Genomic DNA, 57,671 nt, shown 5'->3' with positions numbered 1-57,671 from the left:
CTCATCCTCAAGGAGCGCGCCGCCGCCTTCCGCGCCGATCCTCAGGTGCAGGAGGCACTGCGCGCGGCCCGTCTGGACGAGCTGGCCCAACCGACCGCCGCGGACGGCCTCCAGGCCCTGCTCGCCGATCGGTCGGCGTTCGAGTCGTTCGACGTGGAGGCGGCTGCCGCACGCGGCATGGCGTTCGAGCGCCTGGACCAGCTGGCCATGGACCACCTGCTGGGGGCACGCGGCTGACCCACGCGCGTGCGGGCCCCCGGCCGGCCGCTCCGGCCGGCCGGGAGGCCCGTTGTGCCGCGGAATCATGCGATCCGCGCCATGGGTCCGTATCAGCTTCCGTGCGCCCCTCCCCGCGCCGGGCGGTTCGCGGCGACTCTGTTCGGTATGGCCCTGCCGCCCGTACCGCCTCACCCGCCCGGGCCACCCCGGCGCCGGAACCCGCTGCTCGTCCTGCTCGCGGTGCTCGTGGCCGTGGCAGCCGTGTCGCTCGTGGTGCTCATGGCCTCGGACAGGGGCGACTCCTCGGACGAGGGGCTGTCCGGCGACGGCACGAGCCGCACACCCGCCCCGTCCCTCGCCATCCCCACGGAGCTGCCCACCCGGTTGCCGAGCGAGCTGCCGACCCGGTTGCCGTCGGGCTTCCCCACCCGGCTGCCGAGCGGTCTGCCGAGTGATCTGCCGCGCGGCCTGGAATCGCTCGTCCCGTCCCTGGATCCCGGGGAGTTGCTGCCCTGAGGTCCGCTCGGCCCGCTCCGGCCACCGGCGGCCGCGGGACCTGATCCTCCTCCCTGTGCTGCTTCGTCCCTGCGCTGACTCCTGCTCCGGCTAAGCGGGTCACGCCGTGGCGGATTCCGCCGAGTCGGGGGCCGTCACCGAGGCCAGAGCGGTGGCCGGGTCGTGGGCGGCTCCTGCCGCGGGCTGCCATCGGCCGCCCTCCTTGCGGTAGGGCCACCAGCGGCCGTCCCTGCCGAGGCGCAGCTGGACGGGTGCGCCGACGAGCGTCCAGCGGTTGCCCCGCGCCCGCAGTGCGGGCCGTTCATCGCTGTCCCAGGCAGAGTCCAGCAGGGCACGCGCGCGTGCGAGCGTTTCACCTTCCACATGCCATTCCTCGTCGAGGACCGACAGCGCCGCCGTGCCGCCGTGACGCCAGGCACGGACGGCTGTCGCCAGCCCTTCCCGGCCACGGCCCGACCCCTCGGCGAGCCGGTCGGCCACGTCCCGCCCCGGATCACCCGCGGCCAGCCGTACCGCGTCCTGGGCGGGCGGCAACTCCGCACGGAGGCCGCCGTCGAGGGCCTCCCCGAGCAGGCCGTGGGCCAGTACGGCCGTCCGTGCGGCCAGGAACTCCAGCGCGGCCGGGTCGACCCCGGGCGCGGGCGGCGTCCCGGTGTCCAGGGAGGGCGGCACCCCGGGCTCGTCGGGCAGCTCGGGCAGGGGCGGCAACGAGGGGAGGATGTCGCCGGCCGCGTAGGCCTCGGCCGCGTCCACGCCCTCGGGCACCGACACCTGCGCGGCGGCCGCACCGCTGCGGGTTTGGAGGTCGTCCAGCACCCGGTCCTCGGCACGCCCCCGCATCAGCAACAGCAGGAACGGGTCCTGGTCCAGCAGCCGCGCCACCTGGTAACAGAGCGCTGCCGTGTGCCCGCAGTGGTCCCAGGCCTCGCAGTCGCACTCCGGCTCCAGATCACCCAGGCCGGGCAGCAGGCCGACGCCCGCCTCCGCCGCGTCCTCCACCAGGTGCGGCGGCATCTCCCGGTCCAGCAGCGCCGCCACGTGACCGGCCCGCTCGGCCGCCATGTCCAGGAAACGGTCCCACTGTTCGGGCGAGAGCTCCTCCAGCAGCACGTCGGCCCGGTGCGCCGTGCGGTCGCGGTCCTGGACGACGGCCGTGAGCCGCCCCGGGCGCACCGACACCGCGCCCACCGCACCCGCGCGGGCGAGCCGGCGCCCCGTCTTGAGCTGCGCCGCGTCCAGCGCCGTGCCTTCCAGGGCCGTCAGCCACGCCTGACCCCACCAGGTTTGCGCGAAACCCCGCCCGTGCGCGGGCGGCAGTGCGGCGAAGGTGCGTTCGGTGTCGCCCTCGTGCCGAGTCATCGCAGGTCCCCTCGCAGTTCGACCAGGTCCGCCAGTTCCGCGTCCGTCAGTTCCGTGAGCGACGCCTCGCCCGCGCCCAGTACCGCGTCGGCCAGTTCCCGTTTGCGCAGCAGCAGTTCGGCGATGCGGTCCTCGATGGTTCCCTCCGCGATGATCCGATGCACCTGCACGGGCCGGGTCTGGCTGATGCGGTACGCGCGGTCGGTGGCCTGCGCTTCGACGGCCGGGTTCCACCAGCGGTCGTAGTGCACGACGTGCTCGGCGCGGGTGAGGTTCAGCCCGGTGCCCGCCGCCTTCAACGACAGGAGGAAGACGGGAACGCCGCCTTCCTGGAAGCGCCGCACCATGGCCTCGCGCTCGGCGACGGGCGTCCCGCCGTGCAGGAACTGCGAAGGCGTGCCGCGGGCGGCGAGATGCCGTTCGAGGAGGCGGGCCATCTGCACGTACTGGGTGAAGACCAGCACGCCGGCTCCCTCGGCGAGGATCGTGTCGAGCAACTCGTCCAGCAGCTCCAGTTTTCCGGAGCGCCCGGTGATCACGGGGTGCTCCTCCTTGAGGTACTGCGCCGGGTGGTTGCAGATCTGCTTGAGCCCGGTCAGCAGTTTCACGATCAGCCCCCGCCGGGCCATGTGACCGGCGCCGGAGATCTCCGCGAGTGCCTCGCGCACCACCGCCTCGTACAGCGCCGTCTGCTCCGCGGTGAGGGACACGGCGTGATCGGTCTCGGTCTTCGGCGGCAGCTCGGGTGCGATCCCCGGGTCCGACTTGCGGCGGCGCAGCAGGAACGGCCGTACGAGCTGGGACAGCCGGTCGGCGGCGGCCGGGTCCTGGCGTCCCTCGACGGCCTCCGCGTACCGTCGGCGGAAGGTGCCGAGCCGGCCCAGCAGGCCGGGAGTCGCCCAGTCGAGGATCGCCCACAGCTCCGACAGGTTGTTCTCCACGGGGGTGCCGGTGAGCGCCACACGCGCGCGTGCGCCGATGGAGCGCAGCTCCCGCGCGGTCGAGGAGTACGGGTTCTTCACGTGCTGGGCCTCGTCCGCGACGAGCAGGCCCCATGGCACGCCGGCGAGCCGGGACGCGTCCAGGCGCATCGTGCCGTACGTGGTGAGCACGAACTCCCCGGCCGCCAAGTCCTCCAGACCGCGCCGGGCCCCGTGGAAGCGCCGCACCGGGGTGCCGGGCGCGAACCGTTCGATCTCTCGCTGCCAGTTGCCCATCAGGGACGTCGGGCAGACCACCAGGGTAGGCCCGGCGGACATGGCGTCGGACTGCCGGTGCAGGTGGAGGGCGATCAGCGTGATCGTCTTGCCGAGTCCCATGTCGTCGGCGAGACAGCACCCCAGGCCCATCGACGTCATACTCGCGAGCCAGTCGAGGCCCCGCCGCTGGTAGTCCCGCAGGGTGGCGGCCAGCGCGGCCGGCTGCTCGACGGGCTGCTGCGCCTCGGGTCGCGCGAGGCGCTCCCGCAGATCCGCCAGCCATCCCGTGGGCCGTACCTCGACCCGGCGGCCCTCCACCTCCACGCACCCCGTCAGAGCGGCGCCCAGGGCGTCCACCGGGGTCACCTTGCCGTCCTGCCGCGAGCCGGCCAGCCGCGCCTCCTGAGGGTCGATCAGGACCCACTGGTCGCGCAGCCGTACGATCGGGCGTTTCGCCTCGGCGAGACGGTCCAGCTCCTCGCGGTCCAGTCGCCTGTCGCCCAGGGCGAACGACCACGTGAAGGAGAGGAGCGCGTCGGCGGTGAGGAACGACGGCATGGTCGCGAGGGCCGCGCCGGAGTCCGGCTCGCCGTCGGACACGCCGTCGTGAGACCTCACGTCGTGGGGCGGCCCCACCTCCGCGTGTGTGCTGAGCTCCCGGGACAGGCCCTTCGGCCAGTGCACGTCGACCCCGGCCGCGTCCAGCGCGCGTGCGCCCGCCCCGAGGAGGTCGGTGACCTCCTCGTCGGCGAGCTCGGCCGCGTCCGGCACGGCGGCCGACAGCAAGGGCGTCAGCGGGGACCAGGCCCGGGCCGCACGGCGCAGGGCGAGCAGCGCGTCCATCCGCGCGCGCGGGCCGAAGGCCTCGCCTAGAGTTCCCGCCCAGACGTCCGCGGCGTCCGCGACCAGCGCCGGATCGCTGACGCTGTGCACCTGCAGCACGGCTCGGAACGTCACGCGCGTGTCGTCGTCCGCCGCGTCCGTGAGGCCCTCCGCCTCGATCCGCAGCGACAGCCGCACGCCCGCGTCGTGACCCGCGGCGACATCGGCGGCCCAGGCACGCTGCTCGGGCAGCCGCACCGGCTCGGGCGAGGCGTAGGCGGGGCCGCCCGTCACCAGCGGCGCGGCGGGGGAGCGGGGCAGGGAGTCGGCGACCGCGTCGAGGAAGGCACGCAGGAGCTGCTCCGGGTCGGGCAGTCGCAGCGGCCCGGTGCCCTTCAGGGGCACGGCGTGCGCCTCGGGCGGCATCGCGGCGGCGAGGCCGCGTACCGCCTCGATGTCCCGGGCGCGCAGCGGACCCGTGCGCCAGGCGTCGTAGTCGGCCGGTGACAGCCCCGGCAGCAGCAGTCCGCGTGCGGTGAGCTGCAGCGCGTGCAGGGCCGCAGCGCCCCAGAAGACGGTGGACCGGTGCCCGCGTCCCTCGGCACGCGCGCGCGTGAGCACCGGCAGGGCGGTGCGCACCGGAACCAGGACGGCGGGCAGACGTGTCTCCTCGACGCCGCCGCCGTGGGGCACGACCACGGTCAGGTCGGCCATGGACGCGGACGCGACCGCCGGGGGAGCGGCGCCGTCGGGCCGCCAGAAGGCGACGGTGCCGGTGCGGGCGGGATCGCCGGGCAGGAAAACGCTGTGGCACAGGGCGAGTTCGGAGTCGTCGGAGGAAGGAGCCGGGGGATTCGGATGCTCGGCTATGACTGAGTCCTCAAATTTGACTAGTGCGCGGAGTCGCCGAGAGTACAGCACTTCGAGCGCAGATGGGTATGGCTGACCTGTGAGCTGGGTCACCATGGAGGTCTCAGGGGTGCGTCGGGGGCGTACCTCAGGGATGTCTCAGGGTCGCGGTCCGGAACCGCCGTGAACGCGGGTCCGTTTTCGAGACAGAGAGCGGCAGTGGCCGCGAAGGAGGCGACAGTCATGTCGAACAACGCCAAGATCGCCGTGGGCGGTGTGGCGGTCGGGCTCATCCTGCTGATCTGGCTGCCCTGGTGGGCATCGCTCCTGATCATCCTGGGCGTCCCGGCCGCCGCGTACCTCACGCTGGACCCCTCACAGCGGCGCCGGCTGCGCCGCGCCACCCGCAAGGAGCTCGGCCGCTAGGCAGCCGCCGGCTGCCCACGGCCCGGCCGGGCACCGCGAGGCGCCCGGCCGGACCGGCTCAGTTCGGCCGTACGGCCATCTTGTCCAGGGCCTCGAGGAGACCCGGCAGTTCCGGGCCCCTGCCCACGGGCAGGACCTCGCCGGGTTCCTCGTCGAGCAGCACGAAGGCGATGTCGTCGGTCCGTGCGACGAGCGACCAGCCCGGACCGTCGGCCCGCAGGGTCCGGGCGTCACCCGGTGCGAAGGACGACCGGACGCGGCCCAGCGGCGGCGGCGAGTCGATGTACGTACGGACCTCCGCGAGGACCCGCCGGATGCCGCTGTGGCCGCCCTGCGGCGACGTCGCGCCGGGCCCGTCATGCCCGTCGGCCACTTCGCGCCCCTGCGGGCCCTCTGTCGCGCCGCGTCCGTCCGGGGCGTCGGCCGTGCCGGGCCCGTCCGGGGCGTCGGGCCTGCTGGGTCCGTCCGAGGTGTCGGCCGTGCCGGGCCCGTCCGGGGCGTCGGGCCTGCTGGGTCCGTCCGAGGTGTCGGCCGCGTTTCCTCCGCCCCCCGCAGGTGCGGAGGCCCCCGAGGACGCCGGCGCCGGGAACTCCGAGTCGTCGACCTGCTCCCGCCACGTCGCCCACTGGAGGGCGATCTCGTCCGCGCCCAGGCGCCGCTGGGCGGGCCCCCAGACGCTGGTGTCCGGCGGGGTCAGCGGGGGCCGGTCGTCCGCCTCCGGACCCGGATCGTGCGGCGCGGGCACCCCGGGGGCCGCGACGGCGACCGCGAGAGGCCACCCGGGCAGGGCCGCGACGACCGTGCGCTCGTCGGGCGACAGCTCGTACTCCATGCCGCAGTCCCAGGACGCGATCGCGACGGCCACCAGCGAGACGTCGTCGATGGCCACCGTCCACCGGGCGCCCTCGCCGTCCTGGCCGAGGACCAGCCCGTACCCGTCCGCGAGCGGCGCGAGACCGAGCGCCGCGCAGGCCTCGGGGTAGTCGTCGCCCAGCACACTCGGGAACTTCGCCGGCGTCAGCAGCACCGCCGTGAGCACATAGAGCGCATCGTCCGCGGCGGCGACGGCTTCCTCGTCCGTCCCGGCCATCCCAGCCTCCCCATCGGTTCGTCCACCGGCGCGCACCCTAGTGCGCCCGGAAGCCCCTTGTCACGGCCCACCTGCGCACCCGGAGCTGCAGTTTTCCGGCGGACGGGGCGAATCGGCCGTCCGGGACGCGCCCGTCACGCCGCCGGCAGCCCCAGCAACTCACGCGCCACGGCCTCCGGCGACCGGCCGCGCTCACGGGCCAGGGCGATCACGGCCCGGCAGGCCAACTCGTTCACGCCGAACGACAGGGCCTCCGGTGACACCCAGCCCGCCGCCACCTCCGCTCGCTCCTGATCGTCCTCCGCGCACGCCGTGACGTAGGCCGCCGCCGCCTCGAAGAGGTTGTGCGGGCGCTTCTCCTCGCCCGTCCTCGGCTCCGTGCGCAGGACATCGGCGACCCTTCCCCCGGCTTTGCGGAACCTGCCCCACATGCTGACCACCTTCCCCCTGTGCCGGCCGTGCCCGGTCGTTCATCTCGTCGTCACCAACGTAAAGTTGCAGCACCTGTGGCAGAAGGGGGACGGCACGGTGAAGCGCTTCTCACGGCTCGAACAGATCCGGCGGATGGACCCGTACGAGGAGGCCACAGAGATCTACCGGCTCAGCGTGGCGTACGAGTTCCCCTGGGACTTCACCCGGGCCCTGGAACTGGCTCTGTACCGCACGTACGCCGTACCGGCCATCGGACGGCTGCTCGCGCGCACGGCGGAGCTCACGGACCGGACCCAGAAGCGCTACGACGACACGGCACTGCTCCTGGACACCATCGTCGAGCACGGGTTCGGCAGCGATCCGGGCAGGACGGCGATCCGCCGCATCAACCGGATGCACCGCAGCTACGACATCAGCGACGACGACATGCGTTACGTGCTGTGCACGTTCGTCGTGATGCCCAAGCGGTGGATCGACGCCTACGGCTGGCGCAGGATGTCCCGCCACGAGACCGTCGCCTCCGTCGTCCACTACCGCACGCTGGGCCGGCACATGGGCATCAAGGACATCCCTGAGACCTACGAGGACTTCGAGAGCTGCCTCGACGCCTACGAGGCCGCCCACTTCGCCTGGGACGAGGAAGCCCGCCGCGTCTCGGACGCCACGCTCGCCCTGATGGCCTCCTGGTACCCCGCCCCCCTCGCTCCCCTCCTGCGCACCACGACCCTCGCCCTGCTGGACGACTCGCTGCTGCGTGCCTTCCGCTACACCCCGCCCGGCGCCACCACGCGCGCGTGGGTGCGGCGCGCGGTCCGGCTCCGGGGCCGCGTCGTCCGTTTGCTGCCACCCCGGCGTGCCCCGCACTTCGCCCGCCAGAACCGGGAGATCAAGAGCTACCCGTACGGCTACCGGATCGCCGACCTGGGCACCCGCCCGGTCCCGGGCATCCGAGGGTGTCCCGTACGGCACGCCGACGCACCGGATGCCGAGGCGAGCTGAGACGCAGGCCGAGCCGCCGCCGGCACGGGGCTGACGCCGGCACCGGGCTGATGCCCGGCTCAGTCCTCGCGCACCGCGAGCGCCAGGAAACGGGAGTCCTCGTCGACGTACGACGTCAGGCGCCAGCCCGAACCTGCGAGCAGCGGACGGAGGTTGGGCTCGGCGCGCAGGTCGTCGGGAGTGAGAGCCCGGCCGTGACGGGCTGCGAGCGCCGCCCTGCCGGTCGGGTGGAACAGCGCCAGCACCCCTCCCGGACGCACCACGCGCGCCAGCTCCCGCAGGTCCTCGGCCGGGCTTCCCAGGTGCGAGATCAGGCCCGCGCCGAACACGGCGTCCAGCGACCCCGAGCGCAGGGGCAGCGCGGCGACATCCGTGAGCAGCAACTGCCCCTCACGGTCCCGTCCGGCCCGTACGGCCTCCCGCAGCATGGCCGGCGTCAGGTCGGCGCCGAGCACCACCCCCGAGGCCCCCACGGCGGCTCGCAGCGGAGCCAGCGCGCGCCCCGTGCCGCATCCCGCGTCGAGCACCCGGTCACCGGCACGCAGTCCGAGCTCGGCGACCGCGGCCGCGTAGGCCGGACCGTCGTCGGGGAAACGGCTGTCCCAGTCGGCGGCGCGGGCGGTGAAGAACTCCTGGACACGCGTCTGCTCGTCGCTCATGTACGGCATGATTCCCCACCGGCACGCAGGACGCTTCACCGGCACGGAGGACATCTCGGCGCACACGTTCGAGCGTGACCCGATCGTTCCGGCGTCCCCTTGGGTCAGATTCCAGAAGCTTTCGAACTGTGCGCCCTTCGCGCGCCCCGGCCGGGTCTAGCGTCCCGGGGCCATGGGACACCTGGACCACGCAGCCCTGGGGTGGCTGACCCCCGCACTGTCGTACGTGATGGCCTGCATAGGCGCCGCGCTCGGTCTGCGCTGCACCGTCCGCGCGCTCGCCACCACCGGGCGCTCGCGCCGCAACTGGCTCGTCACCGCCGCCTCGGCGATCGGCTCCGGCATCTGGACCATGCACTTCGTGGCCATGCTCGGCTTCGGCGTCACCGGCACCGACATCCGCTACGACGTGCCGCTCACCCTCCTGAGCCTGCTCGTCGCCATGCTCGTCGTCTGCGCGGGCGTCTTCGCCGTCGGCTACAGCAAGGACCGGGGCCGCGCCCTGCTCGTCGGCGGCCTCACCACCGGCCTCGGAGTGGCGAGCATGCACTACCTGGGCATGGCGGCCGTCCGGCTGCACGGAGACGTGACCTACGATCCGCTGCTCGTCGCGCTCTCCGTGCTGATCGCCGTCGTCGCCGCCACGGCGGCCCTGTGGGCGGCCCTGAACATCAAGTCGCCGGTGGCGGTCACCATCGCCTCCCTGATCATGGGCGCTGCCGTCAGCAGCATGCACTACACCGGGATGTTCGCGGTGGGCGTGCGCGTGACGCCCTCCCCGGAGGGCCTGCCCGGGGCGACGGCGATGCAGTTCATCTTCCCCCTCGCCGTCGGCCTCGGCTCCTACCTCTTCCTGACCTCGGCCTTCGTCGCGCTGTCACCGACGGCGGGCGAGCGGGCGGCGTCCGCGTCGGCACAGCGACCGGTAGGGAGCGCCGCGCCCTAGCCACGCGGACCCGTCGGGTGGTGCGCTCGCGCCCCACGCGGCCCCCGCCGGGACGGTCGGCCGGGACGCCGGCCCTGCCCCCAGTCCTCCGACCCACTCCCGAGCGAGGAGTCCATGCGCACATCCCGTAGGACCCCCACAGGCAGGACCCCCACAGCCGGCGCCGACGCGGCGTCCCCTCCCGTGCGCGGACGCCGCGCGCACGCCGGACCACCGGCCGACGAGGGCCCCGACACGCCGCCGGACGCCGCACCTGGCGGAGCGCCCACGCGCGCGCAGCGCCGGCACATACGCCCCCGCACCGTACGTGCCAGGATCGTCTGCCTGCTGATGGTCCCGGTCGTCTCCCTGCTGGCGCTGTGGGGCTACGCCACCGTCACCACCGCCCAGGACATCGCCCGGCTGCGACAGGTCCAGCGCGTCGACGCCACGGTCCGGGCTCCCGTCTCCGCCGCCGTCGCCGCACTCCAGACGGAACGCGCGGCCGCCGTACGCCACGCCACCGACCCGTCCGCCGTCCGCACCGGCGAACTGGACGAACTCGCCCGGCGCACCGACCGGGCCGTCGCGAAACTACGGCTCGGCAACGGCACCACCGTCGCCGACGGCGGGGAACTGCCCCCCGCGGTCGCCCGACGCCTGAAGACGTTCGTCTCCGATACCGAGCAACTGCGACCGCTGCGCAAGGCAGTGGAGGACCGGCGCGCGGGCTGGGCCGAGACGTACGACCGCTACACCCGGACCATCTCGTCCGCCTTCGGTGTCGGAGGTGCCCTCACCGGCATCCGCGACGCCGACCTCGGCTCCGACGCCCGCGTGCTGCTCGAACTGTCCCGCGCGGGAGAGGCGTTGGCCCAGGAGGACGCGGTGCTGGCGAGCGCCCGCCTGGACGGCGTCCTGACCGGCGAGCGTCTGCGGCTCTTCACCGGCGCCGTCGAGCTGCGCCGCACGCTCACCGCGTCGGCCGTCGCGGACCTGAGCGGCACCGAACGCTCCGCGTGGGAGAGCCTCGCGGACAGCAACGCCTACGCCGGCCTGGGCGACTCCGAGGAAGGCATCCTCAGCCGTGGGCCGGGCGCGAAGGCGGTCGAAGCGGTACCCGAAAACACCTGGACCACGGCGCACGCGCGCGTGCAGAACGGCATGCGCACCATCGAGGACGACGCGGCACGCGGAGTCGCGGAGCGCGCCGACCCGTTCACCCGGGGACTGCTCACCCCCGCCGGAGCCGCCCTCCTGCTCGGCCTCGCCGCCGTCGCGGCCTCGCTCGTCATCTCCGTGCGCATCGGACGCGGCCTCGTGGTGGAACTGGAGGCACTGCGCAACAGCGCCCTGGAGATCGCACGCCACAAACTGCCCGACGCCATGCGCAGACTGCGCGCGGGCGACGAGATCGACATCCACGCCGAGGCGCCGCAGGGGACGCCCGCGGACGACGAGACCGGACAGGTGGCCGAGGCCCTCACCACCGTGCACCGCGCGGCGCTGCGGGCCGCCGTGGAACGCGCCGAACTCGCCAGCGGCATCTCCGGCGTCTTCGTGAACCTCGCCCGCCGCAGCCAGATCCTCGTCCACCGGCAGCTGGCCCTCCTCGACAGCATGGAACGCCGCTCCGACGATCCGAACGAGCTGAGCGACCTCTTCCGCCTCGATCACCTCACCACCCGCATGCGCCGCCACGCGGAGAGCCTCATCATCCTCTCCGGGGCCGCCCCGGGCAGGGCCTGGCGCATGCCGGTCTCCTTGACGAACGTGGTCCGCGCCGCCGTCTCCGAAGTGGAGGACTACGCGCGCGTGGAGGTGCGGCAACTTCCCGAGGCAGCCGTCGTCGGCGCCGCCGTCGCCGACCTCACCCATCTGCTGGCCGAGATCATCGAGAACGCCGCCCAGTTCTCCCCACCCCACACACGGGTGCGCGTCACCGGTGAACCCGTCGGCAACGGCTACGCCGTGGAGGTCGAGGACCGCGGGCTCGGCATGGGCAGGGAAACCCTCGCCGAAGCGAACCGCCGCATCGCCCAGTCGGAGGCGCTCGACCTGTTCGACAGCGACAGGCTCGGCCTGTTCGTGGTGAGCCGGCTCGCAGCCCGGCACGACGTCAAGGTCCACCTTCGGACCTCCCCCTACGGCGGCACCACCGCGGTGGTCCTGCTGCCCACCGCCCTGCTCCACACGGGCACGGCACGACGAGCCCCCGAGTCGGCGCAGCCCGCGCGGCAGCCCGAGGAACGCTCCTACGCGCCGGTTCCCGACGACACCCTGGCGCAGGACGCCGTCCCCGGCCGGGGCGACCGGCGTGCCCTCGTGGGCCCGGTACCGACCGTCACCGAGGCCGAGGCCGAGGCCGGAGCCGTCACCGAGGCCGAGACCGAAGCCGCAACCGCGACCGCGACCGCGGGCCGCGCGCGGACCCGTCGGTACCCGGGCGCCACCGCGCACGCCGACAGCCCAGGTGACGCGGACAGCCCGCGACACCTGGAGTCCCCGAGCCAGACCCCACCCTCAGGAGTCGCCACCTTGCGACTGCACCGCCCACCGCAGCAACCCGAAGACTCCGACGACCTGCCCCGCCGCGTACGTCAGGCCAGCCTCGCCCCGCAACTGCGCGACAAGCGCCCCGAGGACCGGCCCCCGGCACCGGCCGCCCGGGACCACGAGCGAACGCCCGAACTGGTCAGGGACCGCATGGCCGCCTACCGCGACGGCTGGGCACGCGGCGGCGGCAGACGACCCGGCCGCGGCACCACTTCCGGCCCCGCCACGGGCAGGGACAGCAGCGAAGGAGACCCCGCATGATCCAGGACCCGAGCACCCAGTCCGCCGCGCGATCCGGCGAACTCGACTGGCTGCTGGACGATCTGGTGCTCCGCGCGAGCGACATCCGGCACGCCGTGGTGCTGTCCAACGACGGCCTCGCCATCGGCGCCTCGAGCGGCCTGCGCCGCGAGGACGCCGAGCACCTCGCCGCGGTCGCCTCGGGCTTCCACAGCCTCGCCAAGGGCGCCGGGCGGCACTTCGGCGTCGGCGGAGTCCGCCAGACGATGGTGGAGATGGACGAGGGCTTCCTGTTCGTCGCCGCCGCCGGCGACGGCTCCTGCCTCGCGCTCCTCACCGCGGTCACAGCCGACATCGGCCTCGTGGCCTACGAGATGGCACGCCTGGTCAAACGTGTCGGTGAGCACCTCGGTACGGCTCCCCGCGCGGCCGCACGGCCACCCGCCGCCGGATGAACCGGGAGAACGGGCCGTGCAGATGACCGAGGACATCCCGGGCGCCCCGTCCGACAGGGGCAGCACCGAAGAGGGCAGCACCGAAGAGGGCAGCTACTGGTACGACAACGAGGCCGGCCCGCTCGTCCGCCCCTACGCCATGACGGGCGGACGCACCCGGCCCGGGCCCAGCGGCGTGCGCTTCGACCTCATCGCCCTGGTCACGCTCGACCCCGGGGCACCCGCGGTGGACGACGCCCCGCTCGGCCCGGAACACCGCAATCTCCTCGACCTCTGCCGTCCGGAGACCCAGTCGGTGGCCGAACTCGCCGCGGGCGCGGACCTGCCCGTCGGTGTGGTCAGGGTCCTCCTCGGCGACCTCCTGGAACTCGGCTGCGTCACCGTCAGCCGGCCCGTACCCCCGGCACAGCTGCCCGACGAACGCATCCTGCGCGAGGTGATCGAGGGCCTGCGAGCGCTGTAGCCCCCGCACACCGACGGAACCCACACCACCTGAGAGAAGTGATCAATGGTCTCCGAGCACTCCGACGCCCCGGGCGGCGAGTCCGCCGCACTGGCGTTGAAGATTCTGGTCGCCGGCGGATTCGGCGTGGGCAAGACCACGCTGGTGGGAGCCGTCAGTGAGATCCGGCCACTGCGCACCGAGGAACTCCTCAGCGAAGCGGGGCAGTCGGTGGACGACACCGACGGCGTGGACCACAAGACCACCACGACCGTGGCCATGGACTTCGGGCGCATCACCATCCGCTCGGGCCTCTCCCTGTACCTGTTCGGCACGCCGGGCCAGGACCGCTTCTGGTTCCTGTGGGACGAGTTGTCACAAGGGGCACTCGGTGCGGTGGTGCTCGCCGACACCCGCCGCCTGGAGGACTGCTTCCCCGCGGTCGACTACTTCGAGCACCGGCACATCCCGTTCGTCGTGGCCGTCAACTGCTTCGCGGGCGCCCGGCGGCACGGCGCCACGGACGTCTCGCGCGCACTCGACCTCGACCGGGGCACGCCCGTGGTGCTGTGCGACGCCCGCGACCGCGACTCGGGGAAGGAGGTGCTGATCCGGCTCGTCGAGTACGCCGGACGGATGCACACCGCCCGGCTGCTCGACTCGGTCGGCTGACCCCATCAGGGGGCTCCGCGTGGTCAGTGCGCGACGTCGCGCTCCGCCAGCACCCTGTCGACGGTGACTCGGACGAGGAGTTCGCCGGGTACGCCGTTGCGCGCGCCGAACTCCTCCGCGCGCTCCTCGCCCATGTACCGGGCACCGATCCGGGTCGCCCAGTGCCGTACCTCGTCGAGGTTCTCGGACACCCGGGCGCGGCCGCGCAGCACCACGAAGGAGTACGGCGGACGGTCGTCGTCCACGCACAGGGCGATCCGGTCGTCCCGGAGCAGGTTGCGCCCCTTCACGGTGTCCCTGCCGGTGTTGAACACCACCTCGTCCCCGTCCAGCAGGAACCAGATCGGAGCCACGTGCGGGCTGCCGTCGGCCCGGACGGTGGAGAGCTTTGCGGTGCGGGTGCCGTGGGAGACGAACTCCCGCCATTGCGCGTCGGTCATCTTCTCTGCCATGGCTCCCATCCTCCTTGCCCCGGCCGCGGTCGTGGTGAAGGCTGAGATGGAGATCCTCCGGCCAGGAGGGGAATCGCACGGGGAGAAAACGGGGAGACCGGAAGATGGCGCAGAACCAGGGACTCGACTGGCTGCTGGACGACCTGACCGAGCGCGTCCACGAAGTGCGGCACGCACTGGTCCTGTCCAACGACGGCCTGGTGACCGGCGCGAGCACGGGACTGCGCCGCGAGGACGCCGAGCACCTCGCGGCCGTGTCGTCCGGACTGCACAGTCTGGCGAAGGGCTCCGGGCGGCACTTCGGCGCGGGCAGCGTACGCCAGACCATGATCGAGTTCGATGACGCGGTGCTCTTCGTCACCGCGGCGGGGACGGGCAGTTGTCTGTGCGTCCTCAGTGGCGCGGAGGCCGACATAGGCCAGATCGCCTACGAGATGACACTGCTGGTCAACCGGGTCGGCGAGCGTCTCGACGTCGATGCGCGCCAGCCCGAACCGAAACCGATCACAGACCTCTGACCTGCACGTTTCGTCATCCCTGCGGAGTTATCCACAGGCTCGCCACGCGATCCGCCGAAGCGGCTACGGTTTTTTCACGGCGATCGCACTCGGTGATCGCCCACGGTTGCCGGTCCATGGCGATCGCACGCCGCGATCGCCGATGCCGGCAGCCGCCGACTCCACGGGGGAACCAGCCATGGCGCGCACCGGCGCAACACCCACACCTACATCCACATCCACATCCACCCCTGCATCCAAGTCCACATCCGCCTCCGACCGCCTCGCCTGCGTCCCGAGCCGGGCCGCTCGTGAACTGGGGCTCAAGCGGCGCGAGTTCGACCTGGCCGTGAACCTGGGGCTCATCCGCACCGTTCCCGACGAAGGCGGCGGGGGCCGGCGGGTGGCCCGGGTCGAGATCGACCGGCTGCGCTCCGGGGAGGGCTTCCCGGACGCCCTGCGCGAGCGCGTCGCGACGGTCGGCACCACGGAGGGCGCCCGACTCCTGGAAGTGACGCCGACCAGGTTCACGAGCCTCGCGCGTTACGGCCTGCTGGTGCCGGTCACGTTCCACCTGAACCGCTACCGGACCGTCGTCTGGCTGTATCCGGCTGAAGAATTGCGGCAGTTCGCGGCCGAAAGGTGCAACACCAGACTGCTGACCGCCCGCCACACACCCGCGGAGATCCGGGAACGCGTGAAGGCCGGAATGGACCGCCGGCCACGCAACTGGCGAGGGCGCCACGTCGGGTTCCTCACCCGGCAGGCGGGCGACGATCCCTGGGCGCGTGCGGCAGCCGTCGCCTCCCTCCTGGACCCGGCCGACGTGAAGGACGTCGTCAAGGATCCGCGCGAACGTGCCCGCCTGGCCCGCTCCCGTCCCCGGCTCCCCGTGCACGGCGCCCCCGGTTCACCGACCGCCGAACTGGCCGAGAGGCTCATGACGGCGAGTGACCGGGACGAGGTGGCCTGGTTCCGTGCGGACCTGACCCACACGATGGAGGCGGCCCGACGACATCACCCCGAGGCCGGGACGCGTTCCCCCACACCCCCCGCGTCCTCCGGCTGCACCACTCCCCAGGGGCACGGCCTGCTGAGCCGGCTCCGCCGCAGAGGCCGGCGGCCGGCCCGGTGATCTCGGCGGCACCGAACCGGCGCAGGCAGGGGCAGGCCGGCCTGGCCGCGGACGTTCCGGATGCGCGGGGGTCCCACTCTGACGAGACTGTGTCCGGGAGGCGACCATGTTCGGTACGACGAAGGCGTTCAGCGGGTTCTCGGTGAACGACATCGACGCGGCCAGAGCGTTCTACGCGGACACGCTCGGGCTGCGGGTCTCGGAGGAGAACGGGCTGCTGATCCTGCACCTCGCGGGTGACCGGGACACCCTGGTCTACCCCAAGGCGGACCACACGCCGGCGACGTTCACGATCCTCAACTTCCCGGTCGACGACATCGAGGCCGCGGTCGACGAGCTCGGCAGGAGAGGGGTGCGTTTCGAGCGCTACGACCACCTCAAGACGGACGACAAGGGCATCTTCCGCGGCGGCGGCCCGCTGATCGCCTGGTTCACCGACCCGGCGGGGAACGTGCTCTCCGTGCTCCAGCAGACCTGACGCGCCGGTCGTGCCCGAGCTTCCCGACGTCGAGGGCTTCCGGCAGGTGCTCGCGTCGTGCGCCGAAGGGCGGGTCGTCCGCGGCGTCGAGGTGCGCGACCCGGGCGTCCTGCACGGCGTCGACACCCGGCGCCTGAGGGACGCGCTCGAAGGACGGCGGTTCGGCACACCGGAGCGGCGCGGCAAGTGGCTGCTCGCGCGCACCGGGGGACCCACCCTCGCCCTGCACTTCGGCATGACCGGGCGGCTGGTGTGCGGACACGCCGAGGATCCCGTCGAGCCCCATGACCGCGTCCTGTTCACCCTGGGCGGCGGCCGTCAGCTGCGCTTCCGTGACCAGCGCAAGCTGCAGGGGCTCTGGCTGGCCCACGACGAGTCCGACGTCGACCGGCTGCTGCGGGGACAGGGGCCGGATGCGCTGGCCGTGGACCGTGCGGAGTTCGACCAGGCGCTCTCGGCGCGCCGCGGGCGTCTCAAGTCGGCTCTCACCGACCAGTCCGTTGTCGCCGGACTCGGCAATCTGCTCGCCGACGAGATCCTGTGGCGGGCCCGGCTGCGCCCCGACCGGGGAGCACGCGACCTGTCCGAGGAGGACCGCCGGCGCCTGTACGGCGAGATGCGCCGCACCCTGCGCTCCTCCGTCACCGCCGGCTGCGTACCCCCGCGCGACTCCTGGCTCACCGGCCACCGCGACGACCGCGACCCGAGGTGCCCGCGGTGCGGCACGGAACTGCGCAGGTCCCGCATGGCGGGCCGGGGCACGGTCTGGTGCCCGCGGTGCCAGCCGGACAGGTGACCGGCCCCCGGTCGGCTCAGGCGCTGCGGTCAGGGTGCCGCCGCCGTCTCGCGTTCCTCCTCGGGAGCCACCAGCGACTGGGTGAAAGGAATCCGCGCGAGTGCGAACACCCCTGCGGCGATCAGTGCGACACCGAGCAGCTGGGGGAGCAGCCACCACCCGGAGCGGATGGTCTCCTCGTACAGGGTGATGCCGAGGGCGAGACTCACCAGGGCGTCGCCGAGGGTGAGTGCGGGTTGCGAGGCGACCAGCGGGCCGGCCTGCATGGCGTTCTCCAGGAGGAACAGCGCGCAGACGCCGGTGGCGGCGAAGGCGTAGGTCTGCCAGGCGGTGAGGAAGGCCACGAGGCCCTGCTCGTCGAGGATGTGGGTGGCGGCCTTCATCAGCGCGGCGGTCACCGCGTAGCTGATCGCCGTCGCGGCACCCAGACAGGCCGCTCGGGCCCGGCCCTCCGGGCGCCGGAGGGCCGCGAGTGCGAGGGCGACGACCGCTCCCGCGCACACGGCGAGTGCGGGGACCCAGCGGTCCAGCGCCACATGGGTGCGGTTGCCGGCCGGGGAGGCGGCGGCGAGCGCGATCGCCAGACCGACCACGACCACCGTGACGGCCAGCCAGCCCCTGCCCGGCAGGTGCCGGTGCATCAACAGGGAGGCGACGATCAGGGTGAGCGGCAGCTCCAGCACGAACAGCGGCTGCACGATGGTCAGTGGCCCCGTAGCCAGCGCCAGCGCCTGGCAGACGGCGGCGCCGATCACCGCGAGGATGCCGGCCAGCCACACCGGTCGGCGCAGCAGATCGACGATCAGTCCGGCCCGCAACCCCTGGGAGGCGGGCACGGTCAGTGCCGCCTTGCGCTGCAGCACGGTCGCGACGGCGTTGCTGAGGGCCGCGCAGACGGCGAACACGACGGGAAACACGGTGTGCAGCGGGGCCACCTCCCGTATCGGCGGGCGTGCGACGTCGGCGGTGCCTGTCCCTGCCATGGTCGCCGGATCCGGCCGACGGCGCGATCGGAGCCGGGCGAGGCGTGCCCGACCGGCGAAGGGCCGGATCACCCGAGCTTGCGCATCACCCCAGCTTCCGGAAGAGCCCCTCCTGCACCACGGACACGACGAGGCGGCCCTCGCGGTCGTAGATCCGGCCCCGGGCCAGGCCACGGCCGCCGACGGCGATCGGCGACTCCTGGTCGTAGAGGAGCCAGTCGTCCGCGCGGAACGGGCGGTGGAACCACATCGCGTGGTCCAGGGACGCCATGTCGAAGCCACGCGGGCCCCACAGCGGCTCGACCGGGATGCGCACGGCGTCCAGGAGGGTCATGTCGCTGGCGTAGGTGAGGGCGCAGGTGTGCACGAGCGGATCGTCACCGAGCGGCCCGACCGCGCGCATCCACACGGCGCTGCGCGGATCGGCGTCCCGGACCTCCTCGACGGTCCAGCGCAGCCGGTCCACGTAGCGGATGTCGAAGGGCTGGCGGCGGGCCATCCGCTCCAGCTGCTCGGGCAGCGCGCCCAGGTGCTCCCGGATCTCGTCCGTGACCGTGGGCAGGGACTCCGGGTCCGGGACCTTGCGGGCCGGCGGCAGCTGGTGCTCGAAGCTGCCCTCCTCCGGCTTGTGGAAGGAGGCGGTGAGGTTGAAGATCGTGCGGCCCTGCTGCACGGCCGTGACCCGGCGGGTGGTGAACGACCGGCCGTCGCGCACATGCTCGACCTGGTAGACGATCGGCACGCCCGGCCGGCCCGGGCGCAGGAAGTACGCGTGCAGCGAGTGCACGGGACGGTCGCCTTCCGTGCTGCGGCCGGCGGCGACCAGCGCCTGCCCCGCCACCTGCCCGCCGAAGACCCGTTGCAGGGACTCCTGCGGGCTGCGGCCGCGGAAGATGTTGACCTCGATCTGCTCCAGGTCGAGCAGGTCGACGAGCCTCTCGGCCGGGTTCGTCGTCATGGGTGTGTTTCTCCTGTGCTCGCTGCCGCCCGGCCCGTCACAGCTGGCCGACGTCGGTCACGCGGACCACCGCGCGGCCCTCGGCGTCCGAGGCGGTGAGGTCGACCTCCGCGCTGATGCCCCAGTCGTGGTCGCCGTTCGGGTCGTGGAAGATCTGCCGGACCCGCCACAGGGCGTTCTCCGGCTCCTCCTCGATGAGCAGCAGCTTGGGGCCGCGGGCGTCCGGGCCGGTGCCGAGATCCTCGTACTCGTCCCAGTACTTGTCCATCGCCTCGCCCCACGCGTCGGCGTCCCAGCCCGACTCGGCGTCCATATCGCCCAGTTCGCCGACCTGATCGAGGGCGGCCAGCTCCACGCGGCGGAACATGGCGTTGCGGACCAGGACGCGGAAGGCGCGCGCGTTGGCGGTGACCGGCTTGACCTCGTCGGCCTTCTCCTGGGCCTCCTCGGCGGTCATCTCCGCCGGGTTGGCGAGCTGCTCCCACTCGTCCAGCAGGCTGGAGTCGACCTGGCGCACCATCTCGCCCAGCCAGGCGATCAGGTCCTGGAGGTCCTCGGACTTGAGGTCGTCGGGGACGGTGTGGTCGAGGGCCTTGAAGGCGCTGGCGAGATAGCGCAGCACGATGCCCTCGGTCCGGGCCAGCTCGTAGTGGGACACCAACTCGGTGAAGGACAGCGCCCGTTCGTACATGTCGCGGATGACCGACTTCGGCGACAGCGGATGGTCGCCGACCCAGGGGTGGCTCTTGCGGTACGTGTTGTACGCGTGGAAGAGCAGTTCTTCCAGGGGCTTGGGGTACGTGATGTCCTGGAGGCGCTCCATGCGCTCCTCGTACTCGACCCCGTCCGCCTTCATCTGGGCCACGGCCTCGCCGCGCGCCTTGTTCTGCTGGGCGGCGAGGATCTGCCGCGGGTCGTCGAGCGTGGACTCCACGACGGACACCATGTCGAGCGCGTACGACGGCGACTCGGGGTCGAGCAGCTCGAAGGCGGCGAGCGCGAACGTGGACAGCGGCTGGTTGAGCGCGAAGTCCTGCTGGAGGTCGACCGTGAGGCGGACGATACGGCCCTCCGCGTCCGGCTGGTCGAGCTTCTCGACGATGCCGCCGTCCAGCAGCGAGCGGTAGATGGCGATGGCCCGGCGGATGTGCCGCAGCTGCTGCTTGCGCGGCTCGTGGTTGTCCTCCAGCAGCCTGCGCATCGCCTCGAAGGCGTTGCCGGGGCGGGCGATCACCGACAGCAGCATCGTGTGGGTCACGCGGAAGCGGGACGTCAGCGGCTCCGGCTCGGAGGCGATGAGCTTCTCGAAGGTCTGCTCCGACCAGGCGACGAAGCCCTCGGGGGCCTTCTTGCGGACGACCTTGCGGCGCTTCTTCGGGTCGTCGCCGGCCTTGGCGAGGGCCTTCTCGTTCTCGACGACGTGCTCGGGCGCCTGCGCGACGACGAAGCCCTCCGTGTCGTACCCGGCCCGCCCGGCGCGGCCCGCGATCTGGTGGAACTCCCGGGCGCGCAGCGTACGGACGCGGGTGCCGTCGTACTTGGTCAGGGCCGTGAACAGTACGGTGCGGATGGGGACGTTGACGCCCACGCCGAGGGTGTCGGTGCCGCAGATCACCTTCAGCAGACCGGCCTGCGCGAGCTTCTCCACCAGGCGGCGGTACTTCGGCAGCATGCCGGCGTGGTGGACGCCGATGCCGTGCCGGACGTAACGGGAGAGGTTGCGGCCGAACTTGGTGGTGAAGCGGAAGTTTCCGATCAGCTCGGCGATCTGCTCCTTCTCCTCCTTCGAGCACATGTTGATGCTCATCAGCGCCTGCGCCCGCTCCACGGCCTGTGCCTGTGTGAAGTGCACGATGTAGACGGGGGCCTGCCGGGCGGACAGCAGATCGGTGAGGGTCTCGGTGAGCGGGGTGTACCGGTACTCGTAGGACAGCGGCACGGGGCGGGTCGCCGAGCGGACCACCGCCGTGGGGCGGCCGGTGCGGCGGGTGAGGTCCTTCTCGAAGAAGGAGACGTCGCCGAGGGTCGCCGACATGAGCACGAACTGCGCCTGCGGCAGCTCCAGAATCGGGATCTGCCACGCCCAGCCGCGGTCGCCCTCGGCGTAGAAGTGGAACTCGTCCATCACGACCTGGCCGACGTCCGCGTCCTTGCCGTCGCGCAGCGCGATCGACGCGAGGACCTCGGCGGTGCAGCAGATGACGGGCGCGTCGGCGTTGACCGACGCGTCGCCGGTCAGCATGCCGACGTTCTCGGTGCCGAAGATCTTGCACAGTTCGAAGAACTTCTCCGACACCAGGGCCTTGATCGGCGCCGTGTAGAAGGTGACCTCGTCACGGGCGAGGGCTGCGAAGTGCGCGCCCGCCGCGATCATGCTCTTGCCGGAACCGGTGGGCGTCGACACGATCACGTTCGCGCCGGAGACCACCTCGATCAGCGCCTCCTCCTGGTGGGGGTAGAGCGTGAGACCCCGCTCGCCGGCCCACGACTCGAAGGCTTCGTACAGGGCGTCGGGGTCGGGGGTCCGCGGCAGCTGATCGATGAGGGTCACGCCCCCATCTTGCCTGGCCCGGTGCCCGATGCGGGAATCGGCTGCGGGCCTGAAGATCACGAACGCTACGCTGGGGCGCCGACGGGACGTCAGCGCGCCCGGTCAACTGGACAGCGGCACACGATGAATGGGGCGGGCAGCGGCCATGATGGGACCAGCACACTCACTGTCGGGGGCCGCCGCCTGGCTCGGCGTGGGCGCGGCCGCCGCGGCGGCCGGGCACCCGATGCCCTGGCCGGTCCTCCTCGCCGGCGCTCTGATCTGCGCCGGAGCGGCCCTGGCCCCCGACCTCGACCACAAGGCGGCCACGATCTCCCGGTCCTTCGGACCGCTGTCGCGCTGGCTGTGCGAGATCGTCGACAAGCTGTCGTACGCCGTCTACAAGGCCACCAAGAAGCAGGGCGACCCGCGTCGCTCCGGTGGGCACCGCACCCTGACGCACACCTGGGTGTGGGCGGTCCTGATCGGTGCGGGCGCCTCGGCCGTGGCGATCACCAGTGACCGCTGGGGGGTGCTCGCGGTCCTCTTCGTGCACCTGGTCCTGGCCATCGAGGGCCTGCTGTGGCGGGCGACCCGCGGCTCCAGCGCCGATGTCCTGGTGTGGCTGCTGGCCGCGACCACCGCGTGGATCATCGCGGGGGTCCTGGACAAGCCGGGCAACGGCGCGGACTGGCTGTTCACGGCACCGGGCCAGGAGTACCTGTGGCTGGGGCTGCCGGTGGTGCTGGGCGCGATCGTGCACGACATCGGGGACGCGCTCACCGTGTCCGGCTGCCCGATCCTGTGGCCGATCCCGGTCGGGCGCAAGCGCTGGTACCCGGTCGGGCCGCCGAAGGCCCTGCGCTTCCGGGCGGGCAGCTGGGTCGAGCTGAAGGTGCTGATGCCGGCGTTCATGCTGCTCGGCGGGGTGGGCTGCGCGGCCGCGCTCAACTTCATCTGAGCGCGGCCGGGGGCGGGGCTTCAGCCGCCGCCGTAGCGCCGCTCGAACGCGGCGACCCGGCCCTCCGAGTCCACCGTGCGGGCCTTGCCCGTGTAGAAGGGGTGGCTCTCCGAGGAGATCTCCACGTCCACGACCGGGTAGGTCTCGCCGTCGTCCCATTCGATGGTCTGGTCGCTGGTCGCGGTGGACCGGGTGAGGAACGCGTACCCGGCGGCGCGGTCGCGGAAGACCACGGGATGGTAGTCGGGGTGCTTGTCCTGCTGCATGAAGGGCTCCTCGTACGGCTCGGGCCGATGGTGTGATCAGCCGGACAGGGTGTCCTCGTCGATGACGTGCACGGCAGCTTCCTCGGCCGACGCGGCGTCGCCGTCGATGCCCACGTCGATGGCGACCAACGCCTCCTCCTCGTCCTCGTGGGCGCCCTCGTCGGGTGCCACGAGCCGGCCGGCGCGCGCGGCGCCGACCTCGTTGTCCAGGAGTTCCCCGTCGGTGCCCTCGGAGTCCCCGAGACCGTCACCGTCCGGGACGGCGGCGTCCGGCAACTCCTCGGCGAGCCGTTGGTCCAGTGTCTCGCCCCGCTGCCGCTCGGCCGCCGTCACGCCGGGGTGCTCGACGGCCCAGGGCCGTTCGGGAGGGGACCAGCCGCGGTCCAGGGGATCGTCGACGCCGTCGTACTCCAGGGTGTCCTCGGCGTCGAGCAGCCCCGTGTCCTCCCTCTGCTCGTCCTGGTCCGGCTGGTAGACGTCGTCTCCCCAGCCGTCGGAGCTGTTCACGGGTACCTCCAGGGGGTGGGACGGGCCCGCTCTCACGGGGCCCGCGCCGGGCCGCCGCCACACGGAGCACTGGCGCCGCCCGAACCGCTGGTTCCCGGACGTTCCCCGAGCCGGTGCCTGATTCCAGCCTTCCACCCCGGCTCGGGACCGCGCAACGCCAAGGACACGGCCGCCCCTCTCACGGGCGGGCGGCCGTCTCGCGGCACGAGGTGCTCAGCCGTGCCACGACCTCCACAGCGCCGCGTACGCCCCGTCCGCCGCGACCAGCTCGTCATGGCTGCCCAGCTCGCTGATCCGGCCGTTCTCGACGACGGCGATGATGTCCGCGTCGTGGGCGGTGTGCAGCCGGTGGGCGATGGCGACGACGGTGCGGCCGTCGAGGACCCGGGCCAGGGACCGTTCCAGGTTGCGGGCGGAGCGGGGGTCGAGCAGGGACGTCGCCTCGTCCAGGACCAGGGTGTGCGGGTCGGCCAGCACCAGGCGGGCCAGCGCGATCTGCTGGGCCTGGGCCGGGGTGAGCGCCAGACCGCCCGAGCCCACCTCGGTGTCCAGGCCGTCTTCCAGCGCACGGGCCCAGCCGTCCGCGTCGACCGCGCCCAGCGCCGCCCACAGCTCCGCGTCGACGGCGCCGGCCCGCGCGAGCCGGAGGTTGTCGCGCAAGGAACCCACGAAGACGTGGTGCTCCTGGTTGACCAGCGCCACATGGGAGCGGACCTGCTCGGCGGACATCCGGGACAGCTCCGCCCCGCCCAGGCTGATCCGGCCGTCCCGGGGCGCGTAGATCCCGGCGAGCAGCCGGCCCAGCGTGGACTTGCCCGCGCCCGACGGGCCGACCAGGGCCAGCCGGGTGCCGGGGGCGACCTCGAGGGACACCTCGCGCAGGACGTCCACGCCCTCCAGGTAGCCGAAGTGCACCCGGTCGGCCCGCACGTGGCGCCCCTCGGGGCGCACCGTCGGGTCCCCGGCGTCCGGCTCGATGTCCCGGACCCCGACGAGCCGGGCCAGCGACACCTGGGCCACCTGCAGCTCGTCGTACCAGCGCAGGATCATGCCCACCGGGTCGACCAGCATCTGGGCGATCAGCGCGCCGGTCGTCAGCCGGCCGACGTCGATCCACCCGTGCAGGGCGAACACACCGCCGACCAGCAGGACCGAGGCGAGCACGGTCACGTGGGTGACGTTGATGACCGGGAAGAGGACCGACCGCAGCCAGAGCGTGTACCGCTCCCAGGCCGTCCACTCCCGGATCCGCTGCTCGGACAGCCCGACGCGGCGCTCGCCGAGGCGGTGGGCCTCGACGGTGCGCCCGGCGTCCACGGTCTCGGCGAGCGCGGCGGCCACGGCGGCGTACCCGGCGGCCTCGGAGCGGTAGGCCGAGGGTGCCCGCCGGAAGTACCAGCGGCAGCCGGCGATCAGCAGCGGCAGGGCGAGCAGCACGGCGAGCGCCAGCGGCGGTGCCGTGATCACCAGGCCGCCCATCAGCAGGACCACCCACACCACGCCGATCGACAGCTGCGGCACGGCCTCGCGCATGGCGTTGCCGAGGCGGTCGATGTCCGTGGTGATGCGCGACAGCAGGTCGCCCGTCCCGGCCCGCTCCAGCACGCCGGGCGGCAGTCCGACCGACCGGACGAGGAAGTCCTCGCGCAGGTCGGCCAGCATCCGCTCGCCCAGCATCGCGCCGCGCAGCCGCACCTGCCGGACGAACACGGCCTGCACGGCCAGCGCGGCCACGAAGAGCCCGGCGGTCAGCTCCAGCCGCAGGTCCCGGGCCCCGGCGGAGACCCGCTCCACCAGTCCGCCCAGCAGCCAGGGACCGGCCATCGACGCGATCACGGCGACCGTGTTGACGGCGACCAGCAGCACGAACGCCCGCCGGTGCCGGCGCAGCAGTTCGGCCACGTAGGCGCGCACGGTCCCGGGAGCTCCGACCGGCAGGGTGTTCGCCGTCGTCGGGGCCGCCGGGTCGTACGCCGGTGGCGCGACGCCGATCATGCCTTCTCCTCGATCTCTTCCAGTTCCTGCAGTACGTCGTCGTCCTGCAGGACGTCTTTCTCCTGCAGGACGTCTTTCTCCTGCAGTGCGTCGTCCAGGGCGACGGAGCTGTCCGGTGCGGCCTCTTCGTCCGTCTCACGCGTGACCACCGCCCGGTAGCGGGGCTCGGTGCGCACCAGTTCGCGGTGGGCGCCGACCGCCACGGCCTCGCCGTCGTGCAGGAACACCACCCGGTCGGCGCCATCCAGCAGCAGCGGGGAGGAGGTGAACACCACGGTCGTGCGCCCCGCGCGCAACTCCCGTACGCCGTGCGCGATCCGTGCCTCGGTGTGCGAGTCGACGGCCGAGGTCGGCTCGTCCAGGACGAGCGCCTCGGGGTCGGCGATCAGCGACCGGGCGAGCGCGAGCCGCTGGCGCTGACCGCCGGACAGGGACCGGCCGCGCTCGGTGATCCGGGCGTCCATCGGGTCGGCCGCGTCCAGCGAGCCCTGCACCAGCGCCGCCAGCACGTCGTCGCACTGCGCTGCGGCCAGCGCCTCGCGCGGCCGGACGGCACCCGAGGCGGGCACGTCGAGCAGCTCGCGCAGCGTCCCCGACAGCAGCACCGGGTCCTTGTCCTGGACGAGAACAGCCCTGCGGGCGCTGTCCAGCGGGAGTTCGTCGAGCGGCACCCCGCCGAGCAGCACCGAGGGGCCCTGCTCGGAGGGGTGCCCGCCCAGCCGTTCCGCCAGCAGGCCCGCCGCGTCCGGGTCTCCGCACACCACGGCCGTGAGCCGGCCGGCGGGCGCGAGCAGCCCGGTCCGCGGGTCGTACAGGTCGCCCGAGGGCACCTCGCCCGCGCGCGATCCGGCGGTGTCCGTGGGCCGCTCCAGCGACAGCACTCCCGCGGCCCGCTTGGCGGAGGGCCGCGAGAAGGAGTACGCCATGGCGATCTCCTCGAAGTGCCGCAGCGGGTAGGTGAGCACCATCACCGAGCTGTAGACGGTGACCAGTTCGCCGACGGTGATCCGGCCCTCGCGCGCCAGCCCCACGCCGTGCCAGACGACGGCGATGAGCAGCAGCCCGGGCAGCAGGACCTGGATCGCGGAGATCAGGGACCACATCCGGGCGCTGCGCACGGCCGCGTGACGGACCTCCTGGGAGGCGCTGCGATAGCGGTCGAGGAACAGGTCCTCGCCGCCGATGCCGCGCAGCACACGCAGACCGGCGACGGTGTCCGAGGCCAGCTCGGTGGCGCGGCCGGCCTTCTCGCGCTGGGTGTCGGCGCGCCGGGTGGCGCGGGGCAGAAGCGGCAGGACGGCCAATGCCAGCGCGGGCAGCCCCACGGCGACGACCACGCCGAGCGCCGGCTGGTAGACGAGCAGGCCGACGCAGACCAGCACGATGGTGACCAGGGCCGCGGTGAAGCGGGACAGGGCCTCCACGAACCAGCCGATCTTCTCGACGTCGCCCGTCGACACCGCCACCACCTCACCGGCCGCGACCCGCCGGGTCAGCGCCGCGCCCAGATGGGCGGCCTTGCGGGCGAGCAGTTGCTGGACGCGGGCGGCCGCGGTGATCCAGTTGGTGATCGCGGTGCGGTGCAGGAAGGTGTCACCGACCGCGTTGCCGACGCAGGCCAGTGCCAGCAGGCCGCCCGCGAGAGCGAGCCGGGAGCCGGAGCGGTCGACGACGGCCTGCACGGCGACCCCGACACAGAACGGCAGGGCGGCGACGGAGGCGAAGTGCAGCAGCCCCCAGGCCAGCGATTTGAGCTGACCGCCCAGCTGGTTCCGGAACAGCCACCACAGGAATCGAGGGCCCGAACGCGCGTCCGGGACGCCCGGGTCGGGGTACGGAAGGTCTTGAATCTGCATGACGTCCCAGTGGCTCGTGTCAGGGAGGATGGGGTCCGGCCGGAGGCAGCAAACCGTGACAGGTTCGCCCTGTCGCGAGGTGGCGGGCAACAGGTTTTCCGCCCACCGAACGGAACCGGCCGTGCGCCACGGGCCGGCAACCGGCGGAGACCGGCCGTCCGCCTTGTGCCACGGGCCGGCAACCGGCGGAGACCGGCCGTCCGCCGTGTGCCACGGGCCGGCAACCGGCGGGAACCGGCCGTCCTCCGGGCGCGCCGTCGCCCGAAGCGCGGTGCGACCATGGAGCGATGCACAGTGGTGGCGTACGACGAGCGGTGGCCGCGACGGCGGTCCTCGCCTCATTCCTGACGGCTCTGTCCGCCTGCGGCGGCGCGGAGGGCGGTGGTGGGACGGACGCCGCCCGCCCCGCGACCCGCACCCACGCGGCCACGGCCGATCCGACCCGCGTCCCCGGCGTCGGCGAACGGCTCCAACGGCGGATCCCGTCCGGTTCCCGCCAGGTCGTCGCGGTCTACGGCGACGGTAAGGACTCGGCCGACTCGACGGTCGTCCTGTACACCAAGCACGGCTCGGCCTGGCAGCTGGAGCGCGACTGGGCCGGGCACAACGGCAAGAAGGGCTGGACCACCGACCACCACGAGGGCGACAACCGCAGCCCCGTGGGCGTGTTCACCCTCAGCGACGCCGGGGGCGTGCTGCCGGACCCGGGCTCCGGGCTCCCGTACACCCGCTCCGCCGCCTTCGCCGCCCCGCGCTGGTGGGCCGAGTCGCACTGGCACGACTTCGACTACGTCATCGCCATCGACTACAACCGCGTCAAGGGCACCCCGCCGAACGACCCGACCCGCCCCGAGGGCCAGAAGAAGGGCGGCGGGATCTGGCTGCACATGGACCACGGCAGCGGCACGTCGGCCTGCGTCAGCGTGTCCGAGCCGGCGATGAGGTATCTGTTGCGCACGCTCGACCCGCGACAGCGTCCCGTGGTGGTGATGGGAGACAGGGCCGACCTGGCCGCTTAGGCCTCGTTGCGGGGGCGGCCAAGTCCCCCTAGAGGGGGTGCGTGTGACGTGCGCCACTCATGGTGCTTTTACTCGGCGGAAACATCGCGGTCTTGTGCGCGATCAAGACAGCCTTCAGGGTGTCGGAAGCGGAATTGACATTCCGCATCACAGAAGACCCCTCCGGCTTCTGTGCGTTCCGTCCCCCTAGGAGGCTCCGTGTCGCCGTCCGTACCGTCCCTCCCGCGACGCGTCGCACGCACGCTGCGCACCTCGCTCTTCGCGCAGGTCTGCTGCGCGCTCGTCCTGGGAATCGTCGTCGGAAAGCTGTGGCCCGACACGGCCACGGCCTTCCAGCCGCTCGGCGACGGTTTCACCCGGCTCATCAAGACCGTGATCTCACCGCTGGTGTTCTGCGTGGTCGTCGTCGGCATCGCCAAGGCCGGTGACCTGAAGGCCTTCGGACGGATCGGGGTCAAGGCCCTCGTCTGGTTCGAGATCGCCTCGACGGCCGCCCTGGTCATCGGCCTCGTCGCCGCCAACGTCGTCGGCCCGGGCAGGGGCATGAACGTCGACCCCGGCTCGCTCGACACCGCGGCGGTCGACGAGACGACGGGCGGTGGTCGTCTGCCCACGACGACCGAGTTCCTCCTGAACGCCCTGCCGCAGAGTTTCGTCGGGGCCTTCGCCGAGAACGAGTTGCTCCAAGTCCTCATCCTGGCCTGCCTGGTGGGCGCCGCCCTGCTGCACCTCGGGCACACCAGGGTGCCGAAGATCCTGCCCGCCATCGAGCAGGCCCAGGAGATCATCTTCGCCGTGGTCGGCTTCATCATGCGGCTGGCCCCGCTCGCGGTGTTCGGCGCGATGGCCCACCTGGTCGGCAACTACGGCCTGGGTGTGATGAAGACGTACGGCAAGCTCATCGTGCTCTGCTACGTGGCCGCGGCGTTGTTCGTCGCACTGCTCGGAGTCGCCCTGAAAGCCGTCACCGGGCTCAGCCTCTGGAAGTTCCTGCGCTACATCCGTGAGGAGATGCTGCTCGCGCTCGGCACCGCGTCCACCGAGTCGGTCATGCCGCGTGTGATGCAGAAGCTGCGCCGGGCCGGTGCCCGTGACGACGCCGTGGGGCTGGTTCTCCCCACCGGCTACTCCTTCAATCTCGACGGCGCCTCGCTCTATCTGTCCATCGGCACGCTGTTCATCGCCCAGGCCGTGGGCGTGGACCTCGGCCTCGGCCAGCAGATCACCGTCGTCCTGGTGCTGATGCTGACCAGCAAGGGCATGGCGGGCATCCCGGGCTCGGCGTTCCTCGCCCTGTCCGCCACCGCCTCGTCCCTGGGGGCGATCCCCGCCGGTGCCGTCGCGCTGCTGCTCGGCGTGGACCGCATCATGGACTCGATGCGCGTGGTCACGAACCTGCTCGGCAACTGCGTCGCCGTCTTCGCGGTGTCCCGCTGGGAGGGGGCCCTGGACATCGACCAGGCCAAGCGGACACTCGACGGTGAGGACGTCTCGTCGCCGGACGACGGTGAAGAGGAGCACGACGGTCAACTGAAGCGTGCTGAGGGCGAGTTCAGCACCGAAGCCCTCGCGCCGGCCGTCCCGGCGCAGAAGTCCAGGGGGCTCGAAGAGCTCAAGGAGCCGGCGCCCGAGGCCGGTTGAGGAGTCAGCGCATGCGGGCCGTGACCCTCGCTCCCGCGCCAGGGGCGAGGGCCATGGCCCGCGGCGTGTTCCGGACTGTCAGCGTGCCAGGGACGGCGGCCACGGCCCGCTGCGTGCTCCGCACCGTCAGCGTGCCAGGGGCGACGGCCACGGCCCGCTGCGTGTTCCGGACCGTCAGCAGGGCTGCGCAGGCGTCCCGTCGATCAGTGTGTCCAGCAAGCCGCTCAGCGCCGCACGCTGATCACCCGTCAGCGGAGCGAGGATCTCCTCAGCGGCCGACCTGCGTGCCGCCCGCAGCTCGCGCAACGCGCCCCGGCCGTCGTCCGTCAGCTCGATGCGGATGACCCGCCGGTTCGCCGGGTCCGGGACCCGCCGCACCTTGCCGCTCGCCTCCAGACCGTCGACCAGCGTCGTCACGGCACGCGGCACCACCTCCAGGCGCTCCGCCAGATCGGCCATGCGCGGCGGCGAACCCCAGTGCGCGAGCGTGCGCAACAACCGGGACTGGGCCGGGGTGATGCCCAGCTCGCGGTGCTCCAGATGCCGTTTCTGGATGCGGTGCACCCGGCGGGTGAGCCGCAGCAACTGCTCGGCGAGCAGACCGTCGGGATCGGGCGTGGTCATGCGGGAACAATATCAGGATGCCGTTCATTGTGAGTATAGGTAACAATGAGCTGTGATCCGATCCGCCGCGTCCCTCGTAGGAGCCCATGCATCCCGACCGTGAAGCCCCCTGGACCCCGCCGGCCGACTCGAAGGAGCAGCCCCGGCAGGTCCGCCGCATCCTCGGCCTCTTCCGCCCCTACCGGGGCCGCCTCGCGATCGTCGGCCTGCTGGTCGGCGCCGCGTCCCTGGTCTCGGTCGCCACGCCCTTCCTGCTGAAGGAGATCCTCGACGTCGCGATCCCCGAGGGGCGCACCGGCCTGCTGAGCCTGCTCGCCCTCGGCATGATCCTCAGCGCCGTCCTCACCAGCGTCTTCGGCGTCCTGCAGACCCTGATCTCGACGACGGTCGGCCAGCGCGTCATGCACGACCTGCGCACCGCCGTCTACGGCCGGCTCCAGCGCATGTCCCTCGCCTTCTTCACGCGCACGCGCACGGGCGAGGTGCAGTCCCGCATCGCCAACGACATCGGCGGCATGCAGGCCACCGTCACCTCCACCGCGACCTCCCTGGTCTCCAACGTCACCAGCGTGGTCGCCACGATCGTCGCGATGATCGCCCTCGACTGGCGCCTGACGGTCGTCTCGCTGCTGTTGCTGCCGGTGTTCGTCTGGATCAGCCGCCGCGTCGGCAACGAACGCCGAAAGATCACCACCCAGCGCCAGAAGCAGATGGCCGCCATGGCCGCCACCGTCACGGAGTCGCTCTCCGTCAGCGGCATCCTGCTCGGCCGCACGATGGGCCGCTCCGATTCGCTGACCAAGTCCTTCGCCGAGGAGTCCGAGGAACTCGTCGACCTGGAGGTCCGGTCGAACATGGCCGGGCGGTGGCGCATGGCCGTCATCACCATCGTCATGGCCGCCCTGCCCGCGGTCATCTACTGGACCGCCGGCATGGCGCTCCAGCTGGGCGGCCCCGCCGTCTCCATCGGCACGATCGTCGCCTTCGTCTCGCTCCAGCAGGGCCTGTTCCGCCCGGCCGTGAGCCTGCTGTCGACCGGTGTGCAGATCCAGACCTCGCTCGCCCTCTTCCAGCGCATCTTCGAGTACCTCGACCTGCCGATCGACATCACCGAGCGCCCCGACCCGGTGCGCCTCGACCGGGTCAAGGGCGAGGTCCGCTTCGAGAACGTCTCCTTCGGCTACGACGGCAAGGACGGCCGGGTCCTCGACGGCATCGACCTCACCGTCCCGGCGGGCAGCAGCCTCGCCCTCGTCGGCTCCACCGGCGCCGGCAAGTCCACCCTCGGCTACCTGGTGCCCCGGCTCTACGACGTCACCGGCGGCCGCGTCACCCTCGACGGGACCGACGTCCGCGACCTCGACTTCGACACCCTGGCGCGCGCGGTCGGCGTCGTCTCGCAGGAGACGTACCTCTTCCACGCCTCGGTCGCCGACAACCTGCGCTTCGCCAAGCCCGACGCCACCGACGAGGAGCTCCACCAGGCGGCCAGGGCCGCTCAGATCCACGACCACATCGCGGCCCTGCCCGACGGCTACGACACCGTCGTCGGCGAGCGCGGCCACCGCTTCTCCGGAGGCGAGAAGCAGCGCCTGGCCATCGCCCGCACCATCCTGCGCGACCCGCCGGTCCTCATCCTCGACGAGGCCACCAGCGCGCTGGACACCCGGACCGAGGCCGCCGTCCAGGAGGCCATCGACGCCCTGTCGGCCAACCGCACCACCCTCACCATCGCCCACCGGCTGTCGACCGTACGGGCGGCCGACCAGATCGTGGTCCTCGACGCGGGCCGGGCGGTCGAGCGCGGTACGCACGAGGAACTCCTGGAGGAGGGCGGCCGGTACGCGGCACTGGTACGCCGGGACGCCCAACTGGAACCGACAAGATGAAAATATGCCGGGTTTGTGACGATATGCGGGTTACCGTGCCCGCATGCAGAAGAACACTCCGCCACGGAGCGCGATTCGACTGACGCGCCGGGGCCGCATCGTCCTCGTCGCGACCGGAGCCGTCGTGGTCGGTACCGCCGTGGCGGTGCCGCTGCTGACCCTGGGAACCGAGGAGGAGAGCCGCCCCACGACCCTGGCCATCCCCGAGGGCTGGCGCGCGAGCCAGGTCTACGCGGCCGTCGACAAGGCCCTGGCCCTGCCGGCCGGCAGCACGAAGAAGTCCCTCGACAAGGCCGCGCTGAAACTGCCGAACGACGCCGAGGGCAATCCGGAGGGCTACCTCTTCCCGGCCACGTATCCGCTCCAGGAGAAGGCCACTCCGGAGAAGCTCCTGGCGCTGATGGTCGACACCGCGAACCAGAAGTTCAACGGCGCGCCCATCGCCGCCGGGGCGCAGCGCAACGCCATGAACGTGTACCAGGCCGTCACCATCGCGAGCATCGTCCAGGCCGAGGCGGCCACCAAGGCCGACATGGGCAAGGTGGCCCGGGTCATCTTCAACCGCCTCGAACGCGGCATGCCTCTGCAGATGGACTCCACCATCAACTACGCCCTCAACCGCTCCACCCTCCGCACGACGGAGAGCGACACGAGGATCGACAGCCCCTACAACTCGTACCAGCGCATGGGCCTGCCGCCCACGCCGATCGACAGCCCGGGGGAGGAGGCCATGCGCGCGGCCGTCAACCCGCCCGCGGGCGACTGGCTGTACTTCGTCACGGTCCGGCCGGGCGACACCCGCTTCACGGCGGACTACCAGCAACACCAGCGCAACGTCGCCGAGTTCAACGCACTGAGCAAGAAGAGCGGGGCACCGGCAGCCGGTTGACCGGCCTGTGCCCCGCCCGAGTCATGCCGCGGCCGGCTCCCGCTCCAGCAGCCGCCTGATGTCCCGCACGGCCGCGCGTCCGGCCCGGTTGGCCCCGATGGTGCTGGCCGAAGGGCCGTAGCCGACGAGGTGGACGCGGGGGTCGGCTGCCGTGCGCGTGCCCTCCATACGGATGCCGCCGCCGGGCGAGCGCAGCCGGAGCGGGGTGAGGTGGTCGATGGCGGCGCGGAAGCCGGTGGCCCAGAGGATGACGTCGGCGTCGATGTGGCGCCCGTCGGACCACTCCACGCCGGTCGGCGTGATCCGGTCGAACATCGGCTGCCGGTCGAGCACCCCGTCCTCGATGCCCTGCCGGATCGCGTCGTTGAGCGGCAGCCCGGTGACCGAGACGACACTGCGGGGCGGCAGGCCCTGGCGTACCCGTTCCTCGACGAGCGCGACCGCCGCACGGCCCGCCTCCTCGTCGAAAGGCCCCTCACGGAAGACGGGCGGGCGCCGCGTCACCCAGGTGGTGGCCGCCGCGTGCGAGGCGATCTCCAGCAGGTGCTGGGTCCCCGAGGCGCCGCCGCCCACCACCACGACCCGCTGCCCGGCGAACTCCTCGGGCCCGGGGTACTGCGCGGTGTGCAACTGCCGCCCCCGGAACGTCTCCTGGCCCGGATAGCGGGGCCAGAACGGCCGGTCCCAGGTGCCGGTCGCGTTGATCAGCGCACGCGTCGACCAGTCGCCGTCCGTGGTCCGGACGAGCAGACGCCCGCCGGGCCCCTCGCGAACGGCCCGCACGTCCACCGGGCGCCTCACCCGCAGGTCGAAGGTGCGCTCGTAGCGGTCGAAGTACGCACCGATCACCTCGGCGGACGGCCGCCCCGGATCCGCGTCCGTGAGTTCCATACCCGGCAGCGCGTGCATCCCGTGCACCTTGCCGTACGTCAGCGACGGCCAGCGGAACTGCCAGGCGCCGCCGGGGCCGGGGGAGTGGTCCAGCACGACGAAGTCGCGGTCCGGCTCGAAACCCGATCGCCGCAGGTGGTAGGCGGCGGCCAGGCCGGCCTGACCCGCGCCGATGACGAGCACGTCGACCTCGCGTGTGTTGTTCACATTTCTACTAACCGGTGCGGAGCCGTGGATCTTCCCGCACCGGACCTCTCACCGGCGGGGGAGGGGCACGCCGGCGCGGCACGGGTCGGCGCGTGCGTCAGGATGGGGGGCATGTCAGACGTCTTCACCACCCGAGTCCTGAACGTCAGCACCGGTGCCGCGGAGCGGGTCCTCGACATCACCGGCGACTGCGAGTCCTTCCTGCGTGAGGCGGCCGCCGGCCGTGACGGCCTCCTCAACGTCTTCGTCCCGCACGCGACGGCCGGCATCGCCGTCCTGGAGACCGGTGCGGGAAGCGACGACGACCTCCTGGCCGCCCTGCACACCCTGCTGCCCGCCGACGACCGCTGGCAGCACCGCCACGGCAGCCCGGGCCACGGCCGCGACCACGTCCTGCCCGCCATGGTCCCGCCGCACGCCACCCTGCCCGTGCTCGGCGGCCGGCTGGAGCTCGGCACCTGGCAGTCCGTGTGCCTGGTGGACACCAACAAGGACAACCCGGAACGCACGGTGCGCCTGAGTTTCCTGGGGTGAGCACGACTGTGCCGCCCCTCCTCCCGGCCGGTGGCCCCCCGTGCTCCGGCGTGCCGTGACGCCCGCCCGTAATGCCCGTATCCTCATCAATGCCAGATTCTCTTCCCGGCCTGCGGATTTCCGCGGGCGGAAGTGAGGCCAAGCGTGGTTCGGTCCGGTGAGGAACCCAGGCCGGCGGGGCGTGCGACGGACGGCACGGGGCCCGCCAGTCTGCGCGAGCTCTTCCTCCAGGGCGAGCCCGTCGAGACCGGCGTGCGGACGTCCATCCTGAACTCCTGGCAGCGCTGCCGGGCCCTGGGGCTGTCGCCGGACACGTTCGACCTGCCCTACCGGGAGGACTTCGACCCGGGCGGACGGATCGTCCGGGCCGCCGTGCCGGTGCTCGACCGGCTGCAGTCCGCCTTCGCCGGCAGCCAGGTCAACATCTCGGTCGCCGACGCCGAAGGGACGGTCCTGCTGCGCCGCTTCGGGGACCCCGCCATGACCCGCAGCCTGCCGGACCTCCAGGTCGTCCCGGGGTTCGTGTTCGCCGAGCGGGTCGCCGGCACCAACGGCATCGGCCTCGCCCTGGCGGAGCGGCAGCTCATCCGGGTCCACGGCGCCGAGCACTTCGCCGAGCGCTCCCAGCAGAACGCCTGCGTCGCGATGCCCGTGCGGGACCCGCTCAGCGGCCGCATCGAAGGTGTCCTGTGCCTCGGATATCCGCGCTCCTTCGACCGGCCCGCGCTGGGAGTCGCCATCCGCCGGGCCGCCGAGGGCATCGAACGGCGGCTCCTCGGACAGAGCTCCGCGCGTGAACGGGCCCTGCTGCGCACGTATCTGGCCAGTGGAGCCGGGAGCGACCCTCCGCACCGCGGTGTGGCGCTGGACGCCCTGGCGAACGCCCTCCACCCCCGTGACCAGGCAATTCTCCAGGAGCGGGCCGCCGAGCTGATCGCCGGGGCGCAGCGGGGGGCGATCGAGGTGACCCTGCCCGACGGCCGGCGGGTGACGCTGGTGAGCCGCCCGGTGACCAGTGGCTCCGGAGTGCAGGGCATCGCCATCGAGGCCGTGCTGCCCGGCCTGCCCGCGGGGGCGCCGCTCGCGATACCGCACCAGACGGACGAGCCGCCCGGCCTCACCGCCCCCGCCGTCCCGCTGACCGCCAAGCGCCCGGCGCTCACCCTGCCGTCCGGACACCTCGGCGCTGCCCCCGCCCCAGCCGTGACCACCGGCGCGGACGGCGCGGCGGTGGGGCCCGGCGTGGACGGCGCGGCGGTGGGGTCCGGCGCGGACGGCGCGGCGGTAGCACCCGGCGTGGACGGCGCAGCGGTAGGACCCGGCGTGGACGGCGCAGCGGTGGGGCCCGGCGTGGACGGCACAGCGGTAGGGCCCGGCGTGGACGGCACAGCGGTAGGGCCCGGCGCGGACGGCGCAGCGCTGGAGCCTGGCGTGACGGACGGGCCGGGCCTGGCCGGGCCCGGTGCCGTCGGGGCGGGCGCCGCAGTACGGAGCGAAGCCGACCCCGGCGCGGCCCCCGCGGCCGGCGGAGGCGGGCGTGCCACGGGCGGACAGCCCGGGGAAGCGCCCGCGGACCGGAGGCTGGTGATGCTGGGGGAGCCCCAGGTCGGGGCCTACGCGCTCGCGGCCCGCCGCCGTCTGGAGCTGCTGTCCGAGGCCAGTACCCGCATCGGCACCACCCTGGACGTACGCCGCACCGCCGAGGAACTGGCCGAGACGGCCGTCCCCGGACTGGCCGACTTCGTCACCATCGACCTGCCCGACGCCGTGCTGCGCGGTGAGGAGGCCGCCGACCCGCTCACCGACCTGCGCCGCACGGTCGTCCACGGCACCCGTGAGGGACTGCCCTTCACCCCGCCGGGCAAGCGCACCGACTTCGGCCCCGCCACGCCCCAGCTGCGCTGCCTCGGCAACCGTGAGGCCGTGCTGGAACCGGACCTGAGGGCCGCCTCGGGCTGGCTCGCCCAGGACCCCGAGCCCACCGCCCGCCTGCTGGCCCACGTCCACTCCCTCATCGCGGTGCCCCTGCTCGCCCGCGGTGTCGTCCTGGGCGTCGCCACCTTCTACCGCTCGGACGGCGTCTTCGGCGACGACGACCGCTCGCTGGCCCAGGAACTCGCCTCCCGTGCGGCCCTGTCCATCGACAACGCCCGGCGCTACACCCACGAACGCGCCATGGTCCTGGCCCTCCAGCGCCGGCTCCTCCCGCACGGCCTGCCCGACCAGGACGCCGTCGAGGTCGCCCACCGCTATCTGCCGGCGGAGTCGGACGTCGGCGGCGACTGGTACGACGTCATCCCCCTGCCCGGCGCGCGCGTCGGTCTCCTCGTCGGCGACGTCGTCGGCCACGGCATGCTCTCCGCGGCCACCATGGGCCGGCTGCGCACCGCCGCCCGCAGCTTCGCCGAGCTGGACTTCCCGCCGGAGGAGGTCCTCACCCACCTGGACAACCTCGTGGGCCGCCTCGACCGGGAGGACCCCGACGGCAAGGGCGCCGGCGTCATCGGTGCGACCTGCCTCTACGCCGTCTACGACCCGGCGGAGCAGCGGTGCCTGATGGCCCGCGCGGGACACCCGCCGCCCGCGCTCGTCCACCCCGACGGCACCGTGACCTACCCCGACCTGCCCGCCGGGCCGCCGCTCGGCCTCGGGGGCCTGCCCTTCGACGCCGTCGAGGTCGACCTCCCCGAGGGCAGCCAGCTGGTGCTGTACACCGACGGTCTCATCGAGGACCGGCACCGGGACGTCGACGTGGTCCTGGAGCAGCTGCGCGCGGCCCTGGCCCATCCCGAGCGCGCCCCGGAGGAGACCTGCCGGGTCATCCTGGACACCGTGGCGCCCACGCACCCGCACGACGACATCGCCCTGCTCGTCGCCCGCGTCCACGCCGTGGACCCCGACCGCATCGCCACCTGGGAGCTGTCCGCCGACCCGGCCCTGGTCGGCGAGGTCCGGGCGTCCGCCGTGCGCCGGCTGTCCGGCTGGGGGCTCGAGGAGACCGCGTTCGCGGCGGAGCTGATCCTCAGCGAGCTGATCACCAACGCCGTCCGGCACGGCGCGGAACCCATCCGGGTGCGGCTCCTCTACGGCCGGACCCTGATCTGCGAGGTCTCCGACGCCAGCAACACCGCACCGCACCTGCGCCGCGCCGCCAGCACGGACGAGGGCGGGCGCGGCCTCTTCCTGGTCGCGCAGCTGTCGCAGAGCTGGGGCACCCGCTACCTGCCCGAGGGCAAGGTGATCTGGGCCGAGTGCGAACTCGACGCGGCGTGAGACGCCCCCGGCCCGCCCAGCCGTGCGGTGTCCCCGGCCTGCCGACCCGTGAAGTGAGCCGGCCTGCCGACCCGTGAGGTGAGCCGGCCTGCCGACCCGTGAGGTGAGCCGGCCTGCTGAGTCGTGAGACGACCCCGGCCCGCCCAGCCGTGCGGTGTCCCCGGCGCGCCGACCCGTGAGGCGAGCCGGCCCGCCGACCCGTGGGGCGAGCCCGGCCGCCGAGCCGTGAGCTGACCCCCGCCGCCGAGCCGGGGCGCCCCGGCCCCCCGACCCGTATGGCCACCCCGGCCCGCCGGCCCGCGAGGTGATCTCGCCCGCCGACCGGGGAGGCCGCTCCCGTGGGGGCCGCGGCGGATCCGTGCCGTATCGGGCCGGGAAATGTCCTTAATGCTGTAATTTGATCGCGTGCGCGACGTTCCCGACACGCCCCCGGAGACGGCCTCACCCTTCGGGCCGGAACCCCTGGTCCGGATCCGCGGGCTCAGCAAGCGGTTCGGCGGCACCGTCGCGCTGGCCGGAGCCGACCTCGACGTCCACTCCGGCAGTGTCCTGGCGCTCCTCGGGCCCAACGGGGCCGGGAAGTCCACCCTCATCAAGATCCTCGCCGGAGTCCACCACGCCGAAGCGGGGCAGGTCACCGTCGCCGGAGAACCGCTCGGCAGCGCCACCGCCACCCGGGCCATGTCCTTCATCCACCAGGACCTCGGGCTCGTGGAGTGGATGACGGTCGCCGAGAACATCGCCCTGACCGCCGGGTACGGTCGCCGCTCGGGGCTGATCTCCTGGCGGCGCACCCGCGCGCGCTGCGTCGAGGCCCTGCGCGTCGTCGCCGCGCACCTCGACCCCGACCTGCCGGTCTCCGACCTCTCACCGGCCGACCACTCCCTGGTGGCGATCGCCCGGGCGCTGGCGGCACGCGCACGGCTCATCGTCCTCGACGAGCCGACCGCCCGCCTGCCCGCCGCGGACTGCGCCCGGCTCTTCCGCGTCCTGCACGAACTGCGCGACCGCGGACACGCGATCCTCTACGTCAGTCACCGCCTCGACGAGGTCTACCGGGTCGCCGACACCTTCGCCGTCCTGCGCGACGGCCGGGTCGTCAGCCACGGCCGGCTGGCCGGCCACAGCCCCGAGCGGCTGGTCCACGACATCGTCGGCGAGACGGACGAACCCGCCGCCCACCGACCCGCCAGGGCGGCAGGCCACGCGCCCCCCGTCCTGACACTCGACGGCGTCCGCACCGCCCGGGCCGGGCCCGTGAACCTCACCCTCGCCGCCGGGGAGGTCCTCGGGCTGGTCGGCCTGTCCGACGCCGGACACATGGACCTCGGCCGCGCCCTCGCCGGCGCCCGCCCCCTCCTGGAGGGCCGGGCCGTGCTGGACGGGCGGCCGTACCGGCCCCGCACCGTCGCGGAGGCCGTCGGCCGCGGAGTCGGTCTGGTGCCGGGTGACCGGCTGCGCGAGGGCTGCTTCGCCGAGCTGACCGTACGGGAGAACCTCCTGGCCGACCCGCGCGCGGGAGGCGGACCCGCACCACGCTGGATCGGCCCCCGTGCCGAACGCGCCCGGGCCGCGGCCCTGCTCGACCGCTTCTCGGTGCGCCCCCGTGACACCGAGACGCCCGTCGCCACCCTGTCCGGCGGCAACCAGCAGAAGGTCGTGCTCGGCAGCCGGCTGCGGACGGAACTGCGGCTGCTGATCCTGGAGGAGCCGACCGCGAGCGTCGACGTCGGCGCCAAGGCCGCGATCCACCGCCTGCTCCACGAGGCGCTGGACGCGGGCCTCGCGGTGCTGCTGCTGTCCACCGACTTCGAGGAGGTGGCGAGCGTGTGCCGGCGCACGCTGGTCTTCGTGCGCGGCACTGTGACGGCCGAGCTGAGCGGCCGCGCCCTCACCGTCGCCGGACTCACCCGGGCGGCCTCGGCCATGCCCCCGTCCCCGGCCGGACACCCGTGACACCCCCGCCCCGGCCGCGGCGCCGGCCCGGCGGCCACCACATCGGCGCCTACGGCCTGCTCGCTCTCACCGTCCTGCTCTGCCTGGCCTTCTCCCTCGCCCTGCCGGACACCTTCCCCACCCTCGACACCCTCGACTCGATCCTCTCCAACCAGTCGATCCCGGCGGTCATGGCGCTCGCCGCCATGGTGCCCGTCGTCACCGGCGCGTTCGACCTCTCCATCGGCTACGGCCTCGGCCTGGCCCATGTGATGGTGCTGCAGCTCATCGTCGACGAGGGCTGGCCCTGGCCGCTGGCCTGCCTCACCGTCCTCGCCGGGGGGCTGGTCGTGGGCGTAATCAACGGCGTCGTCGTCGAGTTCGGCCGGATCGACTCCTTCATCGCCACCCTCGGCACGGGCAGCATGATGTACGCCGTGACCGGCTGGATCACCGACGGCGGCCGGATCGTCCCCGGCCCGCAGGGCCTGCCCCCGGCGTTCACCGACCTCTACGACTCCTCGTTCCTCGGCCTGCCGGTCCCCGCCTTCTACGTGCTCGCCCTCGCGGCCGTTCTCTGGCTGGTGCTGGAGCGGCTGCCGCTCGGCCGGTACCTCTACGTCGTCGGGTCGAACCCGCGGGCCGCCGACCTCGTGGGCGTCCCGACCCGTCGGTACACCGTCTACGCGTTCGCCGCCTCGGGCCTGATCGTCGGCTTCGCCGGGGTGCTGCTCGCCGCCCAGCAGCAGATCGGCAACCCGAGCGTCGGCCTCGACTACCTGCTGCCCGCCTTCGTCGGCGCCCTCCTCGGCTCCACGGCGATCAAGCCCGGCCGCCCCAATGCCCTCGGCACGGTCGTCGCCGTCGCCGTCCTCGCCGTCGGCCTCACCGGTATCGCCCAGCTGGGCGCCGAGTTCTGGACGGTCCCGCTGTTCAACGGCGGGACCCTGCTGATCGCCGTGGGTCTGGCCGGTTACGCCGCCCGCCGCCGGCTGAGCGGGGGCGCCGCGCGGGAGACTCCCGCCGCGCCGCCCCCGCCCGCACCCGCGCACCAGGGCGGCTCCGACCCGCCCTGACGCCACGGCAGGCCCCGCCGCGTCGACATCCCTCACTGGAGCTCCCGTGCACCACACCCGCAAGGCCGCGCCCGCCGTGTGCACCGCGCGGCTCGCCTCCTGTGCCCTGCTGGCCACCGTCGCCGTCCTCACCGGCTGCGAACGCGGCTCCTCCGGCGAGGCGGACGAGGCCACCACGGGCCCGAGCGGCTGCCCCGCCGTCCACGCCCGGGCCAGGGAAGCCGTCACCCGGGCGGAACGGACCGACATCCCCTGGGGAGGGCCCACCAGCGGCCCGACGGCCGTGTCCGGCAAGAACCTCGTCTACGTCGCCCAGACCATGACGAACCCCGGTGTCGCGGGCGCGGCCAACGGAGTACGGGACGCCGCGAAGGCCATCGGGTGGGAGGTCCGGGTGATCGACGGCGGCGGCACCCCGGCCGGCATCCAGGCGGCCATGAGCGAAGCCGTCTCCCTGCGGCCCTCGGGCATCGTCATCGGCGGGTTCGACCCCGACTCGACGGCCCAGCAGACCGCCCGGGCCGCCGAGCAGGGCATCCCGCTCATCGGCTGGCACGCGGTCCCCGACCCCGGGCCCAGCCGCCGGCCCGACCTCTTCACCAACGTCACCACCCGGGTCCGGGACGTGGCCCGCATCAGCGCACAGTGGATCATCTCGGACTCCGGCGGCCGTGCCGGGGTCGTACTCATCACCGACGCGTCGATCCCCTTCGCGCGCAACAAGTCCGACCTGATCCGCGAGGAACTGGCCGCCTGCCAGGGCGTGCGGCTGCTCTCCGTGGAGAACATCCCGATCTCCGACGCGAGCAGCCGTACACCCCGGGAGATCTCCTCCCTGCTGTCCCGTTTCCAGGACCGCTGGACCCACTCCGTGGCCATCAACGACCTGTACTTCGCCGACGCCGCGCCCGCCTTCCGCGCCGCCGGTGAGAAGGGCTCCGGGCCGCCCTTCAACATCGGGGCCGGCGACGGCGACCCGTCCGCGTTCCAGCGCGTCAACAGCAGGCAGTACCAGGCCGCGACCGTGCCCGAGCCGCTGTCCCTCCAGGGCTGGCAGATCGTCGACGAGTTCAACCGCGCCTTCTCCGGCCGTCCCGACAGCGGGTACGTGGCCCCCGTGCACATCGCCACTGCCGGCAACAGCGAAGGCGCCACCGCCTGGGATCCCTCGGGTTACCGGGAGGCCTACCGGAAGATCTGGGGGAAGTGACGGGCCGCACAGGCAAGTCACGGGCCGGCAGGTGAAGTGACGAGCCGTCAGGTGCCGGTCCTTTCACGGAACATGCACGGAACGTCGGAACCCTTTTAACTTTCAAACGCTACTGTCGCGTCAGTCGAGTGGCCGCCGGGGGCCGACCGAGCGGGGCCCGCGGCGGCCCTCGCTCCCCCCACCAGGTACAGGAGACGCGCTGTGCACGACGGCGACGTAGTGGTGATCGGCGGCGGCTACGCCGGTGTCCGGCTGGCCAGACGGCTCGACGGAACGGCCCGGGTCACGCTGGTCGACCGCAAGGAGGTCTTCTTCCACCGTGTCGCCTCCCTGCGCGCCGGGGTACGCCCCGAGTGGACCCACACACCCTTCATCCCCTACGACCGGTTGCTGCGTCACGGCCGGGTCGTCACCGGCAAGGCCGTCCGCGTCGACACCGCCGAGCGGCAGGTCGTCCTCGCCACCGGGGAGCGCCTGCCGTACGACGTCGTCGTGATCGCCACCGGCGCCGACTACCCCGAGCCGGCCCGCTTCACCGGCACCACCGCCGAGGAAGCGGCCAAGTCGTTCGCCGAGCACCAGCGCGACATCGCCACGGCCGAGCACGTCCTGGTCGTCGGCGGCGGCCCCGGCGGCGTCGAACTCAGCGCCGAGATCCGCCTCGCCCGCCCCGGCGCCCGGGTCACCCTCGCCCACTCCGGACCCGCGCTGCTCGACTTCGCGGGCCTGACCCGCCCGGGACGCAAGGCCCTGGCCTGGCTGAAGTCCCACGACGTCGAGGTGCGCCTCGACTCGTTCATGTCGCCCGGCACCGCATTCGGCACCTATCGCGACGCCCGCGGCACGGTCGTCGAGGCCGACCTGTCCTACTGGGCGACGGGCACCACCCCCAACACCCTCTGGCTGCGCCTGGCCGGTCACGGCGACTGGCTCAACGGAGCCGGCCGTGTGAAGGTCGACCGGACGCTCCGGGTCGCGGGCCGGACGGACGTGTTCGCCGTCGGGGACGTGAACGACGTCAGCGAACTCAAGGTCACCCCCGCCGCCCTCGCCCAGGCCGACACGGCCGCGCACAACATCCGCGCCTATCTGCTGAGTTCGGGCAGACACCGCAAGGAGCCACGCCTCTACCGCCCGACCCGGCGCACCCCGCTCATCGTGCCCTTCGGACCGGCCGACGGACTGACCGTGCTCCCCGTGCCCGGCGGCGAGTCCGCCGTGTTCGGCAGCCGCACCACCACCCTGGCCAAGGCGAAGAGCCTCCTGACCCCCTACATGCGCCGTCAACTCGGTTACACCGCCGCCTGACCCGCACTCCGGCCGCCCCCGCCACCCCACCCCCCGGTCGTTACCCGCGAGTTCACACTGGGGTAGGGTCCCCACCGTTTCGGCTACCGGCTGATGGTGGGCCGGTACAGGGTGTGTCGGAGGGTGGCAAGAGGATGGAATCCCAGCGGGGTGACGGCGGATCCGTGGACCTGGACGGCACGAGTCTGGAGTCCCTCCGGCCCGAACCGCTGCTGACCAGGGACTACGAGACGCGTCCCGCGCTCGTCTACGAGCGGCTGCGGCAGCAGCACGGCCCCGTCGCGCCGGTCGACCTCCTGGGGGTTCCGGCCTGGCTGGTCCTCGGCTACCGCGAGTCGCTGCAGGTCCTCCAGGACGACGACGGCTGGCCCAAGGGCCTGGAGAACTGGCGGGCCCGCACCGAAGGCAGGGTCCCCGCCGACTGGCCGCTCGGTCCCTCCCTGGAGGTCAACCACATCCTGATCCAGGGCGGCCCCGGCTACCGGCCGCTGCGCACCGCGTGGGACGCCGCCCTCAAGCCCTTCCAGGACCCCCGCCATCCCCAGGCCAAGCGCCTGAAGTCCGCCGTCACCGCCTACGCCGACGAGCTGATCACTCTCGTCGGACAGGGCGGCAGGACCGGGGTCGCGGACCTGTCCGCGCAGTTCTCCCGGCCGCTGCCGCTGATGGTGGCCAGCCATCTGCTGGGCTTCCCCGGCTCACAGGGCGACGACGCGCTGATGGACATGTGGCGCGTGCTCGACGCCGGCCCGGACGCCGAGGCAGCGCTGGAACGCCTGCTGGCGACCCTGGCCGAACTGGCCGCGCACAAGCTGGAGAAGCCGGGCGACGACTTCCCCTCGTACCTGCTGGCCGCCCACCCGGACCTCTCGCTCGACCAGCTGGCCCGCGAGCTGTTCATGCTGCTCGGGATGACGTCCGACCACGTCGGCATCCTCATCTCCAACACCGTCGTCGAGGTCATCTCGGGCGAGGGCGGCGTGCGCGCCAGCCTGTCCGCCGGGATGGTCAGGGAGAGCATGAACCGCGTGGTCATGCGCAAGCCGCCGCTGGTCAACTTCGTCCCGCGCTTCGCGGCCCGGGACACCCCGCTCGGCTCCTACACCATCCGGGCCGGCGACCCGGTGTGGGTCTCCCCGGGCGCCGCCCACGCCGACCCGCTCTTCGCCGACCACGTCGCCTCCGGCACCGCCATCAGCACCCGGGCCCACCTGTCCTGGGGGGCCGGACCGCGCCAGTGCCCGGCCCGGGAGCTCGCCTCGACGGTCGCGGCGGCCGGAGTGGGACGCCTCTTCGAGCGGTTCGACCACCTCGATCTCGCCCTGCCCGCCGACCAACTGCCCTGGCGTTCCTCACCGTTCATGCGAGGCCTGCGCTCCCTGCCCGTCCGCTACGCACTCGCCTCCGCGCCGCCCCCGCGGCCGTGGGCGGACGACCCCGCTCCCGGGGTGGCCGACGAGGTCCTGCCCGACCCCTCCGCCCGGCAGCGCTCCTCGCTGTGGCGCTATCTGACAGGCCTCATCCGCGGCGGCCGCTGAGGTGCGGGGACCGAGCCGAACGCCCATCCCGTACCGGCGTTCCTCACGGTCCCCGGATGACGCCCGCACACCGCACACATGACAAAAGGTGCTGGTCGGCGGCGCTCCCGGGGTGCGATGCTCATATCGGACCCGGGAAAGGGCGCGAGGGCCCACGGGGGCCGGGCAGGTACACCTCGATGACCTGCCCGGCCGTTCCTGTGTCCAGGGGCCGTGTCCCCGGCGCCTTCCCGTCGCTACCGCCATCGGTTCCTCCGCCACGGGGCGCACCGGGCGGGGGAGCGGGGCTCAGACCCAGCCCGATTCCGTGGCGATCCGGATCGCATCGATCCGATTGCGTCCGCCGGTCTTCCGGGTGATCGCCGACAGATGGTTGCGGACCGTGGCCGCGGACAGGAACAGCCGCTCGGCGATCTCCCGGGTGGGCGTCCCGTCGGCGGTCAGCCGCAGCACCTCGACCTCGCGCGGGGTCAGCGGGTTGGCTCCCGCGTCCAGCGCGGCCAGCGCGAACTCCGGGTCGACGAACCGCTGCCCCCTCACCAGCTTGCGGACGCCGTGCACCAGCCGGTCCGGTGGCGCGTTGGTGCTGATGACTCCGGCCGCGTGCAGATCGAGCATGCGGCGCAGCCGCTCGGGGGTCGTCGAGGCCATCATCAGCAGCATCCGGCAGTCCGGCAGCCGCGCCCGCAGCTCACCGCGGACGGCGACCTCCTCGCCCTCCCTGGAGTCCACGCCGATCACCGCCACGTCCGGCCGGCACACCAGGGCACGTGCCAGTACGTCGCCGTTGCCCTCGGCCTCGGCGACGACCTCGATGTCGTCCTCCCGCGACAACAGAGCGGCGAACGCTCCCCGCACGAGACGAGTCCGCTCGACGAGAAGAACGCGGATCACAGTCGCTCCTCTCCGCCGTGCGCGGCCCGTCAGGCCACCTTGATCGGATTATCGCCGCACAGCGCCGACTTTTCAGTTCGGGCCGTTCCCGCACCCGAACGGCCCCGGTGAGCCGCCGCCCGAGGCCGCCGGTGATCGAGTGGTGGGGTGTGGGGGCCGGGCGTACCGTCGAACGGTGGACACCGCAGGCAGCAGCCCGCAGTCGGCTTCACCACAGGCGACCACCACCAGGGAATCCGGTGGTGGCGGCAACACGATGGCACTTCTCGTCATCGCCTCGTGCCAATTGATGGTGGTCCTCGACATCACCATCGTGAACATCGCGCTGCCGCACATCCAGAGTGCGCTGGACTTCTCCACCACCAGCCTGTCCTGGGTGGTCAACGCCTACACCCTCACCTTCGGCGGTCTGCTGCTGCTCGGCGGCCGGGCCGGCGACATCCTCGGCCGGCGGCGCGTCTTCATCTTCGGCGTGCTGCTCTTCGCGCTCGCCTCCCTGCTGGGCGGCTTCGCCCAGACCTCCGGCCAACTCCTCGGCGCACGCGCCCTCCAGGGCGTCGGTGGCGCGATCGCCTCCCCGACCTCCCTCGCCCTGATCAGCACCACCTTCCGCGAGGGTCCGGAACGCAACCGCGCCTTCGGGGTCTTCGCCGCGGTCTCGGCCGGCGGCGGCGCGATCGGCCTGCTCGCGGGCGGCATGCTGGTGGAGTGGCTGAACTGGCGGTGGGTGCTGTTCGTCAACGTGCCCATCGGCCTGCTCATCGTGCTCGCCACACCGCGCTTCATCAAGGAGTCCGAACGGCACCCCGGCCGCTTCGACATCGCGGGCGCGCTGACCTCCACGGCGGGCATGGTGCTGCTCGTCTACGGCTTCATCAGAGCGGCGCAGGAAGGCTGGCGGGACGCCCTGACCCTCGCCTCGTTCGCCGGGGCGGTCGTGGTCCTCGCACTCTTCATCATGATCGAGCGTCGTTCGAAACAACCCATCACGCCGCTGCACATGTTCGCCGACCGCAACCGTGCGGGCACCTACGGCATCATGCTGTGCCTGGCCGCCGCCATCTTCGGCATGTTCTTCTTCCTCACGCTCTTCGTGCAGGACGTACTCGGGTTCAGCCCGCTCGCGGCCGGACTGGCCTTCCTGCCGGTCAGCGCGGTCATCGCCGTCGGAGCCGGACTGGCCTCGCGCTTCCTGCCCGTCTACGGGCCCAAGCCGTTCATGGTGGTGGGCGCGATCCTGGCGGCGGCCGGCCTGGCCTGGCTGACCCTGACCGACGTCCACTCCACCTACGCGGGCAGCGTCCTCGGCCCGATGCTCGTCTTCAGCCTCGGCATGGGCATGGAGTTCGTGTCACTGACCCTCATGGCGCTGTCCAACGTCCCCACACCCGAGACCGGCGCGGCCTCCGGGCTCCTCAACGCCACCCAGCAGGTCGGCGGCTCCCTCGGCCTGTCGATCCTGGTCACGATGTACGGCACCGCCAGCACCAACGAGGCGGAGAAGCAGATCCCGGACTTCCTCCAGCAGGCGACCCCGGCCGAGCGCATCCGCTTCCAGCGCACCGGGGAACTGCCCAAACCCTGGTCCGACGAGATCCTCACCGCCGGTGTCTCGGCCGCCTTCATCATGGCCGCGATCTTCACCGCCGTCGCCGCACTGATCGCCCTGGTCGTCATCCAGGTCCGCCCCTCCGACCTGGAACGCCTCAAGGGAGGAGCGGGGCCCGGTCCGATGTGACCCCCGGTCCTCGGGGTGCACCGAGTGGTGGGCCACCTGCACGGGGTTCCCTTCACGTGGGGCGGACTGGGAGCGCTCCCTCGGGCCGCTCTCCGGGAGGATCAGTGAAACCATTCAGCGTCAAGTGGGCTGCTGAGAAACAGAGTTGCGAGCAAGGTCCCTGTCTGTCGCGCTGACGCCGTTCGCCCGGGTGGCGGGGGGCCGGAGCGCTTCCGTCGGGTGAATCTGCGGTCGCGGGCGCCCGAAACGATCCCGGCGGCGGAAGTCTCAGAGGGTGAGCGAAGGAGGAGGACCACCCCACCGGCGGCTCGGGCGAGTGCTGCGCGACGGGCTCGGCGTCCGCCGTGCCCTGCACCGGCGCCGGCTGATGCGACAGGGCTACGACCGGACCAGGGCCTGGCGGGTCCGCAAGAGCGGCGCCTACGTGGCCCTGCTGGTGCTGACGTTCATCGGGGCGCTGCTTCTGCTGTTCCTCGCCGTGACGGCTCTGGTCACCCTGCCGCAGGACGACAACTTCCATTCGCCCGTTCGATGGATCAGCGATCAGTGTGACGCTCAGGACAATTTCAGCTGCACCGTCCTGCAGTCGCTGTTCATGCCGTTCCTGACGCTCGCCCTCGCCACCGTCACGTACCTGTTCTTCCGCTTCCGCCACGTGCGCCAGGCCTACACACGCAAGGCACTCGAGGACCCCCACGAACTCGTGGAGACCGCGGGTGGCATCTTCGGCCGGGTCGTGGGCCGCGACCAGCTCTGCGCCGTCCTCATGGAGGACCTGCGCGACCGGCGTTTCCGCCGCACCCACGTCGTCGTCGGCGGCATCGGCACCGGCAAGACGGCGCTGGTGGTGCTGCTGACCCAGCGGCTCGCGGAGCGTGGGGCGGTGCCCGTCCCGCTGCGGCTGCGGGCTGCCGAAAGGGACCTCGACTTCCGTGAACTGGCCTTCGAGCGCTTCTGCCGGGAGGTGCAGGGCACCATCCGCTCCCAGGCGGAGGCGGAGAAGGTGTGGCGGCGGCTGAGCCAGCAGGGCCGGATCGTGGTGCTCGCGGACGGGCTGGACGAAGCGCTCACCATGGAAGCCCTGACGGAGGAGCGCGACACCATCATCAGGATGGCGATCCGCCGGGCCAACGAGGAGGGTCTGCCGCTGATCATCACGTCACGGCCGCACGACTCGCTGCGCGGCATGGAGGCCTCCCTCACCGAGCTGGAGCCGCTGAGCGAGGAGGCCGCCCTCACCTACATCTCGTCGGGGGGCGTGGGGGAGGACCGCCAGCGGCTCGACTGGATCGTCGAGCGGGCCGGCATCGCGGAGGCCCCGACCTATCTCGAGATCGCCGCCGAACTGCACGAACAGGGACTGCTGGAGCGTGCTCTCAGCGCCCCCACGGAGGAAGAGGCGGTAGAGACCAGGGGCGGAGACCGGGCGTCCCTGCGGTTCCATCTGTTCGAGACCTGGCTCAGCGCCCTCATCAGCGGGCGCTTCCGGCCGCATCTGCCGCTCACCCCCGAGGAGCGCCGCTCGACCGTCCACTACCTGTCCGCGCTGGCGTGCGTGGGGCTCGCCCTCGACACCTCCGAAGTGCGGTTCGCCGACGTCGTCGACGAACAGGACCCGTCCCGCTCCCGCTTCCCCGAGATCGTCCGCGAACTGGCCCGCAGGGTCGGCGACAGCGGCATCGACCTCAGGCTCGCCGCCCACTGGGGCGCCCGGATGGAACTGGTCGAGCTCGGCGGGGACCGCGTCCGTTTCCAGCACAGCGTCATCCAGGCCCAGTTGGGCGCCCGTTTCCTCAACGCGGTCATCCACCCCGACGTCCCGGACGAACCCCGGGAGGGATCGTTCTTCCCGGCGGCCCTGCAGAGCCCGGGCCGGGAGCTGCTGATCGCCATGGTGCTGCACTCCCGGCTGCCGGACGGCGCGTGCGTCCACGACGAGCCGGGCGCCGTGGGCCCGGACGGGACCTGCTGGTGCCCGGTGAGCGCCGCCCGTGACCTGCTGATGGAGGCCGCCTGCCAGGCGCAGAGCGCCCGCAACTGCGGCCAGGGCAACGAGAACAAGCAGGAGACCAGGCCGCTCTTCGGCCGGACCCTGCACAGCAAGGCCCTGGAACTCTACGCGGCGGCCCTGGAGATCGACAGCGTCGACGCCGAGCCGGAGCAGCATCTGATCGCCATGCGGCTGTGCACCTCCTGGCCGGAGCTCCGGGCCCGCGACCCGCACACCCTGCAGACCGCGAAGGCCTTGCTCGTGACCCGGTTCGGCGAGGCCATGCGCGGGGTGGCCCAACGCCAGACCCTCCGGCCGGCCTACCTCGAACTCTTCGAGATCGCGCGTCTGGAGCCCTCGTACCCCGTCCGTCTCGCCATCGCACAGGAGATCGGCGCCGGCGGCGACCTCGCCTTCGAGGCGCTCCAGCCCAGGCTGCGCGGACCGCAAGTGGTCGAGGGCCGCCGGGTGGAGCGGGAGCCCGACTGGACGGAGGAGATCTGGGTCGGCCAGCAGCCCGAGGTGGTCGGCGAGCGGGAGACCCGGCGACGCCGCCACGGCGAAGGCCAGGTGGCCCGGATGAAGCGCGAACTGAAGGAACGTGAGCAGCAGCGGCGTCAGGAACGCCGGCGGGAGCGCGAGGACCGCGAGACCGAGGAACGGCAGTGGCGGGACAACACGTTGTGCGCCTGGCTGATCCCCCTGCTCGTCGGCTCGGTCACGACCCACCGTCACCAGGACACGCCGTACGCGTTCCTGGAGAGCTGGGTGCGCCGCGTCGGCATCCCCGAGGACAGCCCGGACGCGCGCGCCCGGCTCGATCTCAACGTGGAGGTGGCGCTCGCCCAGGGTTTCAAGTACGCCGCGAACCGGCGGCACCGTCATCCGCACGCCCGGTCCGAGGCCCGCGAGTACCTCAGCGAGCAGGCCTGGGACATGCTCAAGCGCACCACGTTCTGGTTCACCCGTCTGACCCTGCTGCACGCGCTGACCCTCTGGGACCTGCCCGACGGCGCCACGCCCCACCACCCCTCGGGCGGCCACGGCTCCGATCCGGCCCAGCAGGTGCGGCAGTGGCTGGCCCGGCCGGACGGCGAGCCGGAGCACCCCTTCGTCACGGCGGCCGGGAAGCTGTGCGTGTGGGCCCTCGAGACCGGGCAGCCCGAGCGGTTCCTGTGGATCGACGAGTCGGGTGTCGCCGGGCACGTCGGTTCCCAGACGTCCCGGGGCGAGGTCCGCAAGCACAACCTCTGGATCCCGCCCTCCACCGGCTGGAGCGCCCTCCACCCGAGCGCGCAGCAGCTCCTGGCCGACGTGCTGCTGCTGCTCAACCTGGCCGAGCGCGGCGACTGGCCCACCGACCGCATCCGCCGCCTCCAGCACACCGCCCGCCCCGACCTGCCGCCCTGCCTGACCCTGGACCGCACCCCGCTCGACCCCGGCCGTACCAGCGTGCGCACGGCGTCCTCCCAGGCGGGATCCAACTGCCGCGACGACTGCGCCTTCGAACTGTGCCCCTACCCGCCCAAGGGCCTCGACGGCCAGCGCGTCGAACTGGGCGAGGCCTTCTGCCGCGCCCAGGCCACCCTCCTGTCCCACTCCCGCTCCGGCCTCCACCCCAAAGCGCCCTGGCAGCGCCGGACCACCGTCGCGGAGCTGCGGGAGTTCTGGGAGTCGATGGGACACCGGGCGCAGCACAACGCGCGGCCGCGGTGAGCTGCCGGACCCGGTGCCGCAGGGACCCGGCCGGGCACCGGCCGGCGGGCCGGTGCGTGGTCGGCCGGACGAACACGGTCACGGCCGCGGGCGAGGGAACGACTCCAGTGCCGCGGCCAGGCCTGCCGCGTCCGTGCCGATCTTGCGGTAGACGGACGACAGCAGTTGCCGCACGCCCTCCTCTGTGAGGTGCAGTTCCTTGGCCACGACCGCAGCGGGGTGGCCGCCGACCGTCATCTCGGCGGCCCTGCGCTCCTGCGCGGTGAGTGTGTCCGTCTGTGCGTAGCGCAGCGGCAGGGGTCGCAGCCCGGCCGCGGACAGTTCCCGCCTGGCCCGGGCGGCCAGGCCCTCCGCACCGCAGTGCACCGCCCCCTCCAGCCCCTGGTACAGCCGGTCGGCGGCCTGGTGCAGACGGCCGTCGCGCGCCAGGGCGGCGCCGTGGCCGACCAGAGCTCGGGCCAGTTCGTACGCGGCGGGCGACTGCTGCAACTGGTCGACGGCCTGCGCGTGCAGATCGAGCCCCGCCTCACCGCCCGTCACCTCCGCCTGCGCGTGCAGGGCCTGGCCGATCGCGGAGGCCGCGCCGAAGTCCCGGGCCCGCTTCACCGCGTCCTGGGCGTGCCGCACCGCCCGGTCGGGAGCGGTGCGCGACAGGGCCGAGGCCAGCCCCAGCTGCCAAGGACACCACGCGGGGTTGCGCCACTCCCGGCCCTCCAGCCACTCGCCGACGCCGGTCAGCAGGTCGGCGGCCTCCTCGGGCCGGTCCTCCGCCAGGAGCAGCTCGGCGTAGACCGTGCGCGGGTCGGGGTAGATGACCGCGTTGGGAATGACGTCGCCGTAGTGGTACCGGTCGGCCAGCCGGCGTGCCGCGATGACCCGGCCTCGGGCCAGCAGGGTCTGGATCAGGATGCCGATGGCGAACCACTGGGCGGGCACCGCGCCTTCCACGCGGTCGGCGATGCCGAGGCCCTCCCGCACCAGGTGCTCGGCCTCGGGCAGGCAGCCGCGGCGGAAGCGGATGTACCCGGAGAGCGTCTGGCCCAGGGCCAGGTGGGAGCCGCGCCAGCCCTTCGACTCGCACTCGGCCATGCCCCTCGCGAAGAGTTCCTCGGCCCGCCGGGGCTGGTCGCAGTACATGAACACCAGCGCGACCGAGACCGGCACCTCGAACCCTCGGTTCTCATGGGTCCAGCTCAGTCCGCCGCGCAGGGCCTTCTCGGCGTAGGCGAGGACCTTCTGCCGGGGCTCGCCGCACATCATCGCGTCCCAGGCCCGCGCCCCGAGGATGTAGCGCTCCTCCAGACCGCGTCCGGGCAGCCGGTCGGCGAGCCGGGCCAGCCTGCGGGAACGGCTCGCCGAGTCGGCCTCGTCGGCGCGGAACGCGCTCCACACGAAATGATCGGCCTGCATCCGCAGCCGGATCCGGGGATGGGCGGCGGCCCGTCGCGCCTCGTCGGCGGCCACCGTCGCGGCCTCCGCCATCCGGTCGGTGTGGGCCAGGGCCTGGGTCAGCCGGTACACCATCGAGGCACGCAGCTCGGGGTCGATGCCCGGTTCCGCGAGCGCCTCCCGCAGGTGCGCCACGGTCGCCGTCGGCTTGATGAGGAAGGTCGCGCAGGCCAGTTCGTGCAGCAGCGCGGCCCGTTCCTCCGGCGGCGGCGGTTCCTGCAGAGCCCGGTTCAGCAGCCGTCGCGCCGCCTCCGGGGCGCCGGAGTGCAGCGCCTCGCGGGCGGCCTCCCGCAGACAGGCCACGGCCTCGGCGCTGCCCTCACAGGGGACCTCCAGCAGGTGCCGGGCCGCGGCGGCGCAGCCGAGCCCGGCCGCCCGGACGGCTTCGGCGGCCGAGTTGTGCAGGCCCTCCCGCAGGCCCGGCCTGATGGACCGGTAGATCGTGGTGGCGATCAGCGGGTGGAGGAACTCCAGCGTCTCGGCGTTCTCCTCGCCGTCGGCGAGGAAACGGGCGGTGCGCAGTTTCTCCGTGGCCTCGGCCGCCGCGGTGCCGCCGATCGCCGCGATGCGGGCGGCCAGCTCCGGCGGGACGGCCTGCCCGAGGACCGCCGCGGCGTAGGCGAAGCGGACGGTGGTGGTGCCCAGGCGCTGGAGCCGCTCGATCAGTCCGGGCCCCTTCACCGCGGCGGCCAGGTCGCGCATCGCGGGCAGGTCCTCGCCGGTGCCCCGCAGCTCGTGCTCACCGAGCCGGACGGCGAGCTCCACCGCCTCGAACGGGCTGCCGCCGGTGATCTCCCAGCATTCCTCGCAGAACGCGTCCTCGGCCTCCTCGCCGACCTCGTCCCGCACGATCCGGGCCACGGCCGCGGAGCTGAGGGGCGCCAGGGTGAAGGGGCGGTTCCCCGGATCGGCGGCGGGGGAACCGAACGCAGCGGCCTCCAGGGGCAGTTCGTCGGGCCGGAAGGCGACGACGATCAGCAGCGCCAGGTCCACGGCCCGTGGCGCGAACGAGGCCAGCCAGGTCAGCGACTCGACGTCCGCCCAGTGCAGATCGTCCAGCAGCAGCACCACGGGCGTCCTCGTCACCGCGAGGCGCGTCATCACCCAGTCGAGACCGTCCCGCACCCCGGTCGGGTCCGGGACGTGGCCGCTCGGCGTGGCGACCAGCCCGAGAGCAGCGGCGACGATGTCGTACCAGCCGCCCAGGAAGGCGCGGAGCCCGTCCTCGTCCATCGACGCCAGCGCGGGCTGGACGACCTGGCGCACCAGGTGGAACGCCAGCCCCTGCTCCTTCTCACCGCCTCGGCCCGACAGCACGGTGAAACCCTGCTCCCGGGCACGGGCGCGGGCCTCGGTCAGCAGGGAGGTCTTGCCCATCCCGGCCGGACCGGTGAAGGCGAGGAGACCACCGCGCGGCGCCTGGGGCACACCGTCGACGGTGTCCCGCAGGCCTGCCAGCGCCGCGTCGAGCGCCCGGAGCTCCTTGCGGCGCTCGAGCAACGGCCGGATCTCGGGCGTGGATTGCCGCAGCTCATACGCCATGTGCCGTACCGCTTCCTGTCGTCGGCCATCGGGAGGCAGCGCGAGCGTACGCCTCCCGATGGCCGCCTTTCCGCATTCTGGAACGAGCACGACGAAGAAGGGTGAATGACCTGCTGGAGCCGCGTGAGACGCGGGCCGGGCGGGTACCGTGACCCGAATGGGCACGCGCCACGCACCCGGGCGGCGGGCCCTCTCACGGCAGTACCAGAGCCGCCGCGTCCGCGTAGCGCGGGACGGTGCGGGACCAGTAGTAGCAGCCGCGGATCCAGCCCGCCATGCCGTCCACGTAGCCGACGCCCGAAGGGCTCAACTCCGGTTCGATCTCGGTGTACAGCCTCTCGAACTCGCGGATCGTGCGGTTGATCTGCCGGATGGCCAGGGTGACGGCCACCGGCAGCGGGCACTGGTGGGCCCGCTGGTAGGCGAGCGCCAGGTTGATCATCTCGCCGGAGCGTTGCTCCTTGACCGCGGAGAAGAGGTCGGGGATCCACACTGCGGCGTCGGCCGACAGCCGGCTCAGGCGCCGCATGAGCGGGTGGTGGAGTTCCTCGGGGGTCAGCTCGCACGGCTGCGCGGCCTCGCACAGCGGGTGGAACGGTTCGACGCCCGCGGTGAGGGACCGTATCGAGGTGCACAGCCCGGACCGCAGGGGGGAGGGGTGGGTCTGGGCCACCGCCTCGTACAGCAGCCCGTGCACGTACTCGCGGCTCTTCCACGCCCAGCGCGCGGCCTGGGCGGGGGTGCACCGTTCGCGGACCTGCCGGTGGAGGTCGGACAGCGCCGCTCCCAGCGGGGTGCCGGGGACCGCGCCGTCCCGCAGGACGGCGACGCTCTCGCCCAGCATGGGCAGCAACTGACCGGGCCGGTGCCGCCCGATCTCCTCGGCCCGGTCGTCGAAGACGAACTGGTACGCGATCTGGAGGGCCATGAGCCGCAGGATGCCGGGATCGGTGTCCGGACTGTTATAGGAGGCGAGTTCGGCCGGGCGGGTGCGGGAGATCATGGCCGCGACGCCCGGCTCGTCGCTCAGGCCCGTCGCGCGCAGCCACTCCTCGACGCTCGCCGCGGCCTGTGGCTCGTGCGGATTGCGCCGGAACGGGTAGGGCATGTAGAGGTGCGCGTCGATCAGTTCCACCAGGGTGGACGCGGGAAGCACGTCCTGTGCGACGGCCGCCCTTTCCTCATGCGTGGTGGACACCGTTGTCACCGTCCCTCCGGATGGTCTCCGCCCCGGACGCCGCGCTCACGGCTCCGGGTGCGAGGGCGACGGCGTGCGGGGCGGTGCCGCCCGGTGCGTCCGCTCGTGGCGTGCAGATCATGGTCAAGGACCGCGGCCCCAGCGTCGCCCCGGGGCGCGGGGCCGCGATGCGTCCGGCAGGATGCCGTAAGCGCCAGCGGCCGGCGACCGTCGCCAGAGCCACCGTCATCTCGGCCAGGGAGAACAGGTCGCCGATGCACTTGCGGCTGCCCGCGGCGAACGGGATCAACGCCCCGTGCGGACCGGCGGCGGACTCGTCGTCCAGCCAGCGCTCGGGCAGGAACCGGTCGGGTTCGGGGAACGACGCGGGGTCGTGGTGCAGGAGGTAGGGGCTGTACAGGACCGTGGTCCCGCGTGCCAGCCGGCGTCCGGCGAGCTCCGTCTCCCGGGTGGTGACCCGGGTGAAGAGCCAGCCGGGCGGGGAGTGGCGCAGCGTCTCGGTGAGGACGGCCCGGGTGTAGACCAGCCGCGGCAGGTCGGCGACGTCCGGTGACCGGCCGGCGAGGACGGTGTCGATCTCGGCGTGCAGCCGCCGCTCGGCCTCGGGGTGCTGCGCCAGGAGGCTGAAGGCGGAGGCCAGGCACATGGAAGGGCTCTCGGCGCCGGTGAGCAGGAGGGACACCAACTGGTCGTGGACCTCCCGGTCGTTGACCGGGGCTCCGCCGTCGCCGGTCTCGGCCGCGGTGAGCAGCAGTCCCAGCAGATCGTCGCGGGGAGTGCCCCGGCGGCGCGCGTCGACGGCCGTGCCGATGAGTTCGCGCACCCGCTCCACCGCGTGCCGGTAACGGCGGTTGGCGGGTGTGGGGAGCCGGAACAGGGCGTCGACCGGTACGACCGTGCGGACGAACAGACCCCGGACGATGGCGGCGAGGCAGCGCCGCACCTCGTCGGCCGCGGCCGGGCCGAGTGAGTCGGACAGCAGCAACCTGCTGATCAGCCGGGTCGTCAGACTCAGTGTCGCGGCACTGACATCGATCCGCTGCCCCGTGCGCCAGTCCCGGCACAGCGCCGCGGCCTCCTCGGCCATCACGTCCGTCTGCGCGGCGACGCGGGCGGGGCGGAACGTGGGTTGCAGCAACCGGCGCTGACGCCGGTGCTCCGCGTGCGGGCAGGTGACGACGCCGTCGCCCATCAGCGCCCGGAGCCTCTCGTACTGTGGTCCGCCCTTGTCGAACGTGCGGGTGTCCCGGAGCATCCGGTGGACGAGGTCCGGGTGGCACACCATCCAGGCCCGCTGGGGACCCAGGCGTATCTCGACCAGATCGCCCCGCGCGGGAAGAGAATTCAGAAACTCCAGCGGCCGACGGAACAAGGCGATACCGTGGCCGAGGGATGGGAATATGCCTGGAGCAGTACCAACTGTCCATGCCTGTTCCGATTCGGGAGCGCAGCCGTTCATCGCATACCACCTGCTTCAGTCGACCTGGGGAAAACGGTGAGTTTCGCCGATGCGGCGCTGCCCCATGTCCTGCCCAGTGCAAACGGGCCGTCGACGTGGCGAACCCTTTCTCCAAGGGGGCGCACGGGTGCACGGGGAAGCGCTGGCTGAATCACTTCCGCAGCACGTCATGCGCAAGGCGGTTCACTTCCGTCACTTCCGCTTCCGGTCATACATGAGGCCACCCCAGGGGCGGTCACCGCCGTGGGGGGGGGGCGCCGCGGGGGCCCCGCGCCCCCCCCCCCCCCCGGGGGGCCCGCCCCCCCCCGCCGGCCGCCCCCCCCCCCCCGCCCCCTCCCCCCCGGGCGCCGGCCCCGCGCCGCCCTTCCTGGGCCCTG

The 57,671-nt window shown here is 72.9% G+C and carries 46 protein-coding genes (1 of these 46 only partly in view); 27 read left to right on the top strand and 19 right to left on the bottom strand.

Annotated elements, in window-relative coordinates:
- Together xylA and ACFV20_RS06485 are read left to right on the top strand one after the other, a co-directional pair.
- Positions 1–237: the 3' end of a xylose isomerase gene (xylA, locus tag ACFV20_RS06490; RefSeq protein ID WP_385653065.1), read on the top strand. It extends 930 nt beyond the left edge of the window; only the last 237 of its 1,167 coding nucleotides appear in the window; its start codon lies off the left edge, out of view; its stop codon occupies positions 235–237.
- Between the two features lie 147 nt (positions 238–384).
- Positions 385–735, top strand: coding sequence for a hypothetical protein (locus ACFV20_RS06485; RefSeq protein WP_385653063.1), 351 nt, complete (start codon positions 385–387; stop codon positions 733–735).
- 99 nt (positions 736–834) lie between these two features.
- Here the strand turns inward: ACFV20_RS06485 and ACFV20_RS06480 are convergent, their stop codons facing one another.
- Positions 835–2,094: an SWF or SNF family helicase gene (locus ACFV20_RS06480; protein WP_385653062.1), complete on the bottom strand. Its 1,260-nt coding sequence runs from the start codon at positions 2,092–2,094 to the stop codon at positions 835–837.
- On the bottom strand, positions 2,091–4,829 hold the full coding sequence (locus tag ACFV20_RS06475; RefSeq protein WP_385653060.1) for a DEAD/DEAH box helicase: 2,739 nt from the start codon (positions 4,827–4,829) through the stop codon (positions 2,091–2,093). Before ACFV20_RS06475 ends, ACFV20_RS06480 begins: the two co-directional genes overlap by 4 nt.
- Positions 4,830–5,207: 378 nt before the next feature.
- Between ACFV20_RS06475 and ACFV20_RS06470 the strand changes: the two genes are divergently transcribed.
- On the top strand, positions 5,208–5,390 hold the full coding sequence (locus ACFV20_RS06470; protein WP_385653058.1) for a hypothetical protein: 183 nt from the start codon (positions 5,208–5,210) through the stop codon (positions 5,388–5,390).
- 58 nt (positions 5,391–5,448) lie between these two features.
- Here ACFV20_RS06470 and ACFV20_RS06465 read toward each other — a convergent pair whose 3' ends face one another.
- The gene (locus tag ACFV20_RS06465; protein ID WP_385653056.1) at positions 5,449–6,480 is read right to left on the bottom strand and encodes a hypothetical protein; all 1,032 of its coding nucleotides are present in this window, start codon (positions 6,478–6,480) and stop codon (positions 5,449–5,451) included.
- 134 nt (positions 6,481–6,614) lie between these two features.
- Positions 6,615–6,911, bottom strand: a complete 297-nt coding sequence (locus ACFV20_RS06460; protein WP_385653055.1) for a hypothetical protein — start codon at positions 6,909–6,911, stop codon at positions 6,615–6,617.
- A gap of 97 nt (positions 6,912–7,008) precedes the next feature.
- Here ACFV20_RS06460 and ACFV20_RS06455 point away from each other — a divergent pair, with 97 nt between their 5' ends.
- Positions 7,009–7,911 (top strand): oxygenase MpaB family protein, encoded by a 903-nt coding sequence (locus ACFV20_RS06455; RefSeq protein ID WP_385653196.1) that lies wholly within the window; start codon positions 7,009–7,011, stop codon positions 7,909–7,911.
- A gap of 59 nt (positions 7,912–7,970) precedes the next feature.
- Here the strand turns inward: ACFV20_RS06455 and ACFV20_RS06450 are convergent, their stop codons facing one another.
- Entirely contained in the window at positions 7,971–8,570 is a 600-nt protein-coding gene (locus ACFV20_RS06450) for a class I SAM-dependent methyltransferase (protein ID WP_385653054.1), read from the bottom strand.
- Positions 8,571–8,742: 172 nt separating this feature from the next.
- Between ACFV20_RS06450 and ACFV20_RS06445 the strand changes: the two genes are divergently transcribed.
- The 5 genes from ACFV20_RS06445 (at position 8,743) to ACFV20_RS06425 (ending at position 13,860) form a co-directional block, all read left to right on the top strand.
- Positions 8,743–9,516 carry an MHYT domain-containing protein gene (locus ACFV20_RS06445; RefSeq protein WP_385653052.1) on the top strand — a complete coding sequence of 258 codons (774 nt, stop codon included), beginning with the start codon at positions 8,743–8,745 and terminating at the stop codon, positions 9,514–9,516.
- A 114-nt stretch (positions 9,517–9,630) separates the two neighbouring features.
- The gene (locus ACFV20_RS06440; RefSeq protein ID WP_385653050.1) at positions 9,631–12,312 is read left to right on the top strand and encodes a nitrate- and nitrite sensing domain-containing protein; all 2,682 of its coding nucleotides are present in this window, start codon (positions 9,631–9,633) and stop codon (positions 12,310–12,312) included.
- Positions 12,309–12,746, top strand: a complete 438-nt coding sequence (locus ACFV20_RS06435; protein ID WP_385653048.1) for a roadblock/LC7 domain-containing protein — start codon at positions 12,309–12,311, stop codon at positions 12,744–12,746. Before ACFV20_RS06440 ends, ACFV20_RS06435 begins: the two co-directional genes overlap by 4 nt.
- A gap of 22 nt (positions 12,747–12,768) precedes the next feature.
- Positions 12,769–13,209, top strand: coding sequence for a DUF742 domain-containing protein (locus tag ACFV20_RS06430; protein WP_385653194.1), 441 nt, complete (start codon positions 12,769–12,771; stop codon positions 13,207–13,209).
- Positions 13,210–13,254: 45 nt separating this feature from the next.
- Entirely contained in the window at positions 13,255–13,860 is a 606-nt protein-coding gene (locus ACFV20_RS06425; RefSeq protein ID WP_385653047.1) for an ATP/GTP-binding protein, read from the top strand.
- A gap of 23 nt (positions 13,861–13,883) precedes the next feature.
- Here ACFV20_RS06425 and ACFV20_RS06420 read toward each other — a convergent pair whose 3' ends face one another.
- On the bottom strand, positions 13,884–14,312 hold the full coding sequence (locus tag ACFV20_RS06420) for a PPOX class F420-dependent oxidoreductase (RefSeq protein ID WP_385653045.1): 429 nt from the start codon (positions 14,310–14,312) through the stop codon (positions 13,884–13,886).
- A gap of 104 nt (positions 14,313–14,416) precedes the next feature.
- Here ACFV20_RS06420 and ACFV20_RS06415 point away from each other — a divergent pair, with 104 nt between their 5' ends.
- The 4 genes from ACFV20_RS06415 to ACFV20_RS06400 all read left to right on the top strand — a co-directional run bounded on the left by ACFV20_RS06415 (position 14,417) and on the right by ACFV20_RS06400 (position 17,218).
- Complete coding sequence (locus tag ACFV20_RS06415; RefSeq protein WP_234749518.1) at positions 14,417–14,830, top strand: roadblock/LC7 domain-containing protein; 414 nt, start codon at positions 14,417–14,419, stop codon at positions 14,828–14,830.
- 178 nt (positions 14,831–15,008) lie between these two features.
- On the top strand, positions 15,009–15,944 hold the full coding sequence (locus ACFV20_RS06410) for a DUF6397 family protein (protein WP_385653043.1): 936 nt from the start codon (positions 15,009–15,011) through the stop codon (positions 15,942–15,944).
- A gap of 106 nt (positions 15,945–16,050) precedes the next feature.
- The gene (locus ACFV20_RS06405; protein WP_385653042.1) at positions 16,051–16,422 is read left to right on the top strand and encodes a VOC family protein; all 372 of its coding nucleotides are present in this window, start codon (positions 16,051–16,053) and stop codon (positions 16,420–16,422) included.
- A gap of 10 nt (positions 16,423–16,432) precedes the next feature.
- Positions 16,433–17,218, top strand: coding sequence for an Fpg/Nei family DNA glycosylase (locus ACFV20_RS06400; RefSeq protein WP_385653040.1), 786 nt, complete (start codon positions 16,433–16,435; stop codon positions 17,216–17,218).
- 29 nt (positions 17,219–17,247) lie between these two features.
- Here the strand turns inward: ACFV20_RS06400 and ACFV20_RS06395 are convergent, their stop codons facing one another.
- The 3 genes from ACFV20_RS06395 to ACFV20_RS06385 form a co-directional block, all read right to left on the bottom strand.
- Positions 17,248–18,201: a DMT family transporter gene (locus ACFV20_RS06395; RefSeq protein ID WP_385653037.1), complete on the bottom strand. Its 954-nt coding sequence runs from the start codon at positions 18,199–18,201 to the stop codon at positions 17,248–17,250.
- A gap of 85 nt (positions 18,202–18,286) precedes the next feature.
- Positions 18,287–19,159 (bottom strand): acyl-CoA thioesterase, encoded by an 873-nt coding sequence (locus ACFV20_RS06390; protein WP_385653035.1) that lies wholly within the window; start codon positions 19,157–19,159, stop codon positions 18,287–18,289.
- 37 nt (positions 19,160–19,196) lie between these two features.
- Entirely contained in the window at positions 19,197–21,710 is a 2,514-nt protein-coding gene (locus ACFV20_RS06385) for a DEAD/DEAH box helicase (RefSeq protein ID WP_385653033.1), read from the bottom strand.
- Between the two features lie 145 nt (positions 21,711–21,855).
- Between ACFV20_RS06385 and ACFV20_RS06380 the strand changes: the two genes are divergently transcribed.
- Positions 21,856–22,650 carry a metal-dependent hydrolase gene (locus ACFV20_RS06380; RefSeq protein ID WP_385653030.1) on the top strand — a complete coding sequence of 265 codons (795 nt, stop codon included), beginning with the start codon at positions 21,856–21,858 and terminating at the stop codon, positions 22,648–22,650.
- 20 nt (positions 22,651–22,670) lie between these two features.
- On the opposite strand, the gene ACFV20_RS06375 is transcribed toward ACFV20_RS06380, so the two are convergent.
- From ACFV20_RS06375 to ACFV20_RS06360, 4 genes are all read right to left on the bottom strand, one after another.
- Entirely contained in the window at positions 22,671–22,916 is a 246-nt protein-coding gene (locus ACFV20_RS06375; protein ID WP_010040933.1) for a type B 50S ribosomal protein L31, read from the bottom strand.
- Positions 22,917–22,952: 36 nt separating this feature from the next.
- The gene (locus tag ACFV20_RS06370; RefSeq protein ID WP_385653029.1) at positions 22,953–23,423 is read right to left on the bottom strand and encodes a DUF5709 domain-containing protein; all 471 of its coding nucleotides are present in this window, start codon (positions 23,421–23,423) and stop codon (positions 22,953–22,955) included.
- Between the two features lie 213 nt (positions 23,424–23,636).
- On the bottom strand, positions 23,637–25,418 hold the full coding sequence (locus tag ACFV20_RS06365) for an ABC transporter ATP-binding protein (protein WP_385653027.1): 1,782 nt from the start codon (positions 25,416–25,418) through the stop codon (positions 23,637–23,639).
- The gene (locus tag ACFV20_RS06360; protein WP_385653025.1) at positions 25,415–27,274 is read right to left on the bottom strand and encodes an ABC transporter ATP-binding protein; all 1,860 of its coding nucleotides are present in this window, start codon (positions 27,272–27,274) and stop codon (positions 25,415–25,417) included. Before ACFV20_RS06360 ends, ACFV20_RS06365 begins: the two co-directional genes overlap by 4 nt.
- 287 nt (positions 27,275–27,561) lie before the next feature.
- Here ACFV20_RS06360 and ACFV20_RS06355 point away from each other — a divergent pair, with 287 nt between their 5' ends.
- Together ACFV20_RS06355 and ACFV20_RS06350 are read left to right on the top strand one after the other, a co-directional pair.
- Positions 27,562–28,293: a L,D-transpeptidase family protein gene (locus ACFV20_RS06355; protein WP_385653022.1), complete on the top strand. Its 732-nt coding sequence runs from the start codon at positions 27,562–27,564 to the stop codon at positions 28,291–28,293.
- 198 nt (positions 28,294–28,491) lie between these two features.
- Complete coding sequence (locus ACFV20_RS06350) at positions 28,492–29,934, top strand: cation:dicarboxylate symporter family transporter (RefSeq protein ID WP_385653019.1); 1,443 nt, start codon at positions 28,492–28,494, stop codon at positions 29,932–29,934.
- 174 nt (positions 29,935–30,108) lie between these two features.
- Here the strand turns inward: ACFV20_RS06350 and ACFV20_RS06345 are convergent, their stop codons facing one another.
- Positions 30,109–30,558: a MarR family winged helix-turn-helix transcriptional regulator gene (locus ACFV20_RS06345; RefSeq protein WP_385653017.1), complete on the bottom strand. Its 450-nt coding sequence runs from the start codon at positions 30,556–30,558 to the stop codon at positions 30,109–30,111.
- Between the two features lie 86 nt (positions 30,559–30,644).
- Between ACFV20_RS06345 and ACFV20_RS06340 the strand changes: the two genes are divergently transcribed.
- Complete coding sequence (locus tag ACFV20_RS06340; protein ID WP_385653014.1) at positions 30,645–32,447, top strand: ABC transporter ATP-binding protein; 1,803 nt, start codon at positions 30,645–30,647, stop codon at positions 32,445–32,447.
- A 43-nt stretch (positions 32,448–32,490) separates the two neighbouring features.
- The gene (mltG, locus tag ACFV20_RS06335; RefSeq protein WP_385653012.1) at positions 32,491–33,336 is read left to right on the top strand and encodes an endolytic transglycosylase MltG; all 846 of its coding nucleotides are present in this window, start codon (positions 32,491–32,493) and stop codon (positions 33,334–33,336) included.
- 21 nt (positions 33,337–33,357) lie between these two features.
- Here mltG and ACFV20_RS06330 read toward each other — a convergent pair whose 3' ends face one another.
- Complete coding sequence (locus ACFV20_RS06330) at positions 33,358–34,434, bottom strand: NAD(P)-binding domain-containing protein (RefSeq protein WP_385653009.1); 1,077 nt, start codon at positions 34,432–34,434, stop codon at positions 33,358–33,360.
- A gap of 111 nt (positions 34,435–34,545) precedes the next feature.
- Between ACFV20_RS06330 and ACFV20_RS06325 the strand changes: the two genes are divergently transcribed.
- The 7 genes from ACFV20_RS06325 (at position 34,546) to ACFV20_RS06295 (ending at position 45,308) form a co-directional block, all read left to right on the top strand.
- The gene (locus ACFV20_RS06325) at positions 34,546–34,968 is read left to right on the top strand and encodes a YjbQ family protein (RefSeq protein ID WP_385653007.1); all 423 of its coding nucleotides are present in this window, start codon (positions 34,546–34,548) and stop codon (positions 34,966–34,968) included.
- Positions 34,969–35,112: 144 nt separating this feature from the next.
- Entirely contained in the window at positions 35,113–38,241 is a 3,129-nt protein-coding gene (locus ACFV20_RS06320) for a SpoIIE family protein phosphatase (RefSeq protein WP_385653006.1), read from the top strand.
- Positions 38,242–38,646: 405 nt separating this feature from the next.
- Positions 38,647–40,197 (top strand): sugar ABC transporter ATP-binding protein, encoded by a 1,551-nt coding sequence (locus ACFV20_RS06315; protein ID WP_385653004.1) that lies wholly within the window; start codon positions 38,647–38,649, stop codon positions 40,195–40,197.
- On the top strand, positions 40,194–41,252 hold the full coding sequence (locus tag ACFV20_RS06310) for an ABC transporter permease (protein WP_385653001.1): 1,059 nt from the start codon (positions 40,194–40,196) through the stop codon (positions 41,250–41,252). Before ACFV20_RS06315 ends, ACFV20_RS06310 begins: the two co-directional genes overlap by 4 nt.
- A 46-nt stretch (positions 41,253–41,298) precedes the next feature.
- A complete protein-coding gene (locus ACFV20_RS06305; RefSeq protein WP_385652998.1) occupies positions 41,299–42,462 on the top strand; it encodes a substrate-binding domain-containing protein in 1,164 nt (387 codons plus the stop codon).
- Positions 42,463–42,663: 201 nt separating this feature from the next.
- Positions 42,664–43,770, top strand: coding sequence for an NAD(P)/FAD-dependent oxidoreductase (locus ACFV20_RS06300; protein ID WP_385652995.1), 1,107 nt, complete (start codon positions 42,664–42,666; stop codon positions 43,768–43,770).
- Between the two features lie 134 nt (positions 43,771–43,904).
- A complete protein-coding gene (locus ACFV20_RS06295) occupies positions 43,905–45,308 on the top strand; it encodes a cytochrome P450 (RefSeq protein WP_385652994.1) in 1,404 nt (467 codons plus the stop codon).
- 288 nt (positions 45,309–45,596) lie between these two features.
- Here ACFV20_RS06295 and ACFV20_RS06290 read toward each other — a convergent pair whose 3' ends face one another.
- Positions 45,597–46,202, bottom strand: coding sequence for a response regulator transcription factor (locus ACFV20_RS06290; protein WP_385652993.1), 606 nt, complete (start codon positions 46,200–46,202; stop codon positions 45,597–45,599).
- A 256-nt stretch (positions 46,203–46,458) separates the two neighbouring features.
- On the opposite strand from ACFV20_RS06290, the gene ACFV20_RS06285 reads away from it, so the two are divergent.
- Complete coding sequence (locus ACFV20_RS06285; protein ID WP_385653192.1) at positions 46,459–47,940, top strand: MFS transporter; 1,482 nt, start codon at positions 46,459–46,461, stop codon at positions 47,938–47,940.
- 274 nt (positions 47,941–48,214) lie between these two features.
- Entirely contained in the window at positions 48,215–51,646 is a 3,432-nt protein-coding gene (locus ACFV20_RS06280) for an NACHT domain-containing protein (RefSeq protein WP_385652991.1), read from the top strand.
- 78 nt (positions 51,647–51,724) lie between these two features.
- On the opposite strand, the gene ACFV20_RS06275 is transcribed toward ACFV20_RS06280, so the two are convergent.
- From ACFV20_RS06275 to ACFV20_RS06265, 3 genes are all read right to left on the bottom strand, one after another.
- Positions 51,725–54,637 carry an ATP-binding protein gene (locus ACFV20_RS06275; protein ID WP_385652990.1) on the bottom strand — a complete coding sequence of 971 codons (2,913 nt, stop codon included), beginning with the start codon at positions 54,635–54,637 and terminating at the stop codon, positions 51,725–51,727.
- A 193-nt stretch (positions 54,638–54,830) separates the two neighbouring features.
- On the bottom strand, positions 54,831–55,835 hold the full coding sequence (locus ACFV20_RS06270) for a (-)-alpha-amorphene synthase (RefSeq protein ID WP_385652988.1): 1,005 nt from the start codon (positions 55,833–55,835) through the stop codon (positions 54,831–54,833).
- A complete protein-coding gene (locus ACFV20_RS06265) occupies positions 55,819–57,207 on the bottom strand; it encodes a cytochrome P450 (protein ID WP_385652985.1) in 1,389 nt (462 codons plus the stop codon). Before ACFV20_RS06265 ends, ACFV20_RS06270 begins: the two co-directional genes overlap by 17 nt.
- Positions 57,208–57,671 lie beyond the last annotated feature (464 nt).

This window comes from Streptomyces sp. NPDC059696, assembly GCF_042733745.1.
In the GTDB taxonomy this organism is placed as follows: Bacteria; Actinomycetota; Actinomycetes; order Streptomycetales; family Streptomycetaceae; genus Streptomyces.
Note: the sequence above shows the minus strand (reverse complement) of the source record. Positions and strands in the feature narration are given on the sequence as shown.

What these genes read in the sequence shown, in the direction of transcription:
- ACFV20_RS06485 (WP_385653063.1), top strand. Translation starts at nt 385, where the DNA reads ATGGCCCTGCCGCCCGTACCGCCTCACCCGCCCGGGCCACCCCGGCGC.
- ACFV20_RS06480 (WP_385653062.1), bottom strand. Translation starts at nt 2,094, where the DNA reads ATGACTCGGCACGAGGGCGACACCGAACGCACCTTCGCCGCACTGCCG.
- ACFV20_RS06475 (WP_385653060.1), bottom strand. Translation starts at nt 4,829, where the DNA reads ATGGCCGACCTGACCGTGGTCGTGCCCCACGGCGGCGGCGTCGAGGAG.
- ACFV20_RS06470 (WP_385653058.1), top strand. Translation starts at nt 5,208, where the DNA reads ATGTCGAACAACGCCAAGATCGCCGTGGGCGGTGTGGCGGTCGGGCTC.
- ACFV20_RS06465 (WP_385653056.1), bottom strand. Translation starts at nt 6,480, where the DNA reads ATGGCCGGGACGGACGAGGAAGCCGTCGCCGCCGCGGACGATGCGCTC.
- ACFV20_RS06460 (WP_385653055.1), bottom strand. Translation starts at nt 6,911, where the DNA reads ATGTGGGGCAGGTTCCGCAAAGCCGGGGGAAGGGTCGCCGATGTCCTG.
- ACFV20_RS06450 (WP_385653054.1), bottom strand. Translation starts at nt 8,570, where the DNA reads ATGAGCGACGAGCAGACGCGTGTCCAGGAGTTCTTCACCGCCCGCGCC.
- ACFV20_RS06445 (WP_385653052.1), top strand. Translation starts at nt 8,743, where the DNA reads ATGGGACACCTGGACCACGCAGCCCTGGGGTGGCTGACCCCCGCACTG.
- ACFV20_RS06440 (WP_385653050.1), top strand. Translation starts at nt 9,631, where the DNA reads ATGCGCACATCCCGTAGGACCCCCACAGGCAGGACCCCCACAGCCGGC.
- ACFV20_RS06435 (WP_385653048.1), top strand. Translation starts at nt 12,309, where the DNA reads ATGATCCAGGACCCGAGCACCCAGTCCGCCGCGCGATCCGGCGAACTC.
- ACFV20_RS06430 (WP_385653194.1), top strand. Translation starts at nt 12,769, where the DNA reads ATGACCGAGGACATCCCGGGCGCCCCGTCCGACAGGGGCAGCACCGAA.
- ACFV20_RS06425 (WP_385653047.1), top strand. Translation starts at nt 13,255, where the DNA reads ATGGTCTCCGAGCACTCCGACGCCCCGGGCGGCGAGTCCGCCGCACTG.
- ACFV20_RS06420 (WP_385653045.1), bottom strand. Translation starts at nt 14,312, where the DNA reads ATGGCAGAGAAGATGACCGACGCGCAATGGCGGGAGTTCGTCTCCCAC.
- ACFV20_RS06415 (WP_234749518.1), top strand. Translation starts at nt 14,417, where the DNA reads ATGGCGCAGAACCAGGGACTCGACTGGCTGCTGGACGACCTGACCGAG.
- ACFV20_RS06410 (WP_385653043.1), top strand. Translation starts at nt 15,009, where the DNA reads ATGGCGCGCACCGGCGCAACACCCACACCTACATCCACATCCACATCC.
- ACFV20_RS06405 (WP_385653042.1), top strand. Translation starts at nt 16,051, where the DNA reads ATGTTCGGTACGACGAAGGCGTTCAGCGGGTTCTCGGTGAACGACATC.
- ACFV20_RS06395 (WP_385653037.1), bottom strand. Translation starts at nt 18,201, where the DNA reads ATGGCAGGGACAGGCACCGCCGACGTCGCACGCCCGCCGATACGGGAG.
- ACFV20_RS06390 (WP_385653035.1), bottom strand. Translation starts at nt 19,159, where the DNA reads ATGACGACGAACCCGGCCGAGAGGCTCGTCGACCTGCTCGACCTGGAG.
- ACFV20_RS06380 (WP_385653030.1), top strand. Translation starts at nt 21,856, where the DNA reads ATGATGGGACCAGCACACTCACTGTCGGGGGCCGCCGCCTGGCTCGGC.
- ACFV20_RS06375 (WP_010040933.1), bottom strand. Translation starts at nt 22,916, where the DNA reads ATGCAGCAGGACAAGCACCCCGACTACCATCCCGTGGTCTTCCGCGAC.
- ACFV20_RS06365 (WP_385653027.1), bottom strand. Translation starts at nt 25,418, where the DNA reads ATGATCGGCGTCGCGCCACCGGCGTACGACCCGGCGGCCCCGACGACG.
- ACFV20_RS06360 (WP_385653025.1), bottom strand. Translation starts at nt 27,274, where the DNA reads ATGCAGATTCAAGACCTTCCGTACCCCGACCCGGGCGTCCCGGACGCG.
- ACFV20_RS06355 (WP_385653022.1), top strand. Translation starts at nt 27,562, where the DNA reads ATGCACAGTGGTGGCGTACGACGAGCGGTGGCCGCGACGGCGGTCCTC.
- ACFV20_RS06345 (WP_385653017.1), bottom strand. Translation starts at nt 30,558, where the DNA reads ATGACCACGCCCGATCCCGACGGTCTGCTCGCCGAGCAGTTGCTGCGG.
- ACFV20_RS06340 (WP_385653014.1), top strand. Translation starts at nt 30,645, where the DNA reads ATGCATCCCGACCGTGAAGCCCCCTGGACCCCGCCGGCCGACTCGAAG.
- mltG (WP_385653012.1), top strand. Translation starts at nt 32,491, where the DNA reads ATGCAGAAGAACACTCCGCCACGGAGCGCGATTCGACTGACGCGCCGG.
- ACFV20_RS06325 (WP_385653007.1), top strand. Translation starts at nt 34,546, where the DNA reads ATGTCAGACGTCTTCACCACCCGAGTCCTGAACGTCAGCACCGGTGCC.
- ACFV20_RS06295 (WP_385652994.1), top strand. Translation starts at nt 43,905, where the DNA reads ATGGAATCCCAGCGGGGTGACGGCGGATCCGTGGACCTGGACGGCACG.
- ACFV20_RS06285 (WP_385653192.1), top strand. Translation starts at nt 46,459, where the DNA reads ATGGCACTTCTCGTCATCGCCTCGTGCCAATTGATGGTGGTCCTCGAC.
- ACFV20_RS06275 (WP_385652990.1), bottom strand. Translation starts at nt 54,637, where the DNA reads ATGGCGTATGAGCTGCGGCAATCCACGCCCGAGATCCGGCCGTTGCTC.